General features: G+C 37.6%; 50 protein-coding genes and 3 pseudogenes (1 of these 53 running past the window's edge). 26 read left to right on the top strand and 27 right to left on the bottom strand.

All coding sequences use genetic code 11. The annotated features are described in order from the left end of the window. The 4 genes from F564_RS0112240 to F564_RS0112215 all read right to left on the bottom strand — a co-directional run. Window positions 1-10, bottom strand: the 5' end (the start) of a protein-coding gene (locus F564_RS0112240) for a Rossmann-fold NAD(P)-binding domain-containing protein (protein ID WP_028122909.1). 755 nt of this gene lie to the left of the window's left edge; 10 of the gene's 765 nt are visible here — the first part of the coding sequence; its start codon is at window positions 8-10; the stop codon falls past the left edge of the window. 64 nt (window positions 11-74) lie between these two features. Beyond that, entirely contained in the window at window positions 75-752 is a 678-nt protein-coding gene (locus F564_RS0112235) for a peptidoglycan DD-metalloendopeptidase family protein (protein WP_028122908.1), read from the bottom strand. A 357-nt stretch (window positions 753-1,109) separates the two neighbouring features. After that, the gene (locus F564_RS0112230; protein ID WP_028122907.1) at window positions 1,110-4,037 is read right to left on the bottom strand and encodes a T9SS type B sorting domain-containing protein; all 2,928 of its coding nucleotides are present in this window, start codon (window positions 4,035-4,037) and stop codon (window positions 1,110-1,112) included. 242 nt (window positions 4,038-4,279) lie between these two features. After that, window positions 4,280-6,265, bottom strand: a complete 1,986-nt coding sequence (locus tag F564_RS0112215; RefSeq protein WP_028122906.1) for a urocanate hydratase — start codon at window positions 6,263-6,265, stop codon at window positions 4,280-4,282. A gap of 259 nt (window positions 6,266-6,524) precedes the next feature. Between F564_RS0112215 and F564_RS0112210 the strand changes: the two genes are divergently transcribed. Beyond that, on the top strand, window positions 6,525-6,920 hold the full coding sequence (locus F564_RS0112210; protein WP_028122905.1) for an acyl-CoA thioesterase: 396 nt from the start codon (window positions 6,525-6,527) through the stop codon (window positions 6,918-6,920). A 39-nt stretch (window positions 6,921-6,959) separates the two neighbouring features. Here F564_RS0112210 and F564_RS0112205 read toward each other — a convergent pair whose 3' ends face one another. The 4 genes from F564_RS0112205 to F564_RS0112190 all read right to left on the bottom strand — a co-directional run bounded on the left by F564_RS0112205 (window position 6,960) and on the right by F564_RS0112190 (window position 10,628). Further along, window positions 6,960-7,250: a hypothetical protein gene (locus tag F564_RS0112205; protein ID WP_028122904.1), complete on the bottom strand. Its 291-nt coding sequence runs from the start codon at window positions 7,248-7,250 to the stop codon at window positions 6,960-6,962. A 77-nt stretch (window positions 7,251-7,327) separates the two neighbouring features. After that, window positions 7,328-8,305 (bottom strand): 2-hydroxyacid dehydrogenase, encoded by a 978-nt coding sequence (locus F564_RS0112200; RefSeq protein ID WP_028122903.1) that lies wholly within the window; start codon window positions 8,303-8,305, stop codon window positions 7,328-7,330. 282 nt (window positions 8,306-8,587) lie between these two features. Continuing rightward, complete coding sequence (locus F564_RS0112195; protein WP_028122902.1) at window positions 8,588-9,271, bottom strand: DedA family protein; 684 nt, start codon at window positions 9,269-9,271, stop codon at window positions 8,588-8,590. A gap of 76 nt (window positions 9,272-9,347) precedes the next feature. Next, window positions 9,348-10,628, bottom strand: a complete 1,281-nt coding sequence (locus F564_RS0112190) for a replication-associated recombination protein A (RefSeq protein ID WP_028122901.1) — start codon at window positions 10,626-10,628, stop codon at window positions 9,348-9,350. A 134-nt stretch (window positions 10,629-10,762) separates the two neighbouring features. Between F564_RS0112190 and F564_RS0112185 the strand changes: the two genes are divergently transcribed. Together F564_RS0112185 and F564_RS0112180 are read left to right on the top strand one after the other, a co-directional pair. Next, window positions 10,763-11,299 (top strand): DUF2975 domain-containing protein, encoded by a 537-nt coding sequence (locus F564_RS0112185; protein WP_028122900.1) that lies wholly within the window; start codon window positions 10,763-10,765, stop codon window positions 11,297-11,299. Window positions 11,300-11,302: 3 nt separating this feature from the next. After that, window positions 11,303-11,512: a helix-turn-helix domain-containing protein gene (locus F564_RS0112180; RefSeq protein ID WP_028122899.1), complete on the top strand. Its 210-nt coding sequence runs from the start codon at window positions 11,303-11,305 to the stop codon at window positions 11,510-11,512. On the opposite strand, the gene F564_RS0112175 is transcribed toward F564_RS0112180, so the two are convergent. From F564_RS0112175 to rlmN, 4 genes are all read right to left on the bottom strand, one after another. Then, entirely contained in the window at window positions 11,509-12,486 is a 978-nt protein-coding gene (locus F564_RS0112175) for a polyprenyl synthetase family protein (RefSeq protein WP_028122898.1), read from the bottom strand. The genes F564_RS0112180 and F564_RS0112175 overlap by 4 nt on opposite strands. Window positions 12,487-12,759: 273 nt before the next feature. Further along, window positions 12,760-13,638, bottom strand: a complete 879-nt coding sequence (locus F564_RS0112170; protein WP_028122897.1) for a hypothetical protein — start codon at window positions 13,636-13,638, stop codon at window positions 12,760-12,762. A gap of 65 nt (window positions 13,639-13,703) precedes the next feature. Then, entirely contained in the window at window positions 13,704-14,165 is a 462-nt protein-coding gene (locus F564_RS0112165; protein WP_028122896.1) for a hypothetical protein, read from the bottom strand. Continuing rightward, entirely contained in the window at window positions 14,165-15,199 is a 1,035-nt protein-coding gene (rlmN, locus tag F564_RS0112160) for a 23S rRNA (adenine(2503)-C(2))-methyltransferase RlmN (RefSeq protein ID WP_028122895.1), read from the bottom strand. The genes F564_RS0112165 and rlmN overlap by 1 nt, the downstream gene beginning before the upstream one ends. A gap of 317 nt (window positions 15,200-15,516) precedes the next feature. Between rlmN and F564_RS0112155 the strand changes: the two genes are divergently transcribed. After that, window positions 15,517-17,778: a GAF domain-containing protein gene (locus F564_RS0112155; protein ID WP_154656865.1), complete on the top strand. Its 2,262-nt coding sequence runs from the start codon at window positions 15,517-15,519 to the stop codon at window positions 17,776-17,778. Here the strand turns inward: F564_RS0112155 and F564_RS0112150 are convergent. Next, on the bottom strand, window positions 17,775-18,038 hold the full coding sequence (locus F564_RS0112150) for a hypothetical protein (RefSeq protein ID WP_028122893.1): 264 nt from the start codon (window positions 18,036-18,038) through the stop codon (window positions 17,775-17,777). The genes F564_RS0112155 and F564_RS0112150 overlap by 4 nt on opposite strands. Window positions 18,039-18,240: 202 nt before the next feature. Then, window positions 18,241-19,443: a Pycsar system effector family protein gene (locus F564_RS0112140; protein ID WP_028122891.1), complete on the bottom strand. Its 1,203-nt coding sequence runs from the start codon at window positions 19,441-19,443 to the stop codon at window positions 18,241-18,243. Window positions 19,444-19,738: 295 nt separating this feature from the next. Here F564_RS0112140 and F564_RS0112135 point away from each other — a divergent pair, with 295 nt between their 5' ends. Further along, complete coding sequence (locus F564_RS0112135; protein WP_051259661.1) at window positions 19,739-23,416, top strand: metallophosphoesterase; 3,678 nt, start codon at window positions 19,739-19,741, stop codon at window positions 23,414-23,416. Between the two features lie 190 nt (window positions 23,417-23,606). Here F564_RS0112135 and F564_RS0112130 read toward each other — a convergent pair whose 3' ends face one another. After that, window positions 23,607-24,467: a hypothetical protein gene (locus F564_RS0112130; RefSeq protein ID WP_028122889.1), complete on the bottom strand. Its 861-nt coding sequence runs from the start codon at window positions 24,465-24,467 to the stop codon at window positions 23,607-23,609. Window positions 24,468-24,858: 391 nt separating this feature from the next. Beyond that, entirely contained in the window at window positions 24,859-25,908 is a 1,050-nt protein-coding gene (gene queA, locus F564_RS0112125) for a tRNA preQ1(34) S-adenosylmethionine ribosyltransferase-isomerase QueA (protein ID WP_028122888.1), read from the bottom strand. A 243-nt stretch (window positions 25,909-26,151) separates the two neighbouring features. Between queA and F564_RS0112120 the strand changes: the two are divergent. The 6 genes and pseudogenes from F564_RS0112120 to F564_RS0112090 all read left to right on the top strand — a co-directional run. Then, a pseudogene (locus F564_RS0112120) lies at window positions 26,152-27,498 on the top strand (DUF349 domain-containing protein); the annotation flags it as partial. Window positions 27,499-27,585: 87 nt separating this feature from the next. Then, a pseudogene (locus tag F564_RS21225) lies at window positions 27,586-28,044 on the top strand (DUF349 domain-containing protein); the annotation flags it as partial. 160 nt (window positions 28,045-28,204) lie between these two features. Beyond that, window positions 28,205-30,049 carry an endonuclease gene (locus F564_RS0112115; RefSeq protein WP_154656864.1) on the top strand — a complete coding sequence of 615 codons (1,845 nt, stop codon included), beginning with the start codon at window positions 28,205-28,207 and terminating at the stop codon, window positions 30,047-30,049. Between the two features lie 326 nt (window positions 30,050-30,375). Continuing rightward, window positions 30,376-31,098, top strand: coding sequence for a phosphoribosylaminoimidazolesuccinocarboxamide synthase (gene purC, locus F564_RS0112105; protein ID WP_028122884.1), 723 nt, complete (start codon window positions 30,376-30,378; stop codon window positions 31,096-31,098). A gap of 16 nt (window positions 31,099-31,114) precedes the next feature. Continuing rightward, window positions 31,115-32,638: an amidophosphoribosyltransferase gene (purF, locus tag F564_RS0112100; RefSeq protein ID WP_028122883.1), complete on the top strand. Its 1,524-nt coding sequence runs from the start codon at window positions 31,115-31,117 to the stop codon at window positions 32,636-32,638. A gap of 452 nt (window positions 32,639-33,090) precedes the next feature. Then, window positions 33,091-33,510, top strand: coding sequence for a nucleoside-diphosphate kinase (locus F564_RS0112090; RefSeq protein WP_028122881.1), 420 nt, complete (start codon window positions 33,091-33,093; stop codon window positions 33,508-33,510). A gap of 193 nt (window positions 33,511-33,703) precedes the next feature. On the opposite strand, the gene rpe is transcribed toward F564_RS0112090, so the two are convergent. Continuing rightward, window positions 33,704-34,354, bottom strand: coding sequence for a ribulose-phosphate 3-epimerase (gene rpe, locus F564_RS0112085; protein ID WP_028122880.1), 651 nt, complete (start codon window positions 34,352-34,354; stop codon window positions 33,704-33,706). A 321-nt stretch (window positions 34,355-34,675) separates the two neighbouring features. After that, entirely contained in the window at window positions 34,676-35,752 is a 1,077-nt protein-coding gene (gene chrP, locus F564_RS0112075) for a chryseobasin maturation metalloprotease ChrP (RefSeq protein ID WP_028122878.1), read from the bottom strand. Between the two features lie 57 nt (window positions 35,753-35,809). On the opposite strand from chrP, the gene F564_RS0112070 reads away from it, so the two are divergent. Next, a complete protein-coding gene (locus F564_RS0112070) occupies window positions 35,810-36,514 on the top strand; it encodes a DUF4294 domain-containing protein (RefSeq protein ID WP_028122877.1) in 705 nt (234 codons plus the stop codon). A gap of 63 nt (window positions 36,515-36,577) precedes the next feature. On the opposite strand, the gene F564_RS0112065 is transcribed toward F564_RS0112070, so the two are convergent. From F564_RS0112065 to F564_RS0112055, 3 genes are all read right to left on the bottom strand, one after another. Next, window positions 36,578-37,210, bottom strand: a complete 633-nt coding sequence (locus F564_RS0112065; RefSeq protein WP_028122876.1) for a LolA family protein — start codon at window positions 37,208-37,210, stop codon at window positions 36,578-36,580. A gap of 148 nt (window positions 37,211-37,358) precedes the next feature. Further along, window positions 37,359-39,959: a M36 family metallopeptidase gene (locus F564_RS19220; RefSeq protein WP_051259659.1), complete on the bottom strand. Its 2,601-nt coding sequence runs from the start codon at window positions 39,957-39,959 to the stop codon at window positions 37,359-37,361. A 143-nt stretch (window positions 39,960-40,102) separates the two neighbouring features. After that, the gene (locus F564_RS0112055; protein ID WP_028122875.1) at window positions 40,103-40,393 is read right to left on the bottom strand and encodes a putative quinol monooxygenase; all 291 of its coding nucleotides are present in this window, start codon (window positions 40,391-40,393) and stop codon (window positions 40,103-40,105) included. 123 nt (window positions 40,394-40,516) lie between these two features. Here F564_RS0112055 and F564_RS0112050 point away from each other — a divergent pair, with 123 nt between their 5' ends. Then, entirely contained in the window at window positions 40,517-41,866 is a 1,350-nt protein-coding gene (locus F564_RS0112050) for a dihydrolipoamide acetyltransferase family protein (protein WP_028122874.1), read from the top strand. A 43-nt stretch (window positions 41,867-41,909) separates the two neighbouring features. On the opposite strand, the gene F564_RS0112045 is transcribed toward F564_RS0112050, so the two are convergent. The 3 genes from F564_RS0112045 to prfB are packed head-to-tail and all read right to left on the bottom strand — an operon-like array spanning window position 41,910 to window position 43,596. Then, window positions 41,910-42,209, bottom strand: coding sequence for a type II toxin-antitoxin system RelE/ParE family toxin (locus tag F564_RS0112045; RefSeq protein ID WP_028122873.1), 300 nt, complete (start codon window positions 42,207-42,209; stop codon window positions 41,910-41,912). Further along, window positions 42,193-42,426, bottom strand: coding sequence for a hypothetical protein (locus F564_RS0112040; protein ID WP_028122872.1), 234 nt, complete (start codon window positions 42,424-42,426; stop codon window positions 42,193-42,195). Before F564_RS0112040 ends, F564_RS0112045 begins: the two co-directional genes overlap by 17 nt. Before the next feature lie 57 nt (window positions 42,427-42,483). Continuing rightward, window positions 42,484-43,596 (bottom strand): peptide chain release factor 2, encoded by a 1,113-nt coding sequence (gene prfB, locus F564_RS0112035; RefSeq protein ID WP_028122871.1) that lies wholly within the window; start codon window positions 43,594-43,596, stop codon window positions 42,484-42,486. Between the two features lie 637 nt (window positions 43,597-44,233). Between prfB and F564_RS0112025 the strand changes: the two genes are divergently transcribed. The 9 genes from F564_RS0112025 to F564_RS0111990 all read left to right on the top strand — a co-directional run bounded on the left by F564_RS0112025 (window position 44,234) and on the right by F564_RS0111990 (window position 50,795). Further along, window positions 44,234-44,626 carry a hypothetical protein gene (locus F564_RS0112025; RefSeq protein WP_028122869.1) on the top strand — a complete coding sequence of 131 codons (393 nt, stop codon included), beginning with the start codon at window positions 44,234-44,236 and terminating at the stop codon, window positions 44,624-44,626. A 23-nt stretch (window positions 44,627-44,649) separates the two neighbouring features. Then, window positions 44,650-45,831, top strand: coding sequence for a thiolase family protein (locus F564_RS0112020; protein WP_028122868.1), 1,182 nt, complete (start codon window positions 44,650-44,652; stop codon window positions 45,829-45,831). A gap of 140 nt (window positions 45,832-45,971) precedes the next feature. After that, window positions 45,972-47,453, top strand: coding sequence for an MFS transporter (locus F564_RS0112015; protein ID WP_028122867.1), 1,482 nt, complete (start codon window positions 45,972-45,974; stop codon window positions 47,451-47,453). Window positions 47,454-47,594: 141 nt separating this feature from the next. Continuing rightward, window positions 47,595-47,684 carry a hypothetical protein gene (locus F564_RS21220; RefSeq protein WP_394330634.1) on the top strand — a complete coding sequence of 30 codons (90 nt, stop codon included), beginning with the start codon at window positions 47,595-47,597 and terminating at the stop codon, window positions 47,682-47,684. 24 nt (window positions 47,685-47,708) lie between these two features. After that, entirely contained in the window at window positions 47,709-47,831 is a 123-nt protein-coding gene (locus F564_RS21110) for a hypothetical protein (RefSeq protein ID WP_262493700.1), read from the top strand. A gap of 42 nt (window positions 47,832-47,873) precedes the next feature. Beyond that, the gene (locus tag F564_RS20995; RefSeq protein ID WP_228373900.1) at window positions 47,874-48,263 is read left to right on the top strand and encodes an alpha/beta hydrolase; all 390 of its coding nucleotides are present in this window, start codon (window positions 47,874-47,876) and stop codon (window positions 48,261-48,263) included. Between the two features lie 103 nt (window positions 48,264-48,366). Beyond that, window positions 48,367-49,293 (top strand): mevalonate kinase family protein, encoded by a 927-nt coding sequence (locus F564_RS0112000; protein WP_028122865.1) that lies wholly within the window; start codon window positions 48,367-48,369, stop codon window positions 49,291-49,293. A gap of 72 nt (window positions 49,294-49,365) precedes the next feature. Beyond that, on the top strand, window positions 49,366-50,289 hold the full coding sequence (locus tag F564_RS0111995) for a UbiA family prenyltransferase (protein ID WP_051259658.1): 924 nt from the start codon (window positions 49,366-49,368) through the stop codon (window positions 50,287-50,289). 17 nt (window positions 50,290-50,306) lie between these two features. Beyond that, window positions 50,307-50,795, top strand: a complete 489-nt coding sequence (locus F564_RS0111990; RefSeq protein ID WP_028122863.1) for a GNAT family N-acetyltransferase — start codon at window positions 50,307-50,309, stop codon at window positions 50,793-50,795. Window positions 50,796-50,891: 96 nt separating this feature from the next. Here the strand turns inward: F564_RS0111990 and F564_RS0111985 are convergent, their stop codons facing one another. Next, entirely contained in the window at window positions 50,892-51,686 is a 795-nt protein-coding gene (locus F564_RS0111985; RefSeq protein ID WP_028122862.1) for a S1/P1 nuclease, read from the bottom strand. Between the two features lie 248 nt (window positions 51,687-51,934). On the opposite strand from F564_RS0111985, the gene uvrA reads away from it, so the two are divergent. The 3 genes from uvrA to F564_RS0111965 all read left to right on the top strand — a co-directional run bounded on the left by uvrA (window position 51,935) and on the right by F564_RS0111965 (window position 56,393). After that, on the top strand, window positions 51,935-54,763 hold the full coding sequence (gene uvrA, locus F564_RS0111980) for an excinuclease ABC subunit UvrA (protein ID WP_028122861.1): 2,829 nt from the start codon (window positions 51,935-51,937) through the stop codon (window positions 54,761-54,763). 176 nt (window positions 54,764-54,939) lie between these two features. After that, window positions 54,940-55,116 (top strand): quinol oxidase subunit 4, encoded by a 177-nt coding sequence (locus F564_RS20640; RefSeq protein WP_154656863.1) that lies wholly within the window; start codon window positions 54,940-54,942, stop codon window positions 55,114-55,116. Window positions 55,117-55,691: 575 nt separating this feature from the next. Then, on the top strand, window positions 55,692-56,393 hold the full coding sequence (locus F564_RS0111965) for a CoA transferase subunit A (RefSeq protein ID WP_028122860.1): 702 nt from the start codon (window positions 55,692-55,694) through the stop codon (window positions 56,391-56,393). A 37-nt stretch (window positions 56,394-56,430) separates the two neighbouring features. On the opposite strand, the gene F564_RS0111960 is transcribed toward F564_RS0111965, so the two are convergent. Both F564_RS0111960 and F564_RS0111955 read right to left on the bottom strand, forming a co-directional pair. Then, window positions 56,431-56,712, bottom strand: coding sequence for a Txe/YoeB family addiction module toxin (locus F564_RS0111960; RefSeq protein WP_028122859.1), 282 nt, complete (start codon window positions 56,710-56,712; stop codon window positions 56,431-56,433). Further along, the gene (locus F564_RS0111955) at window positions 56,697-56,909 is read right to left on the bottom strand and encodes a DUF2683 family protein (protein WP_028122858.1); all 213 of its coding nucleotides are present in this window, start codon (window positions 56,907-56,909) and stop codon (window positions 56,697-56,699) included. The genes F564_RS0111960 and F564_RS0111955 overlap by 16 nt, the downstream gene beginning before the upstream one ends. A 106-nt stretch (window positions 56,910-57,015) precedes the next feature. Here F564_RS0111955 and F564_RS21260 point away from each other — a divergent pair. Continuing rightward, window positions 57,016-57,120, top strand: a pseudogene (locus F564_RS21260) (succinyl-CoA--3-ketoacid-CoA transferase); the annotation flags it as partial. Between the last annotated feature and the right edge of the window lie 551 nt (window positions 57,121-57,671).

Below are 57,671 nucleotides of genomic sequence, written 5' to 3'. Positions count from 1 at the left end.
GTTTTTTCATTTTTTGATTTTAATTTTCAGCGCTTTTTAATTGTCGTCTGAGTATTGAACAATCTGAAAATATTTTATCGGATTTTCAACAACAAATTCGGATCCGGACAGTTTTCTTTATAGAAATCAATTTCTTTAAAACTGCAAACCCCGGGATAATCGCCTTTTTTATTTTCGATATTTTTAATGATCTGAAAATGCAGATGCGGTGCATAATCTCCATTGATGGGCGGTTTTCCTAGTTCTGCAATTTTCTCGCCTTTTTTCACGACTTGACCTTCCGTTTTTCCCTCTAAACTTTCAAGGCTTAGATGTCCGTACAATGTATAAAAAGTGCAACCGTCGATTTTATGTTCCAAAATAATGGTAGGACCATAATCTCCCAAACCCAGATTGTGTTGAAAACTGTGAATTTTTCCGTCTAGTGCGCTTAAAACCGGCGTTCCGGCTTTGATCCAAAGATCCAAACCGATATGAATATTGCGCTCCTCGGTATTTTCATCATTAAAAGTTTCACTTCTTTTATACAGATTTCGGTGTTCCAGATAACCTCCAAAAGCGACTTTTGCCTTATTTACCGAAAGATGATTTTCTACAAATTCCTCGAATTTTTCTGCGTCTGTAAGATCCAGATCCAGTTCATCCGTATGTTTTGCAGAAAGATCGAAGGGTACATAATTTTTGTAATCGATTGTAGCATCAATCACTTGTACGTCGGTTTGTTCTTTCAAGACATTTTCAAATATGGCCATCATTGATTTTAAATTAAAAAAAATACTTTGCCAATTTAAGAATAAATATTTTTTGAAATAGCAAAATTGATATCATTCTCTGAGCTAAAGTCGAAAGATTTTTAGTGCTCAGTCTCACTAATGAAATTTTCATCGTTTAATGTGTTTTTTTTCATATAAAATGTGCTAATTACTCAAATAAAATATAAATAATTATGCATTTGGCTTAAAACATTTTGCGGAGAATAAAATGCAGTTGCAGATCTCGCGGATTTGCAACCTGTGAGTATTATAAAAGCTAATGCAAGGATTTATACATATTGGAAGCCGCTCTATCGGCCGATCGGTAATGGAGGCAATTAAAAAATGGTATTAATTTCATCTATTTTTAACCAGTAACCATCCTTTAAGTAGAGCAAAATTCGGGATTTCAATAAGATACCAGTAGGTTCCAGAAGATAATTTTTGGTACGGGTTGATCTCATTATTCGCAGGATTTTTCCCATCATTGATGGTTAATTCTTTTACTAAAGTGCCGTTTTGATTAAATAGTTTCACTTTGATGGCTCCTGAATAAAAATTTAATGTACTCAAATCCCAAAAATCATTTATTCCATCTCCATTTGGAGTTATCACATTCGGAATTAAGGGGATGTGAATGGTATTCGACGCAACACAATTTGCTTTGCTCTTTTCCCTTACAAAAATGGTGTATGTACTGCCCTTTGAATACGGGAACTGATTTTCGTTCTGCCAGTTGATGCCATCTAAAGAATATTCATATGGTGCATTTCCTGAAGTGACGTGCACGATCAAATAGTTGGGAATTATTTCAATAGTAAATTCCGGCAAAACTCCTTCTTTAACCAAAACACATTGCACAAAAGAACAACCGTCAGTTGAGGTAATTTTAACGCAATATTCACCAGGTGAGCTCACCTTTATTTTCTGGGATTTTTCATTTGTAGGTGTCCATTCATAACCGGAAAATCCTTCGCCTGCATCCAATTCTAATGTTGTTCCTTTGCAAATATAATAAGGACCTGCACCCAAAGTAGCTGAATATGGATTTTTTCTAACATACAAGTCCAATGTTGCATACACTGTACATTTGTTTGGAACAGAAATTCTGGCAAAAATTATATCATGATCCGGAACGGCATTGGGATAAGAATTTGTGTTACTAATTGGGTTCTGATTCTGTTCTGCATCTTGCAAAGTTTCAAAAAAACTTACCGTTGCGTTAGTTTCTGTAGTTAGTGATGCCTTTGTAGATACCAAATCGAAACTGCCAACTCCTGTTCCCGTTATATTACAACTGAAAACATCCAAATTTTGAGTGTATTGTGGCTTTGATGTTATAGAAACTTGTTGTGTGTAGGTATTTGGAGCAACACAGCTTGTTAAAGATCCAGGATAATTGTAAGTCATTGTATAAACACCATTTTGACTGTTTGCAACATTTATCATGCCGGTTGTTGTATCAATAGATAAATTGGTGCTCGATGAAGAAAATGTTCCACCCATTTGAAAGCCAGAAGGTAAAATTGGCAAAACAGATGTAACATCATCACAAATTGTACTTGGAAAACTAAAATTGATGACAGGATTTGTGTAGGGCTTAATTTCAACATAAGTACCATAATCAACAGTTCCGCAAGTTGGATTTACATACTTGTTATAGTTTATTATGTAATTTCCTGGCGATGACTGAGCCAAATTAATCACGCCCGTTGTCGGATTTATTACTAAGCCATTGGTTGATGAAAAAATACCGCCTGCAGGAAAAGTTACGGGCAATTGCGGTGATAAAGAATTATATTTTTTAATACAAACCGGAGACTCATAACTGAAGTTGAGATTTGTAGTTGGTGGTGATGTATTGATTAATTGTATATCATCAAAAACAGTACAAATACCGTTACTCACCGTCCAGCGCAATGTGGCTGTTTGAGAATTTATAACAAAAATTTGTTTGGGATCCGATGAAGCATTGGGCGAAACATTACCATTGATAATTTCCCAAAATCCACTTTCTCCGGATGTGGGTACATTGGCATTCATTTGAAATATATTTGAACATTTCGTTTGATCTGGACCCGCATTGGCAATGGGTTTCGGAACTACTTCTACCAAAACATCTTTAGTTTTAGAACATGCACCGGTAGAGGACACTTTATATAGCGTTGTTGTAGTGGGAGAGGCTACGACGTGACTCCCAGCTGTAGTATTCAATCCCGCGGAAGGACTCCATACAAATGGACCGCAACCTTGTATTACATTTAAATCAACAGAATCTCCTGCACATATTTTTGCAGATGGAGGATCTACTCCAATTTCTTTTAGATTAATTCCTGCTGTCTGTTCAATGGCATAATCAAAATAGCATTTGTTACCAATTCCTTCAAGTTTGATGGTATACAATTCGCATTCTTCCAAAATATTATTTAGCTTCAATTCATAATAATTGGGATCCGGTATCCGATTTAAATCATAGGGTAAAACAAATCTTATCAATGGTTGAGATCCCGAAGTGATACAATCCGACTTATAAATACTAACATAAAGTTCAATGGGTGCATATCCACCTATGGTCTGCTCTGGTCCTCCATTTTTTATCCAAACGCCAAAAGCGGCACTTTTTCCTGATGCTTTGAATTTTAAATAACCTTTCTGAGGATTTAAAAAAGGTGTTCCATATGCATTATTATAAACGCCACAAAAAGATTTTCCGTATTCACAAAAAGCCTCGTTTGTGCATGTCGTCGGGATGTTGGTACTACAATTTGGATATGGCGGTTCGGGAGGAGTGATAACAGGTTTGTTGCCAAATGTTAAAGTCCAAGTGATCAAATTTCCAGATAATGAGGTTGAATTATTGTAAATTATTAAAGACCATTTTCCATCTCCAGATCGATTATTATTTAAAATTCCCAATGACGTTTCTGGTAAAAAATCCCCTGTAAATGGAGCGTCTCCTAGCACAACACTGTTTGTTGATACACCATCAAAACATGTTCCCAAATAATCCGAACCTTGTCCACCATTATTTTCACTAAGAGTAATAATTGAACCGAAAGGCGAACGTAAGGCTAATTTCAAATTCTCATCATGTGGAAAATTTATAGTAACACAAATTTTTTCTAAGCCGTAGCTGGAGTTCAAATTTCCAATGCCGTTAACCGAGATATCAAAGATGGTATAATCATTTTTCGGAATATTTCCTCCTACGCCGCTGAATGTCTGCGCTGTACAAAAATTAATAACAATGGTTAATAATATTATAAAATATTTTTTATCGATCATATGAAACAAATATGGTGATCTTGAATTTCTACATTTAACTTTCTGCGATTAATTTTTAGAAAATCCAGCGCTTTAGGAAACGTACCTGCAATATAAGGAATATATTCTTCGGGCGTATTCACGATTGAAATGAGTGCAGTTTTGCCATTTTTTTTAGCAAAATCGTAACGTTCAATAGCATCTTCGCCATCATTTGCTTCGTCCTCATCAGAATGACCTTCATCGTTCTTCCTGGCGATGACTTAAAAAAGATTCTCATCCACAAAATTCGGCAACGTCACCTTCAAATTCGGTTCTGCTTCCATTGCTCGTTTAATCGCAAAAACAGCGCCTTCATTTCTTGCCCAGCTTCGTCGGGAAATTCCGTTGTTCACGTCCCAGAAAAGCATAGATTTTAATCTTCTGTCAGCATCATCGCTACCATCGAGCAACATCCCGAATCCACCATTGATCACTTCGCCCCAGCCAACGCCACCACCGTTGTGAATACTCACCCAAGTCGCCCCACGGAAACTGTCGCCAATCACATTGTGAATCGCCATATCTGCGGTAAATCTTGAGCCGTCATAAATATTGGAAGTCTCTCTGTACGGCGAATCTGTTCCCGAAACATCGTGGTGGTCTCTTCCCAAAACCACCGCTCCGATTTCTCCGTTGGCAATGGCTTTGTTGAAGGCTTCAGCGATTTTCATTCTACCTTCGGCATCCGCGTATAGAATTCTCGCCTGCGAACCAACGACCAAATTGTTTTCCTGAGCGCCTTTAATCCACGTGATATTGTCTTTCATCTGCTGTTGAATTTCTTCGGGAGACGTTTTAATCATTTCCTCTAAAACGGCACACGCAATATCATCTGTTTTCTGCAAATCTTCCGGTTTTCCGCTTGCACAAACCCAACGGAATGGCCCGAAACCATAATCAAAACACATCGGTCCCATAATATCCTGAACGTAAGATGGGTATTTGAACTCTCTTCCCAACGTAGGATTTTCAGACATTACATCGGCTCCGGCTCTGGAAGCTTCGAGTAAAAAGGCATTTCCGTAATCGAAGAAATAAGTTCCTTTTGCTGTATGTTTATTGATAGCTGCAGCGTGTCTTCTCAAAGTTTCCTGAACTTTTTCTTTGAACAGTTCCGGGTTTTCTGCCATCATTGTATTGGAATCTTCAAACGAAATTCCAACCGGATAATAACCGCCCGCCCAAGGATTGTGGAGCGAACTTTGGTCTGAACCGATATCGATTCTTAGATTTTCTTCATCAAATTTTTCCCAGATGTCTACGATGTTTCCAAGATAAGCCAAAGAAACTGTTTCCTGATTTCCCTGAGCTTTTCTTACTCTTGCCACCAATTCATCCAAGTTTTCGTGGATTTCATTCACCCATTTCTGTTCGTGACGGATTTTGGTAATCTTAGGATTTACTTCTGCAATTACAGTAATACAACCTGCAATATTTCCGGCTTTTGGCTGAGCTCCAGACATTCCGCCCAAACCTGAAGTGACGAATAATCCTCCTTTTGGTTCTTTATTTATTTTTCTGAAAGCATTCAAAACGGTAATCGTCGTTCCGTGCACAATTCCCTGCGGACCAATGTACATATAAGATCCGGCGGTCATTTGTCCGTACTGCGAAACACCCAGCGCATTGAATTTTTCCCAATCATCCGGCTTGGAATAATTTGGAATCATCATTCCGTTGGTCACAACTACTCTCGGCGCATCTTTGTGCGAAGGAAATAATCCCATCGGATGACCGGAATACATCGTCAACGTCTGTTCTTCCGTCATTTCAGAAAGGTATTTCATCGTCAGAAGATACTGTGCCCAGTTGCTGAAAACTGCTCCGTTTCCACCGTAAGTAATCAATTCGTGAGGATGTTGAGCCACAGCATAATCCAGATTGTTCTGAATCATTAGCATAATTGCTTTTGCCTGTTCAGATTTTCCGGGATATTCAGCAATATCTCTTGCTTTCATCTCATAATCGGGACGGAAGCGGTACATATAAATTCTACCGTATTTTTCCAGCTCTTCTCTAAATTCAGGCAACAATTCTGCGTGGAATTTTGGGTCGAAATACCGTAAGGCGTTCTTTAATGCGAGCTTTTTCTCTTCATCTGTTAAGATTTCTTTACGTTTCGGAGCGTGGTTGATTTGCGTGTCGTATGTTTTTGGCTGAGGTAATTTGGTGGGGATACCTTGCTGTATTTGTTCTTTGAAAGTCATTATATAATTGATTGTTGTTGGTTGGTTGTTGTTGAGTTTTTTGTGGTTTTAAAGATATTCAAATTAGAAAAATATATGATAATGAATTTTGATAAAATTCTGCTCCATTGGAGGGGAGAATTTTGAAATTCACTAGGTGAATTTTAGAAGGACGGTTTATAGGAAATCTAATTTAGTAAATTTCATAGAACAATTGATATCACTTATATTTGCAGCTTCAAAAAACGATTCCAGTACATAATTTAAAGCTATCCAAGAAATGAATTACGAAGATAAAATCCAACAATCAGAAACGCGTGTTTTTAAAGTGGTTTTCCCGAATACGACCAATCACCACAACACGATGTTTGGTGGGAAAGTGATGGAAATGATGGATGAAGTGGCGTTTATGGCGGCCACTAGGTTTGCCAGAAAGTCTTTTGTAACCGTAAGTTGTGACCGGATCGACTTCAAAAAACCAATTCCGGCTGATACGATTGTAGAACTCGTGGGGCGTATCAAATATGTCGGAAATACCAGTGTAAAAGTGAATGTGGAGATTTTTGTGGAAGAGATGTACAATGATACGCGCGAAAAGGCGGTCTCAGGCGATTTGACTTTGGTGGCGATTGATGAAAATAAAAAGCCTTCCAGAATATTTAAAGATTTAAACTAAGCAAAAAAGCTTACCGAATGGGTAAGCTTTTTTGTTTCTTTATTCGATGATGTCATCGTTTTCTTCTTCGTGGTCATCTTCATTGTCGCTGGTGCTGTAATAATTGTTTTCCTCGTCCGGCAACTGATTGGTAATTTGATCAAAATTATCATCGTCTTCCGCACCTGGAACATCTAATCCGAAAGGCATCTCATCATTCACGTGGCTTGGATTTCTGATTGGATTTCCGTCGCCGTCGATAGGAATATGTTCTTCTCTGTTGAAAATATCTTCACCTGGATTGTAATCCAAATCTTCTAAATTTTTTTCAATGTGATCTTCTGGTGTCATACTATTTATTTTTGGTTGACTGAAGATAGACAAATATGAGTCCAAGCTTGGTTTTTGAAAGATTTATTTTAATGACTTTAATCTTCGTACACTACAGGATTCACGCAAGTCGGCATTTTTTCGCCTTTACTGAAAGCGACTACGTTTTCTGCTGCCAATCTTGCCATCCCGCTTCTGGCTTCCAAAGTTGCGGAACCGATGTGTGGTAAAACACAAACGTTTGGAAGGGCTAATAATGGACTGTCTTTCTGCATCGGTTCTGGATTGGTGACGTCCAAACCTGCACCCCAGATTTTACCCGAAATCAAAGCTTCGAACAAATCTTTCTCATTGTGAAAACCACCTCTTGCCGTGTTGATGAAAATCAGGTTTTCCTTCATTTTTTCGAAAACATCCTTATTGAAAAGGTCAGCTTGTTCGGGTGTATAATTGGCGTGGATGCTGATGATGTCTGAGTTTTCAACTAATTCGTCGAAAGAAACATATTTTGCGCCGAGTGCTTTTTCAGCTGGTTCGTTGTGGTTTCTGTTGTGGTAGATGATGTTCGTCCCGAAAGCGGATTTGCATTTTTTAGCCATTTCAAAACCGATTCTTCCAAGTCCTAAAATACCCAAAGTTTTTCCGTACAGTTCCTGACCGAGTTCTTCCATAGCGTCAAAATCTTTCCAGTTTCCCGATTTTACTTTGGCGATGTTGTAGCTTGCTTTTCTGGAGACCATCTGCATTAATAGAAATGCGACGTCAGAAGTAGCTCTGCTCAAAACGTCTGGCGTATTTCCGACTGCGACTTTTCTTTTTGTCGCTTCAGCGATATCAACTTGGTCGAATCCAACGGAGAATAGAGCGATGGCTTTTACATTCGGGCAAGCGTCGAAGAATGATTTGTCATATTTGTTTTTTCCGCCGACACTTAGGATGATGTCTGCTTTCTTACAGCTTTGCAGCCATTCCTCGTGGGTTGGATGTTCTGTTTCCGGTAACATAATATCTAAATTTCCGTCCTTCAAAATCTCAATGCCGTTTTCAGGAATTCTTTTGTTGATGAATACTTTCATTTTATTTAGATTTTAATATAATTACTGAAATGTGATTTTAACAGTGAATCTGCAGCCCGACTTGAACGGAAATCCTTTTTTGCTTGTAATCAGTTTCTATTGAACTGAAATCGTTCTGCAAAAAAGATTGACTTCGTCGAACCACTTCGTTAGGTTTGGGAGTGGAAGGCGGATAAAGCTGCCCAAACCTAATGCAATAGTTGGATGTAGTCAAATTTTAAAAAGGAAAAACCGGAAAATTGCTTCCGGTTTTTTATGTTGTGCTGATATTTCAATGTTTGATCAATCAATTTTCGTTGGTCTTTCTTTATCCTTAGTGAAAAAGAACTTGATAATGATAGGCAAAGTTGTGACCAAAACGATGACCAAAACAATGATTTCCAGTTTTTTCTTCAAATCGATGCCGAATTGGTCCATAAATAATTTGTCCAGATAATGCCCGGCAAAAATCATGGTGAACGACCACGCAAATGCTCCGACGACGTTGTAGTAGAAGAATTTTTTCTTGTCCATCTTCACAATTCCAGCAACGATGGGTGCAAATGTTCTTACGATTGGTAAGAATCTGGCCAGGATTACGGCTACTGTTCCGTGGTCTTCAAAGAAATCGTGTGCTTTGAAAAGGTATTTTTTCTTGAACAGGAACGTGTCTTTTCTCTCGTACAACAAAGGGCCGCTTTTGTAACCAAACCAATAGCCAATCTCGTTTCCGATGATGGCGGCAAAGGCAACTGCCGTCGCAAGAATCGTTGTGTCCAGAAAATCTGAACCTGTCGTTCCAAATGTCGTATCAATGATCTTAACGGCGTAGATCCCTGAAATAAAGAGCAAACTGTCGCCCGGCAAAAAGAAGCCTACAAAAAGTCCTGTCTCTGCAAAAATGATAAATAAAATAAGCCAAAAACCACCCATTTTGATGTAAAATTCGGGGTTAAGTAAGTCTTTCCAGCTTTCGAAATGTTCCATAGTTTTCTGTCTTGCGCAAAGATATTAAAAGGAAATTGAATTAATAAGCTTAAAATGAAAATTAGGAATATTTAACTCAAAGATCATATTTGTCTTTCCATTTATCCTTGAGCTGTTCGCGGATTTTCTTCTCTGTAGAGTTGTTGGCGGGATTGTAAAAAGTCGTGCCCGTAATGTCGTCCGGTAAAAACTCCAGGTTTACAAAATTGCCTTCGTAGGAATGTGCGTATTGATAATCTTTTCCGTAATCCAGATTTTTCATCAGTTTGGTTGGCGCATTTCTGAGGTGGAGTGGGACTGGCAAGTTTCCTGTCTTCTTTACAAAAGCCATTGCTTCGTTGATGGCGTTGTACGTGGAATTGCTTTTAGGAGAAACAGCCAGATAAACGGCGGTTTCGCTGAGGATAATTCGGGCTTCCGGATTTCCGATGACGTTGATGGCCTGGAAACAGTTATTTGCGATGACCAAAGCATTTGGATTTGCTAATCCAATATCTTCAGCTGCAAGGATCATCATTCTTCGGGCAATGAATTTGATATCTTCGCCACCCACCAGCATTCTGGCAAGCCAGTAAATAGCACCATTTGGGTCGGAGCCACGCATCGACTTGATAAAGGCAGAAATGATATCGTAATGTTGTTCTCCGTTTTTGTCGTACAACGCCATATTTTCCTGCAGAACCGAGAGGACATCTTTGTTGGAGATCTGATTTTTTTTGGCGGATTTGAATTGATTTAAAACCAATTCGATAGAATTAATCAGCTTTCTCGCATCACCTCCGGAATATTGGATGAAGGCTTCTTTTTCTTCCAGAAAGAATTTGGTTTGGTTAAGGTCATTGTATTTGGAAACAGCAATGTCAGCAAGCTCTTCCAATTTCTCAAAAGTCAAAGCCTTCAGGATGTAAACCTGAGTTCTGGAAAGTAGCGCAGAAACGACTTCGAAACTTGGATTTTCCGTGGTAGCACCGATAAGCGTGATCCAACCTTTTTCAACGGCGTGAAGCAAAGAGTCCTGCTGAGACTTATTGAATCTATGAATCTCATCAATGAAAAGAATCGGGTTTTTTCCGGAAAAGAGATTTTGTTTTTTGGCTTCGTCGATAATATCTCGTACGTCTTTTACACCTGCGGAAACGGCAGATAATTTGTAGAATTTTCTTCCTGAACTTTCGGAGATGATTTCTGCCAAAGTCGTTTTTCCTGTTCCTGGCGGTCCCCAAAAAATCAGGGAATTAATGGTGTCATTCGCCATCATTCTTTTGATGGTTCCGGATTTTCCAGTGAGATGTTCTTGGCCCAAAACATCATCCAGAGTTTTCGGACGCAGGATTTCGGCAAGAGGTGAATTGTTCATATATCAAAATTACGGAATTTAAAGACTTTCCGAAAATTATACATCTTAATAAAATAGCATTTAATAAAAAAGATAAATATTTATTGTTTATCAATAAATATTTGTTGATATTTGCGATGTCAAAATGATTACAAATGAAAACAAAAACAGTTCTTTCTATTCTGAATGTCCTTGCCTGGATTGCGTTTATAGGATTGTGTATCCAAACGGGAACCTTCTTATTTGCAGGCATTGCCGGTTTAATGTTCGAGGGAACTGGTGGATCAAAAATTGCCATTCTGGGTTATAATTTTTCAGATTTACATTTTCAGACCAAAACGAATTTTCTCTACCTAATTTCTATTCTTGTTTTCTTTTCCGCATCCAAAGCTTATCTTTTTTATCTGACGATTGAGATTTTGAAAAAGATAAATTTAGAAAATCCATTCAATAAAGTCATTTCGAATTTGATTTTGAAAATCAGCTATGTTTCTTTTGAAATTTGGATTGTTTGGGTAATCATCGATCAATATATAGAACGTCTAATCAAAAACGGTTATGAGGTTTCAACAATTAAAAATCATATAGATTCTGCTGGAAGTTTCATCTTCCTCGCCGGAATCATCTACGTCATCGCTCAAATCTTCAAAAGAGGCATCGAGTTGCAAAACGAAAACGATTTAACCATTTAAGTAATGCCTATAATTGTAAACCTGGACGTGATGATGGCCAAACGCAAAATGTCACTCAATGAACTTTCAGGAAAAGTGGATTTGACGCTTTCAAACCTTTCAATTTTGAAAACAGGAAAGGCAAAAGCCGTAAGATTCAGTACTTTGGAAGCGATCTGTAAAGCTTTAGATTGTCAGCCGGCGGATATCTTGGAATATAGAAAAGAAGATTAAAGCTTTCTGCTGATCACGTAATCCAACATCAGTTTCAAAGATTCCTTCGCTTCGTTGTCAGGGAATTCTGATAGAATCGCGAGTGCCTTCTGCTGATAATCCTTCATTGTTTGAATGGCATAATCCATTCCGCCAGAAGATTTTACAAACTCCACCAGTGCGCGCACTTTTTTGGAATCGTTGTTATAACGCTTTATTGTTGCGAAATATTTTTTGTAATTCTCAGGACTTGCGTTCTTCAAAGTATAGATCAATGGCAAAGTCATTTTCTGTTCTTTGATGTCAATACCAACAGGTTTCCCGATGATGTTACTGGTCTGATAATCAAAAAGATCATCTTTGATCTGAAAAGCCATGCCGGTGTAAGTCCCGAATTCCTGCATTTTTTTTGCAGTCGCTTCGTCCACGTTGTTGGAAAGAACTCCCACTTCACAGCAAGCTGCAATCAAAGTGGCTGTTTTCTGGCGGATGATTTCGTAATAAACATCCTCTGTAATATCCAGTTTTCGGGCTTTCTCCAGTTGTAGCAATTCACCTTCCGACATCTCACGTATCGTTCTGGAAATCACCGCAAGAAGGTCAAAATCCTTATTGTCCGTAGAAAGCAAAACCGATTTGGAAAGCAGATAATCGCCAACCAACACTGCAATTTTATTTTTCCAAAGTGCATTGATAGAGAAGAAATTACGGCGTTTGAAACTCTCATCCACCACATCATCATGCACCAAAGTTGCCGTGTGGATCAGTTCAATCATACTTGCACCACGAAAGGTTTTTTCGTTTACATTTCCCACCAGTTTGGCGCAGAGAAACACAAACATCGGACGCATCTGTTTCCCTTTTGTGGTAACGATGAAACGCGTGACCTTGTCCAATAGAGCAACATTACTTTTCATAGATTCGTAAAACTTTTGCTCGAAAAGTTTCATTTCATCAGAGATCGGAGCCTTGATTAATTCTACTGTATTTGCCACTGTTTGCCTTTAAAGATTATGTTTTTTTGGGGCAAGACGATTGTTTTTCTTGTCACTTGTCCAACCCGCTTTCCGTTGCAATCTTTTTTTGTCGCTGACTTCGACTACGCTCAGTCAACAACAAAAAAAGGATTTCCACTGCAATCGGGGCTATGTTGAGGATTTGTCTATCGATTGACCCAAAAATGATTGATAAAAATAGGATGCAGAATTTATGAGTCTTATTTCTAATATCCCACTTCTAAGATCTGATCTATTATTCTACAAATATAATTATTCTAAATCTTTAAATGGGATAAAATAGAGACTTTGAGGTACTTTTTTGATTTTTATACTGAATCGCTCTCCCGAAATATAAATTCCTTTTTCCGTTGCCGTAATTCCTTCGATTTGTCCAATGTTGAATGCTCTTCCCAAAGCATATTTTTTTGCGGGCTTGCTGAAGAATAGATTTCCAGTTTCATCTCTTTCAAAAATCATCAAATATACCGACGCATTTTTGGTATAACCAACCACGTACAATTTATCACCAAAAACCGAAGCGTCCGTCACCACAAATCCTGTGTCAAAACTTTCCAGCTTCTGAGCTGGTTGATCTTCTGTCAGATTTTGATCAATCATATAATGAGACACAGTGTTCGTAACCCATTCTTTCGTGAAAAGATGAATGTTTCCATCCAAAAAAATCATCGCCTCCGCATCAAAATTATTGTCAATATTTTTCGGTGCAAAATCAATTTGTTCCGGATAATGAAAAGGAATTATTTTTATTGAATCAGCAATCAAAGAATCATTCTTGAAAGGAACTTGATAGATTTTCAGGTCTTTCCTAGTTCCGAGATTATTTCCAAATTCTCCAATGTAAAAGTTTTCACCATCATTAGTCATTGCTTCCCAATCAATATTTTTAAGTCCGGTTGGATAAGCGTTTTCTATGAATGAACTTCCAGCTTTTATTTCAAAAATTTCGCTTGTATTACCGCTGTCGTTGAAGGAAAATAGTCTTCCATTTATACTCGTCAAACCAGAAGATTCTTTCAAGGAATCGCTTAAAACTGCAATTTTATAATTTTTCAGATTTAAAGATTGCGTTTTCTGTGCATCGATTTGAAAACTTAATAAAAGAAATAAGAAATAGAAAATCTTTTTCATATTTGTAAAAATAAGAATAGATTTTTTGAGAAGAAAACTTAATGGATTAAAATATTGTTAAAGAATTATTTGAACTTAAGTTGTAAATAACCAACTGCTGTGATTGTGGAAAAATAGTATTTTCGATATTTTACCCAGAATCTATTTTTGGTTTTAGAATCTTCCTTTAAAATGATATTTATGTTTTTTGGCAAGATTAAAAGAGAATTTCCATTTTCTTTTTCACTGTGTTTTTGAGTAGAAGTGCAGATATTTAATTCACTTGAATTTTTACTTATTAAAATTTGATTTTTATCATTATCAATAAACAGAATTTTATCCGAATTATTTATTTCTGAATCAATTTCAATAATTATCAAATCTGATATTTTATTACCAACAAAAATATTGATTATCAATAAAACAGCAGCAAACGAAAAGTATTTGAAACCAGATGGTTTTCGGATTAAAGTGTAAATATACGCTACAAATAATATAATTGAAACAGAAAGAATAATAAAATAAATAACTTCTAAAAAGGAAATCATTAGTCAGCAGATTTATTCGCCAATTGTCCGCAAGCTGCGTCAATATCGCCGCCGCGGCTTTTTCTGACCATGATGGTGATGCCTGCTTTTTCCAGTTCACGCACGTATTTTTCTTCAGCAGCAATACTTCTGTGGTCAAATTTCCCTTCACCAATGGGGTTGTATTGGATTAGGTTGACTTTGCTAGGGACTTGTCTGCAATATCTGATCAAGGCTTTGATGTCTTCATCACCATCATTGATGCCTTTCCATACGCAATATTCAAATGTGATAGGTGAACCTGTTTTCTGATACCAATATTGAAGCGCATCCATAATGTCTGTCAGTGGAAACTTTTCAGAAAATGGCATAATGTCATTTCTTTTATGCTCGATTGCGGAATGTAAAGACAAAGCCAATTTTACTTTGATCTCTTCATCTGCCAGCATTTTTATCATCTTCGGAATCCCGGATGTAGAAACGGTGATTCTTCTTGGCGACATTCCCAAGCCTTCCGGTTGTGTGATCTTATGAATGGCTTCGACGACGTTTTTGTAATTCATCATCGGTTCACCCATTCCCATAAACACAATGTTTGTGAGTGGTCTGTCAAAATATTCCTTACTTTGACGATCAATCAATGCTACTTGATCCACGATTTCTGCAACTTCCAAGTTTCTCATCCTCTTCAGTTTGGCTGTTGCGCAAAATTCGCAATTCAAAGAACAGCCAACTTGCGAAGAAACGCAGGCGGTACTTCTGGATTCAGTCGGGATTAAAACCGACTCAACCATCAATCCGTCGTGAAGTTTCACGCCGTTTTTAATCGTTCCGTCTGTGGATTTTTGTAAAAGATCAATTGAAATGGGGTTGATGAAAAAATCGCGTGACAGATTTTCCCTCAGCTCTTTGGAAAGATTAGACATCTCATCAAAGGAATGCATATTCTTGCTCCAAAGCCAATCGTAAACCTGTTTCGCACGGAAAGGTTTTTCGCCAATCGTTCCGAAATAGTCTTTGATCTGGTCCAAAGTAAGTGTTCTAATGTCCTTCAATGCTGTGATATTTTTGCAAAGATACGGGATAATGTACCAATTCAAAAATATTACAATATAACAATAGATAAATATGATAATCGAAATATTGTCAATATTAAGACATTTACTTTTAAGTATTTAATTCATTATTAAATTGTTACATTGTTAGGCTGATTTATTGTTCGATTAGATTAAAGTATTTTGAATTTTGAATCGTCTTTATTAATATATTCATAATTCTTACATTTGCATTGATTTTTACCCTCATGGAATTCCAAACCCTTTACGATAGCCCTTTTAAACTGAAGCTTTCTTTTGAAAAACTGATTCAAAAAATGGAGTCAGAAGCTTTTCAAAATGCAGATTATGCAGTTTCTCATCACAGTATTTTAGAAAGAATAAAAGACTTTCCAGAGCTGAAAGAAGGCATCAATGATTTGGGGTTTTTTGTGAAAAATGAAACATTGATGAAGGATCTTCTCAAAGATCTTTTCCCGCCAATGCTCACGAAAAACGAAATCAAAGCGATTGGTTTTCCTTTTTATAATTTCTTTTTCAACCCGACAGAACGTTTCCAGACGATTATACAAAAAGCAGGTGAAAATTTTGATATGCTGATTAAAGATATGGATCCGCACCGTTTTTACGTCATGTGTTGCTGTATTATTTTGAGGGATTATTACAATGTACAGCTTAATTTTGCCATGCCTTTCATTTTTGATATTCCGAATGAGGAAGGCATTGTGAGCCATTACCGTTTCCTTAATAATGTGGATTTTATAGAGGTCTATCCGAAGGAAAATGTCAAGAGATTAACAGAAAACGAGATTTCAGAATTGCTAGACAATTTCGAAGATCAGGAACTTTGGAAAGAAAAATTCCCTCTGGAAAGTTGGGAGTTGAAAGGTTTTGCGGTGATCAGTTTCTTTGATGCCACCACAGAAAATGCGATTTCAAATCTGAAAAGCAAACTCATCAACATCGAAGAAGATGAGAATCTGAAAGGCGAACTGAATACCATTTTTCGATCCATCTTTCAGGTGGCCGATCTGGAAGTAGGGTACACAGCCATCAATCACGAAGATAATAAATTTGTGAGAAGCCCTATCAATGGGGTGATGGATAGTTTTATCCTGACGTCAGGCCCTAGAGATTGTAAGAATGAAATGCTTTGCGAACAGAGTTTCAATACCTTGGTAGATTCAAAAAAATACTTCAGTGTTTCTGATGTGGACAAAAGTTTGCAGGAGTATCCGGAAAGCCAGATGGTGAAACAGCTGTACGAAGCCGGCATCAAAAGTGCCATTTTTGCGCCCATCATCAAGGACAAAAAGATACTCGGAATTGTAGAACTGGTTTCCAGAAAAAAACAGCTGAATAGCATCAATGCCAACAAAATGGAAATCGTCATGCCTTATCTGGTAGATACGATGGAGAGGCTTTATACGGGAATCGAGACTAGAGTTCAGGCAATTATTCAGCGAGAATATACATCCATACACCCCAGTGTTTACTGGAAATTCCGGCAGCAAGCGGAACGTCACATTGGCCTCTTCAATGAAGAGTTTGATTTGCCTTACAGAAACATCACTTTTCAGGATCTGACGCCACTCTTTGGACAGACCGATATTCGGAATTCTTCGGTTTCCAGAAATCAGGTGATCAAGCAGGATATGGACATTCAGTTGGGATTGGTAGCCGATTTGCTATCAAAATTCAGTTCAGACATTGACCTTGATATTTTAAAAAATAAGCTCAGTTATTATAAAGAATTGCTCCAGACCGATATCAAAGCTGATACAGAAAATATAGTCCAGAGCTTCCTATTGTCGGAGGTTCATCCAATACTTACTTCTGTAAAACTTCAGAATATCGAGTATAATCAATGGGTTACAGAATATTTCAAAAAGTTGGATCCAAGAACCAACATGGTTTATGATTTCCGAAAGAAATTTGATGAGAGTCTGTCTGCTATCAACAAAAATCTGGCAGACATTCTGGACAAACGACAGGAGGAGCAGCAGCTGCGTTTTCCCTTCTATTACGAGCGTTTCAAAACCGATGGTGTGGAACACAATATGTACATTGGGTCTTCTATTGCACCAGATTTGACCTATGATAAAGTCTTTTTGAAAAACCTAAGATTGTGGCAGCTGCGTGTCCTTTGCGAAACAGAACTAGCGTATAACAGCTACAAGAAAAAACTGGATTATTCTCTGGATGTCGCCTCGCTAATTTTGGTTTACAGCACGCCAATCAGCATCAGATTTCGAATGGATGAAAAACGTTTTGATGTCGATGGAAGCTACAATGCGCGCTACGAAATGATCAAAAAACGAATTGACAAATCAACGATTAAAAACTCGACGGAACGCATCACACAACCAGGAAAAATCAGCATTATTTTTTCTCAGGAAAGAGAAAGACAGGATTATCTGGAACTGATCAGGATTCTTCAGAATCAAAATGTGCTGGAATCAACAGTGGAAGAACTGGAAGTGGAAGATCTGCAAGGCATCAATGGTTTGAAAGCTTTAAGAGTGGGCGTGAATTATGACGCTACGGAAGTGGATTATGATTTTGTGGAGGTGGTTTAAGATTTTATTTTTTTGTAGATAATTTTAACTCCATCTTTATTCTCTTCACTGTTAAATATTCTTGCATTTTCTGGGTATTCAATTTCAATGGCTTGATTGTTTAGCCATTTTGTTTTCAATTCTATAATCTCTCTACTTTCATTCATTTTAGCTATTCCGTGATCAGAGTCTGCGCTTAAGATATTTCCAACATCATTATCCCGTAGTTTATAATCAGATTCAACAATGCTAATTTGTGTTGCAAAATCTGATATCGCCACAATTGACTGAAAAAACTAAAACTTTTAATTTTCCATTTGGAGATAACTTAGATTCCACCAAATTACTTCCGCACATCTTATCAACTCCAAATATATTATTTAAAATAATCCCAATAAAGATCACAAATCCTAAAATGGAAATTCCAATAATCGAAAGAATTATTTTTAAGGTTTTAGACATTATTCCAAATTTCAAAAAAATCTAAGCCGTCACATGCCTAAAAGCCACCACAAAAGCAATCACAGAAACAATAATACCAATTGTGAAAACCGTGTAAGTCAGTCTCAATAATTTGTATTTTCTGTTCAAAACAATTCCCAGATAATAAAGATCTTTGATCATCGTATCGTAAAGATATTGTCTGTCGGCCATCATTTCCTTCATCGCCCAGAGATATTCTTCCATCGGCATTTTGTAGAAATTGCCGAAGAACAGAAGATTGACTTTTTTATCCTCAATTTCTTTTCTCGTAAACGTTCCGCTCGACACTTTTGGTCTTGTGGACATTATCGCCAAAATAATACACGCCACACTCGACATTATCATAATGAAAGTCGGAATGATCAGATGTGAATTATTCGGCGCATCCAATTTTGGAATTAAGGTAGATAGTGCGACAGAAATAATAATGGCATTCACAGAAAGCAGGATATTCGCTTTGCTGTCAGCTATTTGGCTCAGTTTTGTGTGGTTGTTCAGCGTCACTCTGAACATCGTTTCAATGCCTCTTTCCGGAGTATCCAGTTTTTCCAGTTTCTTCTTGTTCAGAAGTGCTTTATCTTTATCCTGATTATCTTTTCCTTTCTTCGCTTCTTTCAAATCTTTGATTTTGTCAAATATCTTTGCCGTATTTTTTTCTTTGATGGGTTGCCAGTTTTCCTGAGCAAATCTGGTGTAGAAGTGGTGTTTTGCAAAGAAAGCCGTATTCATTTCCGCCCATTGCAGTTTACTGAATTTCTGATGATGAACTTCCTTTATTTCCTGTCTCAGATTTTCACAAACGTCGAAATAATCATCCGAAGCCAAATGATACAAGTCTGCATCTTTGATGATGTTTTCCAGATGATTGGTCGGTTTGTAAAATTTTTCAGTGGCCAGAATCAGCTTGCCAATAGTTTCAATTCGATGGTCTTCCAACTGATGTTCTTTCAGAAATTTAGAAGCCATTTTCTGGCTTTCCTCCTCGTGATTGTCGCTGTCGTCAATGTAACCTAGATCGTGAAACCATCCTGCCAGAAGGAGATTTTCCGTATCTTCGGGACTTGCGTTTTCCTCTTTTGCCAGGATTTTTATCTTCTCAACAACCTGCATGGTGTGGTCCAGATTATGATAAGTATAAGCAGAAGATAATCTATCTTTGAATAAATTTTTAACGTAATCTTCTGAGATCTTTAAAATATCCATAAAAGCAATTTGAAACAAATTTAAGAAAGTATTGACAGCTTAGTAATTTTAATTTTGTTAAATATTGTTAGAGTTTCAGTAATTTTAGTTTTTTGATCAATAATTATTTAATTTTATGAATCTTTCAATCTTTTAACCATCATTATGGCAGCTTAATCCGTCCTCCGTTCCCGCTATTTTTTTTGCAGGCGTTTTTCAGATTAGCAGACGTTTGGTCCTGCAAAAAAAATGAGCTCCACTCAGGCCGGGCTGCAAACCTTCAGTTCCGGATGAAGACTTTAATATTCAAATACCTATGAAACAGATATATCAGCTTTACCTTTTAACAATCATCACCATAGCGGCCACTTCCTGCGCCGTTCGCCAAGCTGATTATGGTAAAAAAGCAAAAGATTTTGATACCAGGTCAACCATCAAAGACAGCATCATTCATACCTTCTATCTGGTAGGCGACGCCGGAAACCTAGACAAGGACGAGGCCTTCCAGAATATGAATATCCTGAAAGATTCACTTTCCAAAGCTTCCAAAAACAGCACACTGCTCTTCTTGGGTGATAATATCTATCCGAAAGGAATGCCGAAAAAAGACGACGAAAATAGAAAGCTCGCAGAGAAAAAATTGGACAACCAGATTTCTCTGGCCCATCATTTCTCAGGACAAACCATCTTTATCCCTGGTAACCACGATTGGTACAGCAACGGCATCAAAGGACTGAAAAGAGAAGAAGAATACATCACAGAAAAACTGAATGACAAATCTGCTTTTTCGCCAAGAAACGGCTGCCCGATAGAAACCAGAAAGATCAGTAAAAAACTCACCTTGATCCTCATAGATACAGAATGGGTTCTGGCAGACTGGAGCAAGAATCCTGGCATCAACGAAAAATGTGACATCAAAACACGCGAGGATTTTTACACAGAGTTAGAAGATCAGCTTAATAAAAATCAAAACAAAACCATTGTTGTGGCAACGCATCATCCGCTAATCACGCACGGTTCTCACGGTGGTTATTATTCTATGGAGAAGCAGATTTTTCCTTTAGAAAATAAAGTACCGCTACCGATTCTTGGTTCCATGATCAATTTGATACGGTCAACTGGCGGGGTAACGCATCAGGATATCAGCAATCAGAATTACAAAATGCTGTCAGACCGCATCAAAACATTGATCAGCGGTAGAAAAAATGTAGTCGTAGTCTCTGGTCACGACCATAATTTGCAGTACATAGAGCAGAATGACATCCGGCAGATCATCAGCGGAGCGGGATCCAAAACCGAGGCGGCGAAAGCTGTTGGTACCAATGATTTTTCTTTTGGAGAAAATGGCTACGCAGAACTTAAAATATCAAAATCAGGCAATGCAGAAGTGAGCTATTTTAGTTTAAAGCCAAACAAATCAGATCTGCTTTTTAGAAAAACAGTTTTGGGAAAAGAAGAAAAACCAGCTAAAAATTACCCGGAAAATTTCCCTCAAAATTCGGAAGCTTCTGTCTACGATTCTGTGATGACGAAGAAGAATAAATTTTATGAATATCTGTGGGGAAAACATTACCGTGACTATTATTCCAGAAAGATCAATGTAAAAAATCTCACACTGGATACGCTTTTCGGAGGTGTGAAAACGGATAGAGCGGGAGGCGGACACCAAACCAAATCTTTGCGACTGGAAACCAAAAACGGGGAAGAATATGTGATTCGTGCGCTCAAGAAAAGTGGTGTGAGATTTCTGCAAGCGGTCGCTTTTAAAAATCAGTACGTGATCGATGATTTTTCTGGTAGTTATGCAGATCAATTTCTGCTGGATTTTTACACGACATCTCATCCTTATACACCTTTGGTCATCGGAGATATGTCTGATAAATTGGGAATCCGCCATACCACGCCACATCTTTTTTATATTCCGAAACAGAAAACGCTCAATAATTTTAATGACACTTTCGGTGATGAATTGTATTATCTGGAAGACCGACCGATGGAAACGGATGACAACCCAAACAAAGTCTTGGGTACGGATGAAGTAATCCTTAATATCACCAAAGACGAAAAATATAAAATTGATGAAAAAGCGTGGATCAAAGCGCGTTTGTTTGATATGCTGATTGGCGATTGGGACAGGCATCACGACCAGTGGAAATTCGAAGAGAAAAAGGAAAATGGAAATGTAATCTACCGTCCTATCCCAAAAGACAGAGATCAGGCTTTTGCAAAATATGACGGCTTCATCACAGGAATTCTCATGGAGTTTCCCGAGCTGAAACATATGCAAACCTTTGACAGCGAGATAGAAAGTGTGAAATGGTTCAACCGTGAGCCTTATCCTTTGGATCTTGTGTTTGCAAAAAATTCTGTACAAAAAGATTGGCTGGCAGAGGCGGCATTTATTCAGAATCATTTATCGGAAAAAGACATTAGGGAAGCTTTCAAAAATCTGCCAAAGGAAGTTCAGGATCCGGTTTCGGAAGATTTGATTCAGAAATTACTGATCAGAAAAAAGGATTTGCAAAAATACGCTTCACAGTATTTCAGAATCTTGCAGGAAAAAGTGATCCTGACAGGAACGGGCAAAAAAGACAAATTTGTCATCACCAGATTACCAAATGATGAGACTGAAATCAGAATCTACCGCTTGAAAAAATCGGGGGAAGAGTTGGCGTCTTCCAAAATCTATTCTGGAAAGATCACCACCGAGATCTTACTGTACGGGCTGGATGACGATGATGAATTTGTGGTGGAAGGCCAACAAAAATCCAGCATCAGAATTGGACTCTTAGGAGGTTTGGATTATGATAAATACGTAGTTTCTAATGCTCAAAAGGTAAAAATTTATGATTATAAAAGCAAAAAAAATAATTTTGATAACAGAGGGAATGCAAGCCTGTTTTTAACAGACGATTACCATGTTAACCAGTACAATTACAGGACTCCAAAATACCATGTTTTCACCACCTATCTTAATTTTGGTTTCAACCCTGATGATGCATTGGCGGTGGGTTTCAATGCGGATTACACGGTCAATGATTTTATCAGAAATCCCTATTCCCAGAAACACCATTTCCTTGCTAATTATTTCTCAGGATCAGGAGGTTATGAGTTAGCTTATCAGGGTCTGTTTCCTGCCTTGACAGGCGGCTGGTTCTATGGTTTGGACACAAGAGTTACAAGTTCACACTATATCCGGAATTTTTACGGAATCGGCAACAGATCCACCAATCCAAAAGACGAATCTGGTGAAAGATTCAATAACGTAAGAGCAAGAGAATTTGCGTTTTCGCCGTCTATCAACTGGAACAAAAATGCAGCAACATTCTCAGCAAAACTGAATTACGAAATTCTGAAAATTGCGAAAACAGAAAACCGCTATATTTCTTTACCAGGCGTGGTGAACAATGATGTTTTCAACGCCAAACATTTTGGTGGCGCAGATGTTTCTTTTGTTTACGAGAATTATGACAACAAAGCGAATCCAAAACAAGGTATCAAATTCGATATCAAAACGGTTTACAACATCAATCTGAAAGATACAGACCGCCAATATGCATCATTGGAAACAGGACTTGGTTTTCTGCATTATTTGACCAATAATCAGAAATTGGTCTGGTCTTCTTATGCGAAAGCAAAATGGCTTCTGGGCGATGATTATGAGTTCTATCAGATGGCAACTTTGGGCGGAAATACAGATTTGAGAGGCTTCTCTTTCAACCGTTTTTATGGCAAGAATTCTTTCTATCAAACCTCGGATCTACGCTTAGAAGTAGGGAAGATCAAAAACTCAATTTTGCCTCTGACTTACGGGTTTTTTGGTGGATTTGATGTTGGTAGAGTTTGGATCCCGAACGAGTATTCCAAAAAATGGCACAACGCCTACGGCGGTGGTTTCTGGCTGAATGCCGTAGACGCAATATCCGTGAATATGTCTTATTTCAACTCTTCCGACGGTGGCAGATTGGTTGTGGGAATTGGCGGAACTTTTTAAAATCATTAGGGCAGCTATTCCGCCTTCCGTTCCCGCTTTTTTGTCATTGCGGACCTCTTGAAGCCATCATGAGAGAGCCATTCTACCATCGCAATGACAAAAAGAGCTCCACTCAAGTCGGGCTGCAGCTGCGCAAAGTTTGAACCTTTATTATAAAATGAATGAGGATGAAATTGATCTTTTTTCCATGTTACTTCAATCTCAATTCATAAAGATTACCAGTTATTTTCTTATCGCCTTCATCGGTCATTAGGATCGTGTTTTCATCTTTGAAACAAAGGCCTTCTTTCTGGGTGTGGTGATTCAGTTCGATTTTTTCTACGTTTCCTGATAAGAAATTATCGCCCTTCCAATTCGTGAAGATCCAGACTTTATCAGAACTGAGAATCGCGATTTTATCTTTATTGGGACTAATGTCAGCACTCGTCACAGCACAGTGGTTGAACTGGTCGCAAGTCACAAAACTGCCGATTTTCTTTGCGGGTAATTTCTGAAGTGGGTTGTTTTCAACCTCGTAAAGAACCGTCGTTCCATCAAATTTTGAACTGCGGTTCTTCGTAAAAAGATAGAATTTATTTTTAAAGATAAAAAATGATTCCACATCAAAGATCCGGTCTTTTTTCTTCGGCGGAAATTCTGTTTGTTCCGGATAATAAAACTGAACGATAAACTGTGCTTGCGCCTCGTTTTTATCCAGATCTGCGGCGTTTATTTTATAGATCCCAAGGTTTTGACGGTCGTTATCATTATTTCCAAAATCACCAATGTAGATGTTGCCTTCATCATCAGAAGTGAGATCTTCCCAATCATTATTTTCAACATTGGTGATGGTGATTTCCTTCATCAATTCTCCTGTTTCATTGAAGCCAAAAAGAATATGATGGTTGTGATGGTCCTCGATGGTCCAGATCAGTGGTGATGCTTTCGAGATTTCCGCAGCCGATGCTTCTTTCAGTTTTGCTGGAAGCGGAGCAATTGTAGAAAAATTCTCCTGAGTCTGTGAGCAGGAAAACGTGATGCATAGCATTGCTAATAAGGAAAATACTTTCATGGGTTGAAATTAATAAAAATTAAGCAAAATGAATTACAAAAATTACAAAGAGCAAATCATGCAGATCAAAAACAGCTTATTATAAGCTGCAAAAGAAAACTAAGATTTTGTTTTATTTATTGAAAATATATTCAGTAAAAACAAAGATATTGAGATTTATTTTAAGAAGTATAATCGATTTTAATGAGATTAATAGAAGCTTGTTTGGTGCAAATATAAAAAAAGGTATTTTTTCGCAAAATCATCTGATTTCAATGCGTTTTGTCTTAGAGTTTACTTTTTTTAACGTTAAGATAATTTTTTTAAGTGTGATTAAAATCGCTTTTGTGGTGTAGAAGTAAAAAATGCGCAGTCAAAAAAGCTGCGCATTTATATTTAGAAATTAAGATTCTTAAAGGATCAACATCGCGTCTCCGTAAGAGTAGAATTTGTAACCTTCTTTGATTGCTTCTTCGTAAGCTCTCATCACAAAATCTTTGTTCGCAAAGGCTGCGATCATCATAATTAAGGTAGATTTCGGTGTGTGGAAATTGGTGATCATGGCGTTTGCAACTCCAAAATCGTGAGGCGGATAGATAAATTTATTCGTCCATCCTCTGTAAGCGGAGATCTTTTTGTTAGAAGAAACAGACGTTTCCAAAGCTCTCATTGTCGTTGTACCAACGGCACATACTCTGCGTCCTTCTTCAACAGCTCTGTTGATGATCTCTGCGTTTTTCTCATCGATGATGGCTTCCTCAGATTCCATTTTGTGTTTAGATAGATCTTCCACTTCGATTGGGTTAAAAGTGCCCAAACCAACGTGCAGCGTGATCTCAGCAAAATCAATGCCTTTGATCTCCAATCTTTTCATCAGATGTTTTGAGAAATGCAGACCAGCAGTAGGAGCCGCAACAGCACCTTCTACTTTGGCGTAGATCGTCTGGTATCTTTCAGCATCTTCTGGCTCCACTTCTCTTTTGATATATTTTGGAAGAGGTGTTTCACCCAGTTCTGTCAGTTTTGTACGGAATTCTTCGTAAGAACCGTCGAATAGGAATCTTAAAGTTCTTCCTCTTGAAGTCGTATTGTCAATCACTTCAGCCACTAGAGATTCATCCTCGGTAAAGAATAATTTGTTACCGATTCTGATTTTTCTTGCCGGATCAACCAATACATCCCAAACACGTGTTTCACGATCCAATTCTCTCAGTAAGAAAACCTCGATCTTGGCACCTGTTTTTTCTTTGTTTCCAAATAATCTTGCAGGGAAAACTTTGGTATTGTTGAAGATGAAAAGATCTTTCTCATCAAAATAATCGATCACATCTTTGAATAAGCGGTGGGTGATGGTTTCAGTTTTTCTGTCAAGTACCATCAATCTCGCTTCGTCGCGGTTTTCTGATGGGTGCTCAGCCAGCAATTCAGCTGGTAAATCGAAATTAAAATCTGATGTTTTCATAAAATTTACGGATTTTATTGTGTTAGGCAGGAAAAAGCCTGCGGTTAATTTTTAGGATTGCAAAGATACAACATTAGAAAGCCTTTGTCAAGTGATTCTGGATTTTTGAAAAATTGAATTGATGACATTTGGATTTATTTGAGATTTTTTTTGGAAAATTAGTAATGTTATTTGGTGTTTTCTACAAAAAACATTTAATTTAGTGCATTTAAAAGTTGCTATCGCCAATTAATTTGCTTTGTTATGAGTATTGAAAACGAAAATCCTGAAATCGAAAAATCAAATTCTGAGATCCATTCTGCTGAAAATCAACCAGTAGAAGTGGTAGCTAAGGAAGAAGTTTCGGAAATTGAAAATCCAAAGTCTGAGGTTGCTGAAACAGAATCAGCAGAACGTGTGACTGCAGAAGAAAATCTTGCAACTGAGACTGAGACTGAAACTGAACACCAGGACATCGACATTGCAGAAGAAAACTATGCTGATCTTTCTTTAAAAGAAACTTTGGACCAAATGGAAACTATCGTCAACAAAGATGATGCTCATTCGTTAGCAAAAAAATTCAGTGCGCTTCGAGATCAAGCAAATCATAAGGTAGCGGACGAGGTTGAGGATAAGAAGCACGAATTTTTGGAACAAGGGAATGCGGAAGAGCATTTTGAATATCATCATCCACAAGCTTCAAAATTATCTGCGCTGATCCATATTTTTAGAGAAAAACAGGATAGATTTCACAAGTCTCAGGAAGCAGATCATCAGAAAAATCTGGATGAGAGATTAGCAATCATAGAAAGGCTTAAGAACCTGTATTCCAATTCTGAGCCAGGTATTAATCTTTTCAAATCAATCAGAGAGATCAAAGAAGCCTGGGGCAATGCCGGTCAGGTTGCGAAATCCGAATTCAAAAATCTGAATAACAATTATTTCCACCATCTGAAGATGTTCAATGAGATGTTGGATCTGAACAAAGAATTCCTTGAGCAGGAATTTGCTCATAATCTGGAAAAAAGACAACATATCATTTCAAGAGCCAAAGAATTGCTTGACGAAAAAGTAGTTCAAAAAGCATTGAATGAATTACAATATCTGCACAAACTTTGGAAAGAAGAAGCAGAACCGGTTGCAGAGGAGTTTCGTGAGAAAACCTGGGAAGAGTTCAAAGAAGTTTCCAATAAAATCCACGAAAGAAAATCCGAATTGATTGCAGTGATAGAAACTGAGCAACTGGAAAACTTGGAGAAGAAAACCAAAATTATCCAAGCGCTGAAAACGCTTGCAAAGCCAGAATCTATCAACCATACTTATTGGCAACAAGCGATAAAAAGGGTAGAAGATCTGCGTGCTGAGTTCCTCAAATTGGGACCTGTCCCTAAGAAAGTTTCGAATCAGAACTGGACAGATTTCAAGGTGGTTTTGAGAGAATTCAATACCGGGAAAAATGATTTCTACAAAAATCTGAAAGGTTCACAAATTCATAACCTTGAAGCTAAGCAAAACTTAATAAAAACAGCTCAGGACAATATGAATTCTGAAGATTGGGACGTTGTAGTTCCACTTTTCAAAAAACTTCAGGAAGATTGGAAAACAATCGGTCACGTTCCTAGAAGTCAGGCGAATAAGGTTTGGGACGATTTCCGTGATGCTTGTAATACGTTCTTCAAAAATTACAGAGAGAAAAATAACGCAACAGGCGATAACTGGAAAGAAAATTATAAAAGCAAAAAAGCACTTCTGGAGGACTTAAAAGTTTTGACAGACGAAGAAGGTTCTGTTGAAAAAATTGAAAATATCAAAAATGCCTGGAACGCTGTTGGTAAAGTACCGAAAGATAAATTGTCCATCAATACAGAGTTTAATAAAACGCTGAGAGAGAAACTGAAACTCAATAAAATCAATGAGTTTGACTTGAAAGAGGAAAACCTTTCTGAAAGTCAGTTGACGGATAAAGCGAGAAAGATCAAGAATCAAGTGGCGGATCTGGAATCAGAGATCGTTCAGCTGGAAAATAACTTATCATTCTTTGGAACTGCAAAACGCGACAATCCATTATTGAAAGATACTTATGATAAATTGGACAGTAAAAAAGAACAATTGGAAAGTTTGAAGCTTAGTCTTCACAATATTATTGCTGGAGAATAATCTTAATTTTTTGTTTTAATCATATCAATCCCCTTTTAAACAGGGGATTTTTTTTATTTGTATTTTGAGTGTAAATCAATATTAATATTCAAATCCAAAAAAATAAAAGAATTCTTATAAAAAAATGATATTTTTATCACCCGCTACCAAAAACTGTTGTATGTTGAAAAAATACGTCTTTACATTATCTATTTTCCCTTTTTTGTTAAGTGCACAAGCACCTGCAGACTACTATTCCGGGACAGAAAGTTTGACCGGTTATGCTTTGAAAACCAAGCTTCACGATATCATTTCGACCAAAGTTTATACGTACCATTATGATGATCTGAAAACGACGGTCAACCAGACAGATTTGGATACATATTATGAAAAGGATGGGACTATTTTGGATATCTACTCAGAGATCCCAACTGGTCCCGATGCATACAGTTACACAAGTTCCAATATCATTGGAAGTGCTAATTCAGAAGGTCTGGGGTGGAATCGGGAACATATGATGCCTCAAAGCTCTTTCAATAGTGCATATCCTATGTATTCTGATCTTTTTTTTGTAGTTCCTACGGATGCTAGGATCAACCAGTTACGGAGCAATTATCCGTACGGAAAAGCAGGTTCTACAGTGTATTATAATTTTACAAACGGCTCCAGGCAGGCTTCTAACGGAACACCTAATGCCAGTTATACAGGGAGGGTTTACGAGCCTATAGACGAGTTCAAAGGTGATGTTGCTAGAACCCTTTTGTATTTTGCAGTGCGGTATGAAGGGAAGTTGGGAAGTTTCAATTTCAGTACCAATGTGGATCCTACGAAAGATCAAAATCCTCTGGACGGAACCGAGGAGAAGGCTTATGAGAATTGGTATATGGCCATGTTGCTCAGCTGGCATCAGCAGGATCCTGTGTCGCAAAGAGAGATGGATCGTAATAACGCCGTGTACAGTCTTCAGAAAAATAGAAATCCTTTTATAGATCATCCGGAATGGATTGGTTCAATTTGGAATCAGACGTCAGATAATGTGGCTCCGTCTGCAGCTTCTTCATTGTTGCTGGCCAGAAATTCGGCGTATTTTGTAAACTTAACTTGGCTTGCAAATTCAGAATCGGATGTGATTGGTTATAAAATTTATCAGGACAACATCTTGGTCGCAACATCTAAGACCAATTCGGTTTCTATTGATCAATTAACTCCCGGAACCTCTTACAACTTTACTGTAAAGGCTTACGATAATGCTAATTTCGAAAGTCCACAAAGCAATACGTTGAACGTGACAACTTTGACAACAGATGTCTTTGCAAAGGACTTACAAATCATCAAATATCTTGAAGGAACAGGAAATAACAAAGCTTTGGAAATTGCCAACAGAACCGGTCATTCTATTGATCTAGACAAATACAAATTAGGAATTCAATTAAAAATTTCCAATTATTTCTTTGCGGAAGCATCAGAATTAGAAGGGGAAATTGAACATAATCAAAGCTTTGTAGTCATCAACCCTAATGCGAATTTTACTTGTTTCAATGTCTCTAATGCAAAATTTGTGACTGCCGCACCTGCGCTTACGTTTACGGGCAGTAATTATGTTGAATTATCTTACAAATCTACCACAATTGATGCGATCGGGACTAAAGGTGTTGACAATACAAACGCTAACAGATCTCTGTACAGAAACTCAAATGTCAAAAACCCTACAGCAACATTTGACCTTGCAGAATGGACCAGCTATGCATCAGATTATTGCCTTAATTTAGGAACCTTGGCAGTTGGAGATATCGCAAATAAAACAACTTATTTTAATATTTATCCAAATCCGGTTGCAGATATTCTCAATATCAATGGAGATGTCAGTCAAGCTAAGTCTGTGAAAATATATGATGTTTCGGGTCAATTAATTAAAGATCTTACCCACCCATTTGTAAACCGAAGATCAATAAACGTTCAGTCGTTATTACCCAATACCTATCTTCTGAACATCGATGGCAAATCGATAAAGTTTATTAAAAAATAGAACATCACAATAATAAGTACAGAACTCCTTTTTTCACGAAATGAGTTTTTTATTTTTCCATGATTTGGGCAGCTCAATCCGCCTTCCACTCCCAATCTTTTTTGTGTTAGCTTCGACAGGCTCAGCCAACACAAAAAAGGATTTCCGTTCAAGTCGGGCTGCAGATTCAGCGTTTTATTTGGAATTAATTTAGAAATAATGCCATCGTTTTTATCCATTTAGATTTAACAAATAATTTCGTAAATTTGTACATAAATCTAACAGTAAAAAGTTTAAATGGAAATCGTAAGATTCGCGAATTCTATTTAAAAAAAATGAAAGTCATTATGAGTCAAAAGAAAGAAATGCTTTACGAAGGTAAGGCTAAACAGGTTTTCGCTACAGACAAACCTGATGAAGTTGTTGTACGTTACAAAGATGATGCTACAGCCTTCAACGCACAAAAACGCGGACAGTTCGATAGAAAAGGCGAACTGAACAATGCCATTTCTACACTTATTTTTGGATATCTTGCAGACAAGGGAATCCCAACACACTTCATCGCAAAACTGGATGACAGAGAGCAACTCGTGAAAAAAGTGGACATTATTCCTTTGGAAATGGTTGTTCGTAACTATGTGGCGGGAAGTATGGCTCAAAGATTGGGCGTAGAAGAAGGACTGAAGTCACCAGTCACCATTTTTGATCTTTGTTATAAAAGAGATGATCTGGGAGATCCATTAATCAATGATCATCATGCCGTTTTCTTAGGAGCAGCCACTTACGGTGAGCTTAATGAGATGTATGCGCTGACAGATAAGATCAACCAGCTTCTGATCGATCTATTTGATAAAGCCAATGTCATCCTTGTAGATTTCAAAATAGAACTGGGGAAGACTTCTGACGGCAAGATCGTTTTAGCAGATGAGATTTCTCCTGACACTTGCAGGCTCTGGGACAAAGATACAATGAAGAAGCTGGATAAAGACAGATTCAGAAGAGATCTGGGCGAGATCACAGAAGCTTATGTGGAGATTTTCGACAGATTACAAACGGCTTTAGCTAAATAATCCAAAAACCAAAAAAATGGATTTAGAATTTCAAGAATATAGCACATTACCGAAATATGCTTTCCAAAATCGCTATCAGGAATTCGAAGAAACCAAACATCTTTCCAAAGAAGAAAAGGAAGAGCACTATCCTTTCGATAAAATGGAAGAGGAATGTGGGGTTTTTGGATTGCATTCAACAGAAAATCAGGATACATTTTCGCTTTCGCAATTCGGACTTTTTGCCTTACAGCACCGTGGCCAGGAAGCTTGTGGGATTGCCGTTGGAAACAACGGAAAAATCCATTCTGTAAAAGATGAAGGTCTGGTTTTGGATGTGTTCAAATCGATAGAAGATCCGCAGCAATATATGGGAAGTACCGTTATTGGTCACACCAGATATACCACTGCAGGAGATAAAAAGAAATATAACTTTCAGCCCTTTTTTGCAAAGAATGAGTATGATCAGATCATTCTTTCCATTGCACACAACGGGAATTTGACCAACGCAAAACAACTTAGAAAAGAATTGGAAGACGAAGGCGTGGTTTTCCGTGCAACGTCTGACACCGAGGTCATTCTGAGATTGATTCAGAAAAATCTTGATCTTGGCCTTCGTGGCGCAATCAAAGCCACGATGGAAAAGATAGAAGGTGCCTATTCTGTAGTCGGAATTACAAGAAACAAATTTTTTGCTTTTCGTGATTTCAACGGGATCAGGCCTTTGGTCCTTGGTGCAATTGATGAGAATACCTTTGTTGTAGCATCAGAAAGTTGTGCTTTGGATGGCGTAGGAGCGCAATATGTGCGAGATGTTCTACCGGGCGAAATTATTTATACCAGCGACAACGAAGAAGGTTTGCAGTCATATATTGTAAAAGATGATTGCGTCAACAAGATCTGTGCTTTCGAATATATTTATTTTGCAAGACCGGATTCCACTTTGGAGGGTATCAACGTTCACGAGGTACGCGAGAAATCCGGGATGAAAATTTGGGAACAAGCACCGGTAGAGGCCGATATTGTCATTGGCGTTCCGGATTCTGGCGTTCCGGCTGCGATTGGATTTTCCAAAGCTTCAGGCATTCCCTTCAGACCGGTTTTGATCAAAAATCGCTATATTGGAAGATCATTCATTATTCCGTCTCAGGAGATGAGAGAACATCTGGTCAACCTAAAACTAAACCCGATCGTTTCGGAGATCAAAGGCAAAAGAGTCGTCATCATCGATGATTCTATCGTTCGTGGAACCACATCAAAGCGTTTGGTCAAAATCCTGAAAAATGCAGGCGTAAAGGAAATCCACTTCAGAAGTGTGTCTCCGCCCATTATTGCACCGTGCTTTCTGGGGATTGATACGCCAACGAAAGATGACCTGATCTCAGCGAATATGAATAAAGAAGAACTGAGAAAATATCTGGATGTTGACAGTTTGGAATTTCTAAGTGTCGATAACCTGATCAGTATTTTAGGTTCTCCCAACCATTGTTTCGGTTGTTTTACAGAGAAATATCCAGTGAAAAGCCCAGACGAATTAGCATTCGTGGATCAAGGTGACTAGAATGGGCGTAGGTTGAACCTCGGCTTGAGGTTTGGGCAGCTGTTCCGCCTTCCGTTCCCGCTTTTTTGTCATTGCAAAGGAGATTTGCCAATAGGTTGAGCTTTTCTACAATCGCAATCACAAAAAGAGCTCCACTCAAGTCGGGCTGCAGATTGGTACATCAAATTAAGATACAAGATCAATTGGACCCAAGTCCTGTTGTTAAAATCACCAAAACAATTTGTTTTGGTGATTTTTTTTTGGCATTGGTGTCCTATCCAAAAAACAAAAAACCCCAACCGAAGTTGGGGTAAAAACTAATAACCATGAAAACTCAAATTAAACATGAGAATCGAATATTAACTAGCAAATGTTATGCCAAAAAATATCTTTTCCCAGAAAAGAATTTCCGAGGACAAATTTAATGAAAAAATATTGTAAATTTGCAAGACTTTAAAATAAAATAAAAAATAATGTCAGGAAAAATCACATTTACTATGATCAAGCCAGATGCAGTAGCAGATGGACACATTGGTGCGATCCTTGGAAAAATCAGTGAGGCTGGTTTTAAAATCAAAGCTTTGAAATTGACGCAACTTACTGTTGCTGATGCAAAAAAATTCTACGAAGTACACTCAGAAAGACCTTTCTACGGAGAATTGGTAGATTTTATGTCTTCAGGACCTATCGTAGCAGCTGTTTTGGAAAAAGACAACGCTGTAGCAGATTTCAGAACTACAATTGGTGCGACCAATCCTGCTGAAGCGGCTGAAGGAACCATCAGAAAGCTTTTCGCTAGAAGCATTGGAGAAAATGCAGTTCACGGCTCTGATTCAGACGAGAATGCATTGATCGAGGCGCAATTCCATTTTTCTGGAAGAGAGATGTTCTAAGCGCTTCCGAAAATTAAATATAAGAATAGGCTATCAAAACTGATAGCCTATTTTTTTTGTGGTATTTTGTCTATAGCCCCGATGGTAACGGCATCCTTTTTATTTTTTTTCTCTAATTGATGGTCTATGGATGACAAATCTTGTGAAAAAATAAAAAGATATAGTGAACAGCGGGATTAAGCTCCTAAATAATTTAGAATTTCAAAAGTTCAATCGTTCTCTCGGGATCTTGAGACGAGAAAACGGCATTTCCTGCCACCAAAACATCGGCTCCAGCATCAAATAGCTTGGAAGCGTTGTCGAGATTCACACCACCATCAACCTGGATCAAAGCGGTTGAGTTGTTACTTAGAATCAAATCTTTGGTTTCACTGATTTTTTTATAGGTGTTTTCTATGAATTTTTGTCCACCAAAACCTGGATTGACACTCATCAGTAGAACCAAATCCACGTCCGCAATAATATCTTCCAACATTAAAACCGGCGTTGCAGGATTCAGGACAACGCCAGCTTTTGCGCCTTTGCTCTGGATGAGGTGAATGGTTCTGTGAAGGTGGGTGCAGGCTTCATAATGAACGGAAACCAGATCTGCTCCCAGGTCTATAAATTCTTCCACATATTTTTCCGGCTCCACAATCATCAGGTGAACATCCACAAATTTCTTAGCGTGTTGCTGAACGGTTTTCATCACGGGAAAGCCGAATGAAATGTTTGGGACAAATCTGCCGTCCATCACATCAACGTGGAACCAGTCTGCCTGGGAATTGTTCAGCATCTCGATATCTCTCTGGAGATTTCCAAAATCTGCGGAAAGTAGGGAAGGTGCGATGAGTTTTGTTTTCATTTTTACTTTATTTTTTATTTCTAAAATGGATTGACAACTAAGAAATAATAAAGGAAAATGCTTCCAAATATTATTGCTTCTATGATTGCTAATTTTATATTATTAATCAATCTGACTAATAATCTGTCAATTATAAGCAGTCCTAATGGAACGATGCTGAAAATTGCCAGCATTTCAATCATCATATAATCTGCAGAACCAAGCTTTGGAGGGATTACCAATTTATATATACTTAGCAAGATTAAAAAAATAAAAAATAATGCCGTTGAAGTGGATATAAAAGTTGGTTTGCGGGTCAAATGATGTAACAAATCCTTTATATTAATGATATTTTAGTTTCATATCAGGTTTGATTTCTAACAAAGTTTCGTAGATCAATTTGATGACATTGCTGACGTCTTCTTTGGAAACCATTTCTACCGTGGTGTGCATATATCGCAAAGGCAAAGAGATTAATGCGCTTGGAACACCACCGTTGGAATGGGCGAAAGCATCTGTATCTGTTCCTGTTGCTCTGCTGGCGGCTGCTCTTTGGAAAGGGATTTCTTTTGCTTTTGCTGTGTCAATTATGAGTTCTCGAATCGTATGGTGAACGCTTGGTGCAAAGAAAACAACCGGTCCGTCGCCACATTTTTGGTCGCCCTCTTTTTTCTTTTCGATCATTGGCGTTGTAGTGTCGTGGGTGACATCTGTCACAATAGCAATGTTTGGTTTGATGGTGTCAGCAATCATGTCTGCGCCATAAAGTCCAACTTCTTCCTGAACCGAGTTTGTGATATAAAGACCAAAAGGTAATTTCTTTTTGTTTTCTTTCAAAAGTCTGGCAACTTCTGCAATCATAAAGCCACCTATTCTATTGTCCAAGGCTCTGCAGACAAAATATCTGTCATTGAGTTCAAAAAACTCATCGGGGTAAGTAATCATACAGCCAACGAAAATTCCTAATTCTTCAACTTCTTTTTTGGATGTTGCACCACAATCAATGAAGATGTTGTCAATCTTCGGGGTTGGTTCGTTCTGATTGGCGCTCCTGGTGTGGATTGCAGGCCAGCCAAAAACCCCTTTTACGACGCCTTTTTCCCCGTGGATGTTCACTACTTTTGAAGGTGCAATCGTCTGATCCGAACCGCCGTTTCTGATCACGTAAATCAATCCGTCATCAGTGATGTAATTGACGTACCAAGATATTTCGTCTGCATGAGCTTCTATGACTACTTTGAAGTCGGCCTCGGGATTGATGATACCGTACGCAGTTCCATAATGATCTACTTCAATGTTGTCCACGTAAGGTTTGATGTAATCCATCCAGACTCTTTGTCCTTGGTGCTCATAACCAGTAGGAGAGGCGGTGTTGAGATATTGTTCTAAAAATTTAATTGATTTCTTTTCGAATTTCATATCGATTGGGAATGATTTTTGATATTAATGTTTTTTAATTTTGATGACGTAAAAGTAATGATTTTTCATAAATTGATCCCGATTCTTTTCTTGTTTATAAGCGTGTTTTGTTTTTCACAACAAGATACGGTGCAGGTAAACTCCTTTGATGATATTCCTAAAGACAAATTACAAAAAGATGAGTTGGGTAACGATTATTTCTATGATGATGTGCAGAAAGCCAAGATATATAAAATAAATGGTGAGCAGGTGATCGTCATGGATGAACTGGTACTAAGGGCAAATCCTCATTTTAATAATCAATTAGATAAAAATTTTTATTTCTTTCTGAACAAGAAACTTAACCGTGTCTATCCCTTATTTCTTGATGCGTTGGAGCAGTACAGGGATATCCAGAAAGAGAGTGCAACAATGAAGGGATCTGACAGAAACCGGTATATGAAAGACCGGCAGACCGAATTGGCCGCCAGCTACGAAAAACAGTTGAGGCAACTTACGACAACAGAAGGTCAGGTTTTTGCAAAGTTGATGAACCGGGCTACCGGAAAAACCGTGTATGAAATCATCAAAGAGCTGAGAGGTGGGTGGAGCGCTTTCTGGTGGAACGTGAAAGGCAATATGGCAGATGTGAGTCTGAAAACGCCATATGATCCTCACAAATACAGAGATGATCTTTTTATAGAATCTCTGTTGCAGTCCAACTGGAATCTCGGATATCTGCAACCTTACTCAGGTTCCGGAGATTATAAAGTGTCAAAATAAAATTAGTATATAAAAAATGCATTACTTTCTGGTAACGCATTTTTTATGTAGGATGGTGAATGATTACAATTCTGTGATCAGGTAATTCTGATATTTTGACTTGTCAAATGTGAAAATCGAGGCGGGAAGTGTTTGATTCTCTTTGTAGTTACTTATTGTAATTACGGCTATATCATTATTATTAGAAATCTGTTCCAATTTGATGAGTTTTTTTTGTGGTGTGTTGACATAAAGTGTAACACTTTTAAGTCCATTGGCTTTTACCGGGCTCATTTTTATAATATCAACTGGGATTCCACTTATTGTTTTCTTACCAGAATAGGTGACATTGTACTCTTTTTTGTAAGAATCCAAATAGCTTAATGGGGAGAAGGCTACTTGATTATCATTAGGTTTTGCGATCGTGATTTCTTTGTCTTCATCGCTGATGCTGTAGATCTTGTTCCCATCAAAGATCTGCTCAGTACCCATTATTTTCAGCTTATATCTGGTGTTGTCTGAGTAAAAAATACCTGTCTGCGCATGGCCTCCAGCGATGTATGAAAATTTGAAGTAAGAGTTTTTTTTACTTTTATAACTTTTTGTAATATTGTCCAAAATAGTCTTTGACTTGGTGTCTATCGTTTGTCCAAAGACCATTGTACTAACGCCTAAAATAGCAATAATCGAAAAAGATTTTTGTATAGAATTTTTCATTTATAATCTGCAATTTAATTGATGCAAAGTTATGTTTTCAATATTAATGCCAATGATTATGAATAATAAACTTTGTTAAGATCTTAAAATAAAAAAAGACCTTTTCAGACATCGGCTGAAAAGGTCTTTACATTGATGATCGTATTGATTACTCTACGATCAATTTTTCTGCGTTGGATTTGCCATTTTCAGTAATTACAACCAAATACGTTCCTTTGATCAAGCCTTTTGTAGAGACAGAGTCTGAACTGTTTTTCTTTCTTTCAAGAGCTTTGACCAATTTACCGTTCATATCAAGGATTTGCACTTTTATAGTTGTGTTCCCAACCGTTGGAGCGGCTTTGATGAAGAATTCTCCCTTGGCAGGATTTGGATAGATACCAAAGCTTTTGTTTTTAGCAATGTCTTCTGTTCCCAGGACACAAGCAGGCGGAACTGTGAAATCCTGCACCTGATCTGATATGCTGGCGGCTGTTCCTGAAGAGGCATTAAAGCCTAGTCCTCTTTTAGCGAATACGTTCCAAATCAGGCAATTATCCACGCCTCCTGTTAGTTGGTCTGCTTGCAAAATTGCATCTCTTCCCGAAATAAAATTAGGATTACAAGGTTGGAGTTTCAGGCCATCCATGACGAGTTGTAATGATTTTGCACTACCTGAAGTAGGATCGGCAGTGATATTGTAGTTATAGCCGTATTTTTCTGCCATAGCCCAATGAAGATCCCAAAGCATAGTAGCCCATATCTCTCCGACAGCATGAGGTTGTCCTCCTGTGGTATTGGTATCTGCATAGGTATGAGGATTCACGGTCATATTGGTTGTGTATCTGTATTGTCTAATTCCTCCCGCAGTTGGCGCTGTGTTGGTGGAGTAAGTACCGATTCCTCTTGCAGTAGTCGATGTATAGCTAGGTGTATTGGTCAGCATTAATGCAAAGAAGTCTGACCAGCCTTCGCCCATCTGTTCCAAATTGGTAAGGCAGCTGTAACCTTGCCCTGTTAATCTGTTAGAAATACCGTGGCCATATTCGTGAACCATGACACCATTGTCAAAACTAGAATTTTTATAGCCAACACCCATATCTTTCAGAGTTACATTGACTGTTCTGCCCGCAGCTATTTCTGATGTAATAAATGTTCCTTCATCTCTTGGTATCATCACCATAGGAATAGTGATCCCGCTTCCGCTGGCCAGAGACCAGTCTGTGACGGTGTTGGAAGAGGTTCTGTGAAGCAGAACACCTATAGCTCCTGCGGCTTGTGCGTTTTTGATTTTAACATCATTCGTACATCCTGAAATTGTAATAAAGGCAATTTTACCAGTAAGGCTTCCTGTTGGAAGAGCGGTGCAGCCATTTGCTACAGACGCTATCGCAACATCTCCTGTCGCAGGAACTTCCATCAGATACCGACCTCCTCCGGAGCTGTAAGTCCCCACAGCGGTATTTACAGCTGGTCTGGTCGCTAATGTAGGATCTGTGTAGAATAACCTTTGTTGGAATGTGACGCCGTAATCCCAAAGATACATTTGCATCCTTGGCGCTTGTATTGTGTAAGTGCCGCCACCATTAAGTATTTCGTAGCCGGAAGCAAAATTAGCATTATTGTAGCCACTGCCATCATAGCCTTCAGCACGCACGGCGTCATTACCACCGCCTCCTTTTCCAAAATTATTGGTTTGGAAGTTTCTGGATGCTTCTGTAAATCCAAATTTATACATAATATCATGAATCATATTATTAGCATAAAACAGATTGGTGACAGCAGAGCTTTTATTGTTATAAGCACTCAGTGTTGTGCCTTCTGCAAAAGGAAAATCAAAAGTTAACGTACCTGTTGTAGAACTTGCAGGGGAAAAACCATTGATGTTATTGCTTGCATTATTATCCACATAAGCGAAAACGTTATTCCCACTCGTGTTGGTAAAATTGGTTGTTCCATTAGAATGCCAGCCTTCAGGCGAAGCGGTTAGATCCCAAGGGTTTGTTACGAGGGATCTGGTGCCAAAAGTAGGAGCTTCCAAAGGGAAGGGGAATACATTGTAAGTGGCATCTGTTACAGCTTTTGCAGTACTTTTACTTGTTGTTTGCGTGTTGAAGTGCGTTAACAGATGGCTTTCGTTTTGTGCTGAGTTGTCGGAAAAATGTTCCGTATCAAATGAACATTCATTGATGAGATTGTTGTTCTCTAAGATCTCACCAGTGGTAAGACTTACAAGAGTTGCATAGAACTTATTTTCTTTACTTTGATTGATGAAATAAAGCTGAGCAGGGATCAAGTTATTGTCTTTTTGGAAATAAAAACGGACGCTGGCTACTTGATGATCAGGCAAATTGACCAGATTACCGCTTGTCTCATCCATCAGCTGGAAATCATTGTCTTTGATGTTCAAAAATTTTAAAGCAGTGGATAGCGCTTCCGACTTATCAATCTTATCTGAAACTACAGTGTTGCTAACTTTCTGAAAGTTGTTATTAAAAGACACGACTTTTCCGTCTCTTATCACCGCTTTTGCCAATGATTTATAAATAGGCGTATTCCCGTGGTATTGCTGAACATTGACGATGTTGGATCTGAGGCTTGCGGATTGGTCTTCGTTTAAGATCTTAAATTCGGCATTTGTATGGTTGCGAAAACTGACATCGTTACTGATGAAGTTTTTAATGACTTTTTCGCTGTTCTGCGCATTAAGATTGGCAAACAAGAAGAAAACGCCAATACCTGCACATTTAGATAGTTGATTTATTTTCATATTAAAATTTTATTATCAGATTTTTAAAAAAAAGGATTAACAAAAATATTGAAAATTTTCCTTTTTCATAAAGAAAACACAAACAAATTTCTAATATTTGCGGTATTAGCATTTATGAATGCTTAATTTTGTTTATTTTGTAATTAGAAAAGTTTATTACCAACATAGACCCTGTTAGGATTTTCTAATAAAGATGATATACCATCACGAAATCTCATCATATGATCGGAAACCTGATGGTTGTGAAGGTCTTCATTGGATTCCCAAGTTTCGTGGATGAAAAAGATCCCTTTGTTTCTATTGTCTTCGAAGAGGTCATATTGGATGCACCCTTTTTCTTTACGGGTTTCTATCACTAGTTTTTTTAATAATTCAACAGCATCCATCAGGGCGTTTTCTTTGATATGAATGATTGCACTTAGATAAATAGTCATAGTATGATTTTAAGAATTTTGATCATCAAATTTATAAAAAAATAAGCCCTGTAAATTTTAAAAAATAGAATTATATAATTAATAAAAAAAAATGTATTTTTGGGGAAATTCAAAAAAGAAACAATGGCAGAATACAAACTATTACTTCCAAGTATGGGCGAAGGAGTTATGGAAGCTACAATTATCAGCTGGATGTTTAATGAAGGTGACTTTGTAAAAGAGGATGATTCTGTAGTAGAAATTGCTACAGACAAAGTAGATTCCGATGTTCCGACACCAATTTCGGGAAAAATCATCAAGATATTGAAACAGAAGGATGATATTGCAAAAATTGGAGAAGCCATTGCCATTTTGGAAACGGATGCCGATGCTTCAAACGAGCAGAGCCAAGATGTTCCAGAAGCTAAATCTTATGAAGAAGTAAAAGATCAGATCCATCAACCAGAGCCAGAGGTGATCCATACTTTGGAGCAAGCTTTAGCTCCTGCTTTTGATAAAAGTTCCAGCCATAATTCAGATCTTTATTTGTCCCCTTTGGTAAGATCCGTAGTTCAGCAGGAGAATATTTCCGAATCGGAACTTAAAACCATCAAAGGAAGCGGTCTGGACGGTAGGATCACCAAAGAAGATATTCTGGTTTTTGTGAAAAACAGAGGCAACAAAGTTGAAACTGAATCCACTTCGAGTGTTCAGTTCGCAGAGGTTGTCGATACATCAGCACCTCAAACTTTACCAACGCCATCTCAGCCGATTGCTGTAAACGAAGGAGACGAGATCATCCAAATGGACCGTGTCCGTAAGATTATTGCAGAAGCGATGGTGAGAAGCAAACACACCTCACCGCACGTTACTTCTTTTATTGAATCTGACGTGACAAATGTTGTGACATGGAGAGCCAAAAACAAAGATTCTTATCAGAAAAGAGAAGGCGAGAAGTTGACTTTTATGCCGATTTTCATCCGTGCAGTTGTGAAAGCCATTCAGGATTTCCCTATGATTAATGTTTCTGTGGATGGAGATAAGATCATCAAGAAAAAGAATATCAATATCGGAATGGCAACCGCTCTACCGGACGGAAATCTGATAGTTCCCGTCATCAAAAATGCAGATCAATTAAGTTTGTCAGGATTGGCAAAAGCCATCAATGATCTGGCTTACAGAGCACGAAATAAAAAACTGACTCCAGCCGACACGCAAGGTGCCACTTACACCATTTCCAATGTGGGAACTTTCGGAAACCTGATGGGAACGCCAATTATTCCTCAGCCGCAGGTTGCGATTCTGGCAGTTGGTGCGATTGTGAAGAAACCAGCGGTTATCGAAACGGAGTTTGGAGATGTGATTGCCATCCGTCAGAAGATGTTTATGTCACATTCTTATGACCATAGAGTAGTGGACGGAAGCTTGGGCGGAATGTTCCTGAAACACGTCAACGATTACCTCGAAAATTGGGACCTCAATACAGAAATATAAAATCAAAGCCTCAGAATTTTCTGAGGCTTTTTTATGTTTTAAATTAAAATTTCTTTTTACTTGGAGATTGTCTGTTGGAAAAGAAAGATAAAATCTCAATACTTTCATTTTTTACTCGATAATACATTGAGTTATATTTCAAAAGTACAGCTTTATGAATTTTTTTATTTTCCGATTTTGGAAAAAGGTTTGGGTTTTTCGAAATCAGTTCAATCGTTAATTCAATTTTTTCTGCTAATTTTTTGATTTCCTTTTCCGGAAAATTTCCTTCAAGATATTCGATTGTTTGCTCCAATTCTTTCAAAGCATTTGGAGTCCAAAAAATATCACAAATACTTTTCATAAAGTTTTTTTGCTGAGGAATGCGGTTTGAGAAGATTATCGTCAGCTTCTGAAATTCCTTTTTCTATTGATTGTTTTTCTTTATCGGATATAGATTCCCACCAATCTTTGGTTTCTTCTTTTCGGAATTTCAATAATTTTTCAATAATCGATGTATCTTCCAAAGTTGATAACCATTGGATTAATTCAAGTTTATGATTAAGGATTTGCGTATTCATTATATTGATACTTTAACTCAAATTTAGAAATAATAATTCAAATTTGTTTGAATTTTTTTACAACTCATCCATTTCCGCACTTCCAGCTTGCCCTTCATTCATCAGATAAGCTTTCAGGAAAGGCGTGATGTTTCCGTTCATCACACTGTCTACGTCGGACGTTTCGTGTCCGGAGCGGACATCTTTAACCAATTTGTAAGGTTGCATTACATAATTCCGGATTTGAGAACCCCATTCGATTTTCATTTTTCCGGCTTCGATTTCATTTCTGGCCTTCAGCCTTTCATCAAGTTCGATTTGGTAAAGTCGGGATTTCAGGAGTTGCATTGCTTTTTCTTTATTCTGAAGCTGAGAACGCGATTCTGAGTTTTCAATGATAATGCCCGTTGGTGCGTGGCGAAGACGAACAGCAGTTTCTACCTTATTGACGTTCTGTCCACCAGCGCCGGAGCTTCGCATGGTTTCAAAACTGATGTCGGCTGGGTTGATGTTAATTTCAATTGTATCGTCCACCAAAGGATAAACATAAACGGAAACGAAACTTGTGTGACGTTTGGCATTGCTATCAAAAGGTGAAATTCTCACCAATCTGTGAACGCCATTTTCACCTTTCAAATAGCCGAAAGCAAACTCGCCGTCGATTTCTATCGTTACGGTTTTGATGCCGGCAACATCGCCTTCCTGGAAGTTGAGTTCACGAAGTTTGTAACCTTGCTTGTCTGCCCACATCGTGTACATCCGCATCAGCATACTGGCCCAGTCGCAAGATTCTGTTCCGCCGGCTCCAGCAGTGATTTGAAGAACAGCAGAAAGTTCGTCGCCTTCATTGGAAAGCATATTTTTGAATTCCAGATTTTCGACTTTTTCAACTAATTTTGGGAAAGCTTCGTCCAGTTCTTTTTCAGAATCTGGGTCTTCTTTTGCAAATTCCAACAGAACCTGAAGGTCTTCAAATTCTGTCTTGATATCGTCGTAACCTTCCACCCATTTCTTCTTGGAACGGAGTTGTTTCAGGAAAACTTCGGCTTCTTTGGAGTTGTTCCAGAATTCGGGTGCTGCGGTTTTCTCGTCGTCGTTGGAAATTTCGATTTTTTTCTTTTCGATTTGGAGGAACTTGTGCAGGTCTTCGATTCTGGATTGGATATCTTTTATTTGGTCTGTGTTTACCACGTTTGTTTTAATTTTTGCAAAAATAAGAAGAAAATGATGAATGTTGGGAATTAATGGTCATTTCAAAAATTTTAATACAAAGCACACTAGGGTTTTTCTCTCTCAATGAAAATATTTTTAAGGTTCGCAATGGCGCTTCGCTCAGCAAAGTTTCAATCGTTGGGAAAGTTTCAATTTAATGAATTTAATTTCAGGCAATAGCATTAGACTTATTCCTTTTGCATCCAATATTGAAGAATTTAAATCAACTCCTTTTTGGTTTTGAGTCCAGACTATTTTTTTCAGCCATTCTTTGAGTTCCTTTTGAATGCTGTCATTTGATAAAATATCTGCACTGTCAATTTAATTGCTTGCCTCAGAAATTGCTGTTTTTCATCTTCATTGGTACTATAAACTGATTCATCAGCCGTGAATTTCAATTGTTGCAACAATTCCTTTAGCCTGGCTTTATCATTAATACTCGTACTATGATTGATGAGGTCTAATTTTAATTCTGCAGTATTCATAACTTCAAAATTAATGACTTGAAGATAACATTGTAAAAGTTACTTGGTTTTCATTGAGGGAAATTAAAAACATCTCAGCATTACTTTTGCAAGTCTAATTTTTTATTTACATTGGCAAACAGGATTTAGAAATGAAAAATTTACAGTTAATCGGATTGTTTTTGGTTGTGGCAGGCAGTTTTCTGCCCTTAGTTCATATTCCAATTGTTGGAAACTGGAACTATTGGAAAGTGGATCACACACTCGCCATCATACTTTGGGGATTTTCTTTGTTGACGCTGGTTTTCATCTTAATTGACAGAACTAAACTCGTGAAAATAATGGTATTTTTAATGATTTTGCTTTTTGCTTTCACAATTGTTGCTATTAAGTTAAAATCTTTGGATTATTTCAGTTTTTTACCATTCAAATCGTGGCAATCTACATTCGCAGGAATCGTGAAATTATCCTGGGGATGGTTCATCGAGTTTCTGGGAGCGGTTGTTATTTTAATCGCATCGAGAAACAAAAATCAAATTAATTAAAATTCAAAAAAATTAAAAATATTATGAAAGAAGTATTCATTGTATCAGCGGTCAGAACGCCAATGGGAAGTTTTATGGGAAGTCTTTCGACAGTTCCTGCAACACAATTGGGAACTGTTGCTGTAAAAGGAGCTTTAGAAAAAATCAACCTGGACCCGACTTTGGTTGAGGAAATTTATATGGGAAATGTTTTGCAGGCTGGCGAAGGCCAGGCTCCGGCAAGACAAGTGGCTTTGGGCGCAGGTTTGTCCAATCATACGCCTTCCACAACCATCAACAAAGTTTGCGCTTCCGGAATGAAAGCTGTAACAATGGCGACTCAAGCCATAAAAGCTGGGGATGTCGATATCATCATAGCTGGCGGGATGGAAAATATGTCAATGGTTCCTCACTATATTGATGGAAGAAACGGTGTGAAATTAGGCGAAATCAAGATGCAGGACGGACTTCTGAAAGATGGTTTGACCGATGTTTACAACAAACAACATATGGGCGTTTGCGCAGAATTATGTGCCAAAGAATATAACATCACGAGAGAAGAGCAGGATGCTTTTGCAATTCAATCTTACCAAAGATCGGCCGCAGCTTGGGAAGCGGGAAAATTCTCAGAAGAAGTTGTTCCGGTTTCGATTCCTCAAAGAAAAGGAGAACCAGTTGTTTTTTCAGAAGACGAAGAATATAAAGCGGTTAAGTTTGATAAAATTCCAACTTTAGCAACAGTTTTTCAAAAAGAAAAAGGAACAGTAACTGCAGCCAACGCTTCAACATTGAATGACGGTGCTTCTGCTTTGATTTTGATGTCAAAAGAAAAAATGGAAGAATTGGGATTGACACCTTTGGCGAAAATTATTTCTTACGCGGACGCGGCTGTAGAACCCGAAAGATTCACGATGGCACCTTCCAAAGCTTTGCCAATCGCGCTTAAAAAAGCAAATTTAACAAAAGAAGATATCGATTTCTTCGAATTGAATGAAGCTTTTTCAGTCGTTGGATTAGCCAACACAAAAGTTTTAGGATTAGATGCTTCGAAAGTTAATGTCAATGGAGGCGCAGTTTCTATCGGCCATCCGCTGGGAAGTTCCGGTTCAAGAATTATTGTCACTCTAATCAATGTTCTGAAACAAAACAACGGGAAATACGGGGCAGCGGCAATCTGTAATGGTGGCGGTGGTGCAACGGCTATTGTGATTGAAAACTTACAGTAATCTTCTTATCAAAATAAAATTCAAAACCCTTTCAGGCTTCCAAGTTAGAAAGGGTTTTTCTTATTAAATTTTTGATACAAACGCATTTTTTTGTCAACTTGTAATTCCTTTTTTTACTTTTGTCTAAATAATTATTTCCAATGTCTGAAATAGAAAAAACAATTCCAGAAAACCCAATTAAGAATAATCCAAAAATAATGCGCGCCTGGGCTTTCTATGATTGGGCAAACTCGGTTTATTCGTTAGTCATCACATCCACTATTTTTCCTATATATTACAGTATTCTAACCACGGCTTATGAAAAAGATGAGTACGTGCAGGAAACCGGACAATGGATCAAAGTTCCTGTAAGACATCTGATTAAAGTTTTTGGGAAAGAATATCAGCCTGATGCGGTTTATGGTTACTCGTTAACACTGTCATTCTTAATCGTTGTTTTGCTCTCTCCAATTTTGTCATCTTTGGCAGATACGATTGGCAACAAAAAGTCTTTCCTTCAGTTTTTCTGTTATCTTGGTGCAACGTCTTGTATGGGATTGGCTATGTTTACGGGCATGGGAAGTGTTTGGCTGGGATTGCTGTTCAGCATGACGGCCAGTGTCGGATTCTGGGGGAGTTTGGTTTTCTACAACTCCTTTCTGCCTGATATTGCAACGCCTGATAAGCAGGATTCGCTTTCTGCAAAAGGGTATGTTTACGGATACATCGGTTCTGTAATTTTGGTTGTGATTTGTCTGGTTTTGATTCAGGTCTTTGCGGAAACTCCCAAGCAGGCGGCCATTTACACTAGAGTTAGTTTTCTTTTGACAGGTGCCTGGTGGTTTGGATTTTCGCAATATACATTTAAACATTTGCCACAATTTGGTCAGGTAAAAGAGCAGTTGCCAAAGGATCTTGTTTTACTTAATTACAAAAACATCTTCAAAAGCCATACAGAGCAAGGTGGTTTTTTCGAAGTGCTAAAAGATAACATCAGTTTTTATATTGATATTGTAAAACAAAGTTTCCGTGAATTGTTCAAAGTGGGCGGTCATTTGTTTAGAGACAAAAATCTGAAATATTTTCTTTCCAGTTTCTTTTTTTATAGTGTTGGGATGCAGACGATTTTCCTGATGGCCACTTTGTTTGGGAAAAGTGAAATCAATATGGCGCAGGATAAATTGATATTGACTCTTTTGTTAATTCAGATAGAAGCCATTATCGGCGCTTTGTTTTTCTCCTGGTTATCGCGAAAAATTGGAAACAAAAATGTCATCAGTATTACCGTGACAATGTGGATTGGCGCTTGTCTAGCAGCCTATTATCTGAACAAAGAAAACCCCAATGTAGAATACCAGTTTTACGGAATTGCTGCAGTGATCGGTTTGGTAATGGGTGGTTTGCAGGCCATGTCCAGATCTACTTATTCCAAATTGCTTCCGACTGATTCTATGGACAATACCACCTATTTCAGTTTTTACGATGTCTTGGAAAAGTTAGCTATTATTTTAGGAACTTTCATTTTTGCAACATTGATAGAACATTACAACAATATGCGCTATGCTGCTTTATCTATGACGATTTTCTTCGCTATTGGTTTGGTGCTGATTCGTTTTATGAAGGTTAAAAATAACACCAAATAATCTTATTTTGAGACCTTTAAGTTTTGCTTTTCTTCTAGTATTTGACATTTTAAGTTCGCAGAATCCGCTTGTTGAAGATTTGAAGATCACAGAGAAACTGACTTTGAACTCGGAGATCCTTAACGAGAAAAGAACGCTAACATCTCTCTTCCGCAGACTTATGATAAGAACAAAAGCTATCCTGTTATGTACATTTTAGACGGTTGCATGAATGAGGATTTCCTGCATTAGGTAGGACTTCAGCAGTTTTTTAATATGCAGTTCAGAATGCCAGACTTCATTATTGTCGGAGTCGAAAATGTGGACAGGAAAAGAGATTTTACGTTCCATACAGATTTGAAAGATTTGCAGGAAGATGATCCCACCACTGGACATTAAGACCATTTTATTCAATTTGTTGAAAAATAATTACAGCCATTAATCGATAAAAATGATAAAACCGAAAAGACAAAATATCTGATTGGGCAGTCCTTGGGCGGCCTTTTGGCAACGGAGATTTTATTAAAGAACCCACAAGTTTTCAGCCATTGTTTTATGAGTAGCCCAAGTCTTTGGTGGGATGATGATAGTTTTTTGAATAAAGCAAATTCGTTACTTTCTGTTCAAAAAGATGACGAAAGATTCATTTATGTTTCTGTCGGGAAAAATGAACATAAAACGATGGTAAAGGATGCGGATTCACGTTTTCAAATTCTCAAAAATTCAGGTAAAAAGAAACTGAAATTAGAATATAATCTAATGCAGGACGACAACCACGCAACGGTTTTGCACCTAAGTGTTTATGAAGGATTTTTGAAATTGTATCCATGATCAGATTAATTTGAATTATTAATAAAAATTTAAAATCACGGTTCATTTTTTGATAATAATCGAATAGTTTATTTTTTGTAAATTTGCAATATCAAAACACATTATGACAAACCCTTTATTTTACGCTAAAATTCTTTTGTTCGGCGAGTATGGTATCATTGAGGATTCTCAAGGTCTCACTTTACCGTACAGTTTTTATAAAGGAACCCTCAAATTTTCCAATCTTGACAGTGATTTTGAAAGAAAATCCAACCTTTCTCTGGAAAAGTATGCCAATTATTTGCTGGCCCTAGAATTGCCTTCCGAGTATACACTGGACGTGCAGTCTCTGAAAAAAGATATCTCAAAAGGTCTTTTCTTTGATTCCAATATTCCGCAAGGTTATGGAGTAGGAAGTTCGGGTGCTTTGGTTGCCGCGATTTTCGAAAAATACTCTTTCACAAAAAGAGAACCTGATACGATTTCCAAAAATGAACTGAAGGATTTGAAAATGATTTTCGGTCAGTTAGAAAGTTATTTCCACGGAAAAAGTTCAGGAATCGATCCATTGATTTGCTTTATGAATCTTCCGATTCTGATTGAAAGCAAAGACAGCGTTGACAAAGTTTCCATTCCCGCAGAAGAATTGGGCAAGGGCGCCATTTTTCTGATAGATTCTGGAACGATTGGCGAAACCGGACCAATGATTCAAATCTTCTTTGAAAAGTTGAAAAACGAAGGTTTCCGAAAAACTTTGAAAGAAGAATTCATCCGTTACAACAACGCGTGTATTGATGCGTTCCTTAGAAAAGATATGAATCCGTTTTTCAAAAATTTGAAGAAATTATCCGTTTGGGCTTACGAACATTTCCGTCCGATGATTCCGGAAAATCTTTTTAATATCTGGAAAAAAGGAATAGATTCCAACGCTTACTACCTCAAACTTTGTGGGAGTGGAGGTGGAGGTTACATTCTTGGCTTCTCCAAAGATTATGAAAAGGCAGAGAAAATGCTGGAAGGTTTTCATAAAGAAGTGATTTACAGATTCTAAAATCGAAATATAAAAATAAAAGAACCCTTCTAGAGTGACTAATTCTGGAAGGGTTTTTAAAATAGACAAAAAATGACCAACGAAACAAAACCTAGCTCCCGAAATGCCATCTATCGTGTTTCTCAGTTGATGGGTTTTCTTTTGGGCGCTCGCTTTTTCGTGGCAATTTTGCTCACATTTGCACTGTACGTTTCAACTTTTTTCCTGTTTAATCGCGAGGAAAGTTTCAGGAATTTTGTGTTTGATTATAAAGTTCATTTTATCATCATTTGTTCTGTTCTTAGTATTTTGGCTGGTGGAATTATCAATCGGTTTTACGATAAGGAAAAAGACCAATTGGTCAAACCTTTCCGTTCCAGATTACAGAATTTCCTCAAAGAAAAATATTTTCTCACCGCTTATGTTATTCTCAACGCATTATCGCTTGGGTTGGCGTTTTTTGTGTCGCACAGGGTTTTTGTTTTCTTTTTGATCTATCAGTTTTTGATGTGGTTTTACAGCCACAAACTCAGCAAAATCATCGTCATCAACAACATCACTTTTGTAGCATTGACGCTTTATCCCTTCTTCGGAATGCTGATTTATTACCAAACATTTTCCCTCAAGATTTTGTTCCTGGCAATCTTTCTTTTTCTAATGCTTTTCATCATTGATTTGATAAAAGATACATTGACGAGAAATGCCGATAAAATGTTTGGTTATCAGACTTTTGCCAATAGTTTTGGATTTCAGAATACCAGATCTGTACTTTTGATTTTATTATTTGTGACAATGTCTGTTTCTGTAATTTTAAGTGTTGGAATTGGTTTCAAAAATATCATTGCTTGGTACTTTCTCCTGACGGTCATCGTGATTTTAGGAACCATTTATATGTTGTTTAGAAATCAAAAAAACGACAAATTCAAAGCGCTTAATCTTCTCAGGTTGTGGATTTTTTTCGGAATATTAGCAATGCTTCTTGATGGGATTTATCACAAATATCCTTGGTTAATTTAATTTTTTTTTTTAAACAAATGTCAGTGATTATTAGAGAAATTGAAGTGGAAGACAACGAGATACTTGCAAAGATTATCAGACAATCTTTTCATGATTTTCATGTCAAAAACACGGCCGGAACAGTTTATTCCGACCCAACTACAGATGATTTGTATTCATTGTTTCAAACCGAGAAATCTGCTTTGTTTGTGGCAGAAGAAGATGGTTTTATTTTAGGTTGTTGCGGACTTTTTCCAACAAATAACTTGCCGGACGACACAACAGAACTCTCCAAATTTTATCTCTCAAAAAAAGCAAGAGGTAAAGGAATTGGAAAATTATTACTCGAAAAATGTATTGAGAAAGCTAAAAATTTAGGATATAAAAATGTTTATCTCGAAAGTATTCCAGAGTTCAGCAAAGCAGTGTCTATTTATGAAAAACAAGGATTTCAATACTTGGAAAAACCTTTGGGCAACTCAGGGCATTGTGGTTGTAATCTTTGGATGATTAAAAATCTTGGTTAATATTTGAGAATAGAAAAACGGCTTGTTGAACAGAAATAAAAAAGTCCAATAACCTTCTGGAATTGGACTTTTTAAAGAATTGACTTTAGGTTTTACTTACCCGAAAACATCATTCAGGACCTTCGCCAAACGCAATCCGCCGTACAACAATTGTCTTTCTACAGTAGATTCAAAACGGTAATTGTAATCGTAACTCAATTTGGAATCTTTCGGTGTGTGATAGTAAATCGAGTTCGCAATTTTCTGACTGTCATACAACCAATCTTCCAAAGTTCCACCTTGGATCGTTTTCACTTCATCTTTCGATTTGATGTCCAAAAGATTGGCAAATTCTGTGTAGCTGTATTTTCTATCTTCCACCATTTTAGTATCCCAAAGTGAATGGAGATTTGTCTGTTGTCCGAAATAGTTTACAGTGATTTTATTGCCACCCAAATCTTCAAAACGGCCAACGTGAAGCGGTTGATGAAGGTCGCCCATCAAATGGACAAGAAAAATAAGCGCATTTTTCTTATCACTTTCCGATGTGTTTTTGTCTTTTATTTTCTTTGCCAGATTTTCGATTTGCGTGTAAAGATTTGGACTTTTCTGAGCTTCCAAAGAATCTTTGAATTGCTGATAATTCTTTTGAGCATTGATGTTCACATAATGCCAGGAAGACGTTTCTTTCCATACACCAGTGGTATCAGATTTGATGAAATCCGGCCAGTTGGCGTAGTAAGCCAGTTTCTCGTTTCCCAAAAGTTTTTTGATGTTTCTTTCAGCTTTGGAACTCAAATGATGTTGAGCGATTTCTGCAATCACGCGGTGACCAGTCAATCCCCAAGCGAAACAGTAGAACGATGAGAATATGAAAACAGCCAAGGTGAATTTTGATAAAATACGTTTCATTTTTTTTTAATTTAAAATTTATTTCAAGCGACAAAGATAGGTTTATCAAAAATTTATTGAAGGTCAAAACTCTGTTAAATATTATTAAACTTGAATTGAGGTAAAGTGCAATCGTCAATTAAATTCCGTAAATTTGCGTTTTCCCAGAATTGGACTTTTCAATGAAATCGCTGTCATTAAAAAGTGAAAAACACAATGAAGATTAGCGATTCTATTTGACCTTTAAAAAAAGAAATGAATATCTATAAATGAAAGATAATCAGGAGTTTATCGAAATATACGGCGCCAGAGAACACAACCTCAAGAACATCACCGTCAAAATCCCACGCAACGAATTGGTGGTCATCACAGGACTTTCCGGAAGTGGAAAATCTTCCCTTGCATTTGATACGATTTTTGCAGAAGGGCAAAGGCGTTACATCGAGACGTTTTCTGCGTATGCAAGGCAGTTTCTTGGCGGATTGGAACGTCCCGATGTAGACAAGATCGAAGGCTTGTCACCCGTTATCGCCATCGAACAGAAAACGACCAACAAAAATCCACGTTCAACCGTTGGAACAATTACCGAGCTTTATGATTATCTGAGACTTTTGTTCGCAAGGGTTTCTGATGCTTATTCGATGAGTTCCGGAAAACGTTTGGTGAGTTATACGGAAGATCAGATCCTGGATACCATTAAGGAAAACTTCAAAGGGAAAAAAGTCTATCTGATGGCGCCGGTGGTGCGCTCCAGAAAAGGACATTACCACGAGCTGTTCATTCATCTTTCCAAAAAAGGCTATTCCCAAGCAAGAATCGATGGTGTTCTCCAGGATATCGAATATGATTTGAAACTCGACCGTTACAAAACCCACGATGTGGAAGTGGTGGTGGACAGATGGATTATCGGAGAAGCTGCGACTGAACTCAGAATGCAAAAATCTCTGAAAACCGCTTCTGATATGGGTGAAGGATTGATTGGAATTCAGGAAATGGGAAGTGATGAGATTCATTTTTTCTCTAAGAATCTGATGGACGATATCACGGGTGATTCTATGGCTTTACCGGAACCGAATACATTCTCATTCAACTCGCCGAAAGGAAGTTGCGAAACATGCAAAGGGCTTGGAACCATCAAAAAAGTGAACACCGACTATTTTGTCGAAAATGATAAATTATCCATCAATCAAGGCGCGTTGTTGCCTCTAGAACAGATCAAATCCAACAAATGGATTCTTTCTCAGATCAAATTGATCCTGGAAGTTTTCGATTTAAGTTTGATGACGCCCTTCAAAGATATTCCTGATGAGGCTTTGGAATATATCTATTACGGTCATAATAAGGATGTTACGAAAGAACTGAAACACGCCGGAATTTCAAAAAAAATCAAGATTAATTTTGAAGGTCTGGTTCATATCCTGGAAGAAATTGTGGACGAACGTGAAAATTATGACGCCGTTTTGGTGGAAAGACATTTTACAACGGAGGAAACTTGCCCAACTTGTAAAGGTGCGCGTCTGCGTCAGGAAAGTTTGAGTTTCAAGATTGATGGGAAGAATATTGCAGAAATCAACGGCCTGTCTTTATTAGATTTAAAAGAATGGCTGGCTGATGTGAAAAATACATTCAGTGACAAAAATAAAATTATCGCTTACGAAATCCTGAGAGAGATCGAAACCAGATTGCAATTCCTTTTGGACGTTGGTTTGGATTATCTGAGTTTGAGCAGAAGCTCGAAAACCCTTTCCGGTGGAGAATCTCAAAGAATCCGTTTGGCGACTCAAATTGGTTCTCAACTTGTGAATGTCCTCTATATTTTGGACGAACCTTCGATTGGTCTTCATCAAAGAGATAACGAGAGACTGATCAATTCTTTGAAACATCTTCGTGATATCGGGAACTCTGTGTTGGTAGTAGAGCACGATAAAGATATGATTTTGGAAGCCGATCACGTTTTGGACATTGGTCCCAGAGCAGGGAAATTCGGTGGTGAAATCCTTTGGCAAGGTCATCCAAAAGACATCAAAAAAGCCAACACCATCACGGCGGATTATCTCACAGGAAAAAGAAAAATCGAGATTCCTGCAGAACGACGAGCCGGAAACGGAAAGTCAATTGTCTTGAAAGGTGCAACGGGAAACAACCTTAAAAATGTCAACCTAGAAATTCCGTTGGGAAAATTGGTGGTCGTTTCAGGGATTTCCGGAAGTGGAAAATCGTCTTTGATTAATGGGACTTTATACCCAATTCTGAACCGTCATTTTTACAGAGCGATTCAGGAACCTTTGCCTTACAAAAGCATTGAAGGTATTGATAATATCGACAAAATCGTAGATGTTGACCAAAGTCCGATTGGTAGAACGCCACGTTCCAATCCGGCAACTTACACCGGAATGTTCACGGATATTCGTAATCTTTTTGCCGAATTGCCGGAGAGTAAAATCCGTGGTTACAAAGCCGGAAGATTCTCTTTCAATGTCAAAGGCGGACGTTGCGAAACTTGCCAAGGAGGTGGTTTGAAAGTCATTGAAATGAACTTCTTACCCGATGTTTACGTGCATTGCGAAACCTGCCACGGCAAACGATTCAACCGTGAAACTCTGGAAGTTCGTTACAAAGGAAAATCGATTTCGGATGTTTTGGAAATGACCATCAATGAAGCGGTAGAATTTTTCCAGCCCATACCAAAGATCTTTATCCGTGTGAAAACTTTACAGGACGTTGGTTTGGGATACATCACAATCGGACAACAATCCACCACTTTGAGTGGCGGAGAAGCCCAGCGTGTCAAACTGGCAACGGAACTTTCCAAAAGACAAACAGGAAACACACTTTATATCTTGGATGAACCAACAACAGGCCTTCATTTTGAAGACGTCAAAGTCCTGATGGAAGCGATCAATCAGTTGGTAGAATTAGGAAATTCTTTCATCATCATCGAGCATAATATGGACGTCATCAAGTTAGCAGACCACATTATCGATGTTGGACCAGAGGGTGGAAAACACGGTGGACAGATCATTGCTGAAGGAACACCTGAGCAGATTATCAAATCTAAGAAAAGTTTGACGGCGAAGTTTTTGAAGAAGGAAATGTAAATTAAATAGAAGTTAGAGCTTAGATTTTAGAACTTGGACTTTAATAATAAAGAAAAAATGTCATTCCGATTGGAGTGGCATTTTTGTTTGATCTAAAAAAAAGTGGTGATCACCATCAACTTAAAAAATGAATTCTGATATATGGTATCAATTTTGTCAATCATGAAAAAACAGTTATGAAATCACTTAAGATCTATCTATCACTTTTAATTTTTGCAGTAGGAACGACGTCGTGTGTGGCTCCGCCAAGACCAGCACATCCAAGAGGCTCCAAACCTATGCCACCGGGACAAGCTAAGAAAATCTATGGAACCAAATCAGCGAAACCATTTGCGCCAGGACAGAACAAGTAATTCTTTACAATAACCAATTTTAGAATTCCAAGACGTTTCTGCATCTTGGGATTTTTGTTTTCAGTTCAATATTAATTTTTCACCATCAATGTTAATTTAATATGAACCAAACATTAAAAAGTTGTAACTTTGTTTTTTTAATTAGATAATTGTTAGCTCGTTCTGAGCACGGCGATAGATAATAGATAAATGTTTAAATTGTTAGTAAGAAGCCATACACATCTTTGCGTATGGCTTTTTTTGTGGCAGGATTTTTCTGACCTAAGGATTTTTTGGGCGCCTATATCCGTCTTCCACTCCCGCTTTTTTCTTTTTCGTTGCCTTCGGCTACGCTCAGGTAACGAAAAAGAAAAAGAGCTCCGTTCAAGCCGGGGCGCGCTTCGCAAAGTACCAACATTTGTTATTTATTTTTCGCCCCCAAATCAAATCGATTTTTCCAAATTATCCCAACTCCATTTCAGAGAATTTAAGGTCAATTGCAATCTCTTTCATCTTTTCTCTATTTTCTTTCTGCTACTCAAGCGGATTTTTTTATATTTATGAACTTAGAAACTGAAAGACAAAAACTCAATTTTATGATTGATAAAAGAGTGAAAAACGCCCAAGAAGCGGTAAAAGATATCCAAAACGGAATGACCATAATGCTCGGCGGATTCGGACTTTGCGGCATTCCTGAGAATTGCATCACAGAGTTGGTCAACAAAAACGTGACAGATTTAACTTGCATTTCCAACAATGCCGGCGTGGATGACTTCGGATTGGGATTATTATTACAGAAAAAACAAATCAAAAAAATGATTTCGTCCTACGTGGGCGAAAACGCAGAATTCGAGCGACAAATGCTTTCCGGAGAATTGGAGGTAGAACTCACGCCACAAGGAACACTTGCCGAAAAATGCAGAGCCGCACAAGCCGGGATTCCTGCATTTTACACACCAGCAGGATTCGGGACAGAAGTGGCGGAAGGCAAAGAAGTCAAAGATTTCGATGGGAAACCACACATTTTGGAACACGCCTACAAAGCAGAATTCTCCATCGTAAAAGCCTGGAAAGGCGACCACGCAGGAAACTTGATTTTCAAAGGTTCAGCCCGTAATTTTAATTTCCCAATGGCAGGCGCTGGAAAAATCACAATTGCAGAAGTCGAAGAGTTGGTAGAACCGGGACAATTGGACCCGAACGAAATCCACATTCCCGGAATTATGGTTCAGAGGATTTTCCAAGGCGAGAATTATGAGAAAAGGATAGAGCAGAGGACTGTGAGGAAAAAAGCTTAAAAATTAAAACCGTTTCATTTAAAAATGAGACGGTTTTCTATTTATCGTTGTAATGTCCTAAAGATTGGATGAGCGTTACAGACACCTCTTCCTCAAAAATTTCATATACAAATCGGTCTTTTTTATTTACTTCTCTGCTCCAGACTTCGCCATCGTGATATTTTAGTTGTTCTGGCGAGCCTGTTCCAGTTCGTGGATGTTCTTCCAATTCGATGAGAAAAGTTTGTACCTTTTCCATATCCAATTTTCTGCCAGACTTTTTTATGGCTTTCAAATCCTTCAAAGCTCTTTTTGAAAGTTGAACTATATATTTTCCCATATATTTTTTGGGTCAATGGTCAATAGTTTTCCTTCTTTTTTTTCTTTTCGAGCTTCGTTGATTTTCTTTTCGAGTTCAGTATTTATGGGTTCACTTTCATCTTTTTCATATCTGAATTGGATTTTCATTTCTTCCAACAACAATTTCAACAATTGTAATTGCTTTTCATTTTTAGGCGTGATTAAAATGTTATCCATAATCGTATTTTTCACAAAGTTATCGATTTTTCAAATCCTTAAATTTAAAATTACAAAATTTTCTTTAAATACGCCTGTAATCTAAATATTGTTATATTAAGATAACGAGACGAACGAAATCCATATTCCAGGAATTACGGTTCAAAGGATTTTCAAAGACGAGAATTATGAGAAGAGGATAGAGCAGAGGACTGTGAGGAAAAATATTTAGTCTCGAATTTTGTCAATTATTATTTGATTTGTAGGTTTTTATTGATTTTTATCATACAATTTTATTGGCAAAAACAATTTTGGATGATGTTTTATTTTCTTGTTTTTTTTGTCATATAAATATCTTAGAAAATTAATAAAAGTCACTCTTTGTTCATAATTATAATTGTGGTTATGAAAAGTCAAAATATTACAAGAATTATTTTTTTTATTTGATAAATTCTTTTTTTCGATACCTAGAAAAATTGTGTTATTTTCAATTTCAAATTTTTTTGTAATATTTAATAAGTTATCTTTAGAGCCTGTTTAAAAATTAAATTAGAAAAATTTGTAAGGAGTGGATCTGTAAAAAAATAATTTAAAAAATTGATTGTCAGTTGTTTATGTAGATTATTTTTCGTAACTTGTTGGTAACTAATCAATTAAGCTACGGTGAAAAATTACTCTACAAACATTTCTGACAATCAATGGCAATTTATAAAAAAGACTTTAAACTTCAATAACAGAAAACGAAAATATGATTTAAGAACCATTTGGGATGCCATTATGTAT

It is taken from the genome of Epilithonimonas tenax DSM 16811, assembly GCF_000428485.1.
GTDB classification, from domain to species: Bacteria; Bacteroidota; Bacteroidia; order Flavobacteriales; family Weeksellaceae; genus Epilithonimonas; species Epilithonimonas tenax.
Note: the sequence above shows the minus strand (reverse complement) of the source record. Positions and strands in the feature narration are given on the sequence as shown.

What these genes read in the sequence shown, in the direction of transcription:
- F564_RS0112235 (WP_028122908.1), bottom strand. Translation starts at nt 752, where the DNA reads ATGGCCATATTTGAAAATGTCTTGAAAGAACAAACCGACGTACAAGTG.
- F564_RS0112230 (WP_028122907.1), bottom strand. Translation starts at nt 4,037, where the DNA reads ATGATCGATAAAAAATATTTTATAATATTATTAACCATTGTTATTAAT.
- F564_RS0112215 (WP_028122906.1), bottom strand. Translation starts at nt 6,265, where the DNA reads ATGACTTTCAAAGAACAAATACAGCAAGGTATCCCCACCAAATTACCT.
- F564_RS0112210 (WP_028122905.1), top strand. Translation starts at nt 6,525, where the DNA reads ATGAATTACGAAGATAAAATCCAACAATCAGAAACGCGTGTTTTTAAA.
- F564_RS0112205 (WP_028122904.1), bottom strand. Translation starts at nt 7,250, where the DNA reads ATGACACCAGAAGATCACATTGAAAAAAATTTAGAAGATTTGGATTAC.
- F564_RS0112200 (WP_028122903.1), bottom strand. Translation starts at nt 8,305, where the DNA reads ATGAAAGTATTCATCAACAAAAGAATTCCTGAAAACGGCATTGAGATT.
- F564_RS0112195 (WP_028122902.1), bottom strand. Translation starts at nt 9,271, where the DNA reads ATGGAACATTTCGAAAGCTGGAAAGACTTACTTAACCCCGAATTTTAC.
- F564_RS0112190 (WP_028122901.1), bottom strand. Translation starts at nt 10,628, where the DNA reads ATGAACAATTCACCTCTTGCCGAAATCCTGCGTCCGAAAACTCTGGAT.
- F564_RS0112185 (WP_028122900.1), top strand. Translation starts at nt 10,763, where the DNA reads ATGAAAACAAAAACAGTTCTTTCTATTCTGAATGTCCTTGCCTGGATT.
- F564_RS0112180 (WP_028122899.1), top strand. Translation starts at nt 11,303, where the DNA reads ATGCCTATAATTGTAAACCTGGACGTGATGATGGCCAAACGCAAAATG.
- F564_RS0112170 (WP_028122897.1), bottom strand. Translation starts at nt 13,638, where the DNA reads ATGAAAAAGATTTTCTATTTCTTATTTCTTTTATTAAGTTTTCAAATC.
- F564_RS0112165 (WP_028122896.1), bottom strand. Translation starts at nt 14,165, where the DNA reads ATGATTTCCTTTTTAGAAGTTATTTATTTTATTATTCTTTCTGTTTCA.
- F564_RS0112155 (WP_154656865.1), top strand. Translation starts at nt 15,517, where the DNA reads ATGGAGTCAGAAGCTTTTCAAAATGCAGATTATGCAGTTTCTCATCAC.
- F564_RS0112140 (WP_028122891.1), bottom strand. Translation starts at nt 19,443, where the DNA reads ATGGATATTTTAAAGATCTCAGAAGATTACGTTAAAAATTTATTCAAA.
- F564_RS0112135 (WP_051259661.1), top strand. Translation starts at nt 19,739, where the DNA reads ATGAAACAGATATATCAGCTTTACCTTTTAACAATCATCACCATAGCG.
- F564_RS0112130 (WP_028122889.1), bottom strand. Translation starts at nt 24,467, where the DNA reads ATGAAAGTATTTTCCTTATTAGCAATGCTATGCATCACGTTTTCCTGC.
- queA (WP_028122888.1), bottom strand. Translation starts at nt 25,908, where the DNA reads ATGAAAACATCAGATTTTAATTTCGATTTACCAGCTGAATTGCTGGCT.
- F564_RS0112115 (WP_154656864.1), top strand. Translation starts at nt 28,205, where the DNA reads ATGTTGAAAAAATACGTCTTTACATTATCTATTTTCCCTTTTTTGTTA.
- purC (WP_028122884.1), top strand. Translation starts at nt 30,376, where the DNA reads ATGAGTCAAAAGAAAGAAATGCTTTACGAAGGTAAGGCTAAACAGGTT.
- purF (WP_028122883.1), top strand. Translation starts at nt 31,115, where the DNA reads ATGGATTTAGAATTTCAAGAATATAGCACATTACCGAAATATGCTTTC.
- F564_RS0112090 (WP_028122881.1), top strand. Translation starts at nt 33,091, where the DNA reads ATGTCAGGAAAAATCACATTTACTATGATCAAGCCAGATGCAGTAGCA.
- rpe (WP_028122880.1), bottom strand. Translation starts at nt 34,354, where the DNA reads ATGAAAACAAAACTCATCGCACCTTCCCTACTTTCCGCAGATTTTGGA.
- chrP (WP_028122878.1), bottom strand. Translation starts at nt 35,752, where the DNA reads ATGAAATTCGAAAAGAAATCAATTAAATTTTTAGAACAATATCTCAAC.
- F564_RS0112070 (WP_028122877.1), top strand. Translation starts at nt 35,810, where the DNA reads ATGATTTTTCATAAATTGATCCCGATTCTTTTCTTGTTTATAAGCGTG.
- F564_RS0112065 (WP_028122876.1), bottom strand. Translation starts at nt 37,210, where the DNA reads ATGAAAAATTCTATACAAAAATCTTTTTCGATTATTGCTATTTTAGGC.
- F564_RS19220 (WP_051259659.1), bottom strand. Translation starts at nt 39,959, where the DNA reads ATGAAAATAAATCAACTATCTAAATGTGCAGGTATTGGCGTTTTCTTC.
- F564_RS0112055 (WP_028122875.1), bottom strand. Translation starts at nt 40,393, where the DNA reads ATGACTATTTATCTAAGTGCAATCATTCATATCAAAGAAAACGCCCTG.
- F564_RS0112050 (WP_028122874.1), top strand. Translation starts at nt 40,517, where the DNA reads ATGGCAGAATACAAACTATTACTTCCAAGTATGGGCGAAGGAGTTATG.
- F564_RS0112045 (WP_028122873.1), bottom strand. Translation starts at nt 42,209, where the DNA reads ATGAAAAGTATTTGTGATATTTTTTGGACTCCAAATGCTTTGAAAGAA.
- F564_RS0112040 (WP_028122872.1), bottom strand. Translation starts at nt 42,426, where the DNA reads ATGAATACGCAAATCCTTAATCATAAACTTGAATTAATCCAATGGTTA.
- F564_RS0112025 (WP_028122869.1), top strand. Translation starts at nt 44,234, where the DNA reads ATGAAAAATTTACAGTTAATCGGATTGTTTTTGGTTGTGGCAGGCAGT.
- F564_RS0112020 (WP_028122868.1), top strand. Translation starts at nt 44,650, where the DNA reads ATGAAAGAAGTATTCATTGTATCAGCGGTCAGAACGCCAATGGGAAGT.
- F564_RS0112015 (WP_028122867.1), top strand. Translation starts at nt 45,972, where the DNA reads ATGTCTGAAATAGAAAAAACAATTCCAGAAAACCCAATTAAGAATAAT.
- F564_RS21110 (WP_262493700.1), top strand. Translation starts at nt 47,709, where the DNA reads ATGCAGTTCAGAATGCCAGACTTCATTATTGTCGGAGTCGAAAATGTG.
- F564_RS0112000 (WP_028122865.1), top strand. Translation starts at nt 48,367, where the DNA reads ATGACAAACCCTTTATTTTACGCTAAAATTCTTTTGTTCGGCGAGTAT.
- F564_RS0111995 (WP_051259658.1), top strand. Translation starts at nt 49,366, where the DNA reads ATGACCAACGAAACAAAACCTAGCTCCCGAAATGCCATCTATCGTGTT.
- F564_RS0111990 (WP_028122863.1), top strand. Translation starts at nt 50,307, where the DNA reads ATGTCAGTGATTATTAGAGAAATTGAAGTGGAAGACAACGAGATACTT.
- F564_RS0111985 (WP_028122862.1), bottom strand. Translation starts at nt 51,686, where the DNA reads ATGAAACGTATTTTATCAAAATTCACCTTGGCTGTTTTCATATTCTCA.
- uvrA (WP_028122861.1), top strand. Translation starts at nt 51,935, where the DNA reads ATGAAAGATAATCAGGAGTTTATCGAAATATACGGCGCCAGAGAACAC.
- F564_RS20640 (WP_154656863.1), top strand. Translation starts at nt 54,940, where the DNA reads ATGAAATCACTTAAGATCTATCTATCACTTTTAATTTTTGCAGTAGGA.
- F564_RS0111965 (WP_028122860.1), top strand. Translation starts at nt 55,692, where the DNA reads ATGATTGATAAAAGAGTGAAAAACGCCCAAGAAGCGGTAAAAGATATC.
- F564_RS0111960 (WP_028122859.1), bottom strand. Translation starts at nt 56,712, where the DNA reads ATGGGAAAATATATAGTTCAACTTTCAAAAAGAGCTTTGAAGGATTTG.
- F564_RS0111955 (WP_028122858.1), bottom strand. Translation starts at nt 56,909, where the DNA reads ATGGATAACATTTTAATCACGCCTAAAAATGAAAAGCAATTACAATTG.